Origin of the sequence: Nocardia barduliensis, from assembly GCF_013315795.1 — a bacterium.
GTDB classification, from domain to species: domain Bacteria; phylum Actinomycetota; class Actinomycetes; order Mycobacteriales; family Mycobacteriaceae; genus Nocardia; species Nocardia barduliensis.
In genome coordinates this window covers 1-49,301 of the sequence record NZ_JABLTE010000058.1, presented here as the reverse complement: position 1 = coordinate 49,301, position 49,301 = coordinate 1, and the positions used below count along the sequence as shown (strand labels likewise).

At 70.3% G+C, this 49,301-nt stretch carries 45 protein-coding genes; 31 read left to right on the top strand and 14 right to left on the bottom strand.

Annotated features, from left to right (window positions below):
• The first annotated feature begins 502 nt into the window (after positions 1 to 502).
• A complete protein-coding gene (uvrA, locus tag HOV91_RS23555; RefSeq protein ID WP_174187569.1) occupies positions 503 to 3,454 on the top strand; it encodes an excinuclease ABC subunit UvrA in 2,952 nt (983 codons plus the stop codon).
• 45 nt (positions 3,455 to 3,499) lie between these two features.
• On the opposite strand, the gene HOV91_RS23550 is transcribed toward uvrA, so the two are convergent.
• The 3 genes from HOV91_RS23550 to HOV91_RS23540 form a co-directional block, all read right to left on the bottom strand.
• Positions 3,500 to 4,210 carry an alpha/beta fold hydrolase gene (locus HOV91_RS23550; RefSeq protein ID WP_174187568.1) on the bottom strand — a complete coding sequence of 237 codons (711 nt, stop codon included), beginning with the start codon at positions 4,208 to 4,210 and terminating at the stop codon, positions 3,500 to 3,502.
• Between the two features lie 247 nt (positions 4,211 to 4,457).
• Positions 4,458 to 4,799, bottom strand: a complete 342-nt coding sequence (locus tag HOV91_RS23545; RefSeq protein WP_174187567.1) for a DUF1844 domain-containing protein — start codon at positions 4,797 to 4,799, stop codon at positions 4,458 to 4,460.
• Between the two features lie 4 nt (positions 4,800 to 4,803).
• Complete coding sequence (locus HOV91_RS23540; protein WP_174187566.1) at positions 4,804 to 5,331, bottom strand: DinB family protein; 528 nt, start codon at positions 5,329 to 5,331, stop codon at positions 4,804 to 4,806.
• 337 nt (positions 5,332 to 5,668) lie between these two features.
• On the opposite strand from HOV91_RS23540, the gene infC reads away from it, so the two are divergent.
• The 4 genes from infC to HOV91_RS23520 all read left to right on the top strand — a co-directional run bounded on the left by infC (position 5,669) and on the right by HOV91_RS23520 (position 7,916).
• Positions 5,669 to 6,334 carry a translation initiation factor IF-3 gene (gene infC, locus HOV91_RS23535; protein WP_083863358.1) on the top strand — a complete coding sequence of 222 codons (666 nt, stop codon included), beginning with the start codon at positions 5,669 to 5,671 and terminating at the stop codon, positions 6,332 to 6,334.
• Between the two features lie 58 nt (positions 6,335 to 6,392).
• Positions 6,393 to 6,587 carry a 50S ribosomal protein L35 gene (gene rpmI, locus HOV91_RS23530; protein WP_043689645.1) on the top strand — a complete coding sequence of 65 codons (195 nt, stop codon included), beginning with the start codon at positions 6,393 to 6,395 and terminating at the stop codon, positions 6,585 to 6,587.
• A gap of 110 nt (positions 6,588 to 6,697) precedes the next feature.
• The gene (rplT, locus tag HOV91_RS23525; RefSeq protein ID WP_043723410.1) at positions 6,698 to 7,078 is read left to right on the top strand and encodes a 50S ribosomal protein L20; all 381 of its coding nucleotides are present in this window, start codon (positions 6,698 to 6,700) and stop codon (positions 7,076 to 7,078) included.
• A 40-nt stretch (positions 7,079 to 7,118) separates the two neighbouring features.
• Positions 7,119 to 7,916 (top strand): TrmH family RNA methyltransferase, encoded by a 798-nt coding sequence (locus HOV91_RS23520; RefSeq protein WP_174187565.1) that lies wholly within the window; start codon positions 7,119 to 7,121, stop codon positions 7,914 to 7,916.
• A 591-nt stretch (positions 7,917 to 8,507) separates the two neighbouring features.
• On the opposite strand, the gene HOV91_RS23515 is transcribed toward HOV91_RS23520, so the two are convergent.
• Complete coding sequence (locus tag HOV91_RS23515; RefSeq protein WP_246350618.1) at positions 8,508 to 9,080, bottom strand: TetR/AcrR family transcriptional regulator; 573 nt, start codon at positions 9,078 to 9,080, stop codon at positions 8,508 to 8,510.
• Between the two features lie 102 nt (positions 9,081 to 9,182).
• Here HOV91_RS23515 and HOV91_RS23510 point away from each other — a divergent pair, with 102 nt between their 5' ends.
• The 6 genes from HOV91_RS23510 (at position 9,183) to HOV91_RS23485 (ending at position 17,439) form a co-directional block, all read left to right on the top strand.
• Positions 9,183 to 10,610 carry an MFS transporter gene (locus HOV91_RS23510; protein WP_174187564.1) on the top strand — a complete coding sequence of 476 codons (1,428 nt, stop codon included), beginning with the start codon at positions 9,183 to 9,185 and terminating at the stop codon, positions 10,608 to 10,610.
• 445 nt (positions 10,611 to 11,055) lie between these two features.
• Complete coding sequence (gene pheS / locus HOV91_RS23505; protein WP_174187563.1) at positions 11,056 to 12,117, top strand: phenylalanine--tRNA ligase subunit alpha; 1,062 nt, start codon at positions 11,056 to 11,058, stop codon at positions 12,115 to 12,117.
• Between the two features lie 33 nt (positions 12,118 to 12,150).
• Positions 12,151 to 14,661 (top strand): phenylalanine--tRNA ligase subunit beta, encoded by a 2,511-nt coding sequence (gene pheT / locus HOV91_RS23500; RefSeq protein WP_174187562.1) that lies wholly within the window; start codon positions 12,151 to 12,153, stop codon positions 14,659 to 14,661.
• Positions 14,662 to 14,666: 5 nt separating this feature from the next.
• The gene (locus HOV91_RS23495) at positions 14,667 to 15,431 is read left to right on the top strand and encodes an alpha/beta hydrolase (protein WP_174187561.1); all 765 of its coding nucleotides are present in this window, start codon (positions 14,667 to 14,669) and stop codon (positions 15,429 to 15,431) included.
• Positions 15,432 to 15,851: 420 nt separating this feature from the next.
• Positions 15,852 to 16,370, top strand: a complete 519-nt coding sequence (locus HOV91_RS23490) for a PspA/IM30 family protein (protein WP_174187560.1) — start codon at positions 15,852 to 15,854, stop codon at positions 16,368 to 16,370.
• A gap of 43 nt (positions 16,371 to 16,413) precedes the next feature.
• Positions 16,414 to 17,439, top strand: coding sequence for a hypothetical protein (locus HOV91_RS23485; protein ID WP_174187559.1), 1,026 nt, complete (start codon positions 16,414 to 16,416; stop codon positions 17,437 to 17,439).
• A gap of 637 nt (positions 17,440 to 18,076) precedes the next feature.
• On the opposite strand, the gene HOV91_RS23480 is transcribed toward HOV91_RS23485, so the two are convergent.
• Positions 18,077 to 18,580, bottom strand: a complete 504-nt coding sequence (locus HOV91_RS23480) for a DUF3558 domain-containing protein (RefSeq protein ID WP_174187558.1) — start codon at positions 18,578 to 18,580, stop codon at positions 18,077 to 18,079.
• A 320-nt stretch (positions 18,581 to 18,900) separates the two neighbouring features.
• Between HOV91_RS23480 and HOV91_RS23475 the strand changes: the two genes are divergently transcribed.
• The 7 genes from HOV91_RS23475 (at position 18,901) to HOV91_RS23445 (ending at position 27,383) form a co-directional block, all read left to right on the top strand.
• Positions 18,901 to 21,375, top strand: coding sequence for a sensor histidine kinase (locus HOV91_RS23475; RefSeq protein WP_312884742.1), 2,475 nt, complete (start codon positions 18,901 to 18,903; stop codon positions 21,373 to 21,375).
• On the top strand, positions 21,372 to 21,800 hold the full coding sequence (locus tag HOV91_RS23470; protein WP_233063360.1) for a roadblock/LC7 domain-containing protein: 429 nt from the start codon (positions 21,372 to 21,374) through the stop codon (positions 21,798 to 21,800). Before HOV91_RS23475 ends, HOV91_RS23470 begins: the two co-directional genes overlap by 4 nt.
• The gene (locus tag HOV91_RS23465; protein WP_174187557.1) at positions 21,797 to 22,138 is read left to right on the top strand and encodes a DUF742 domain-containing protein; all 342 of its coding nucleotides are present in this window, start codon (positions 21,797 to 21,799) and stop codon (positions 22,136 to 22,138) included. Before HOV91_RS23470 ends, HOV91_RS23465 begins: the two co-directional genes overlap by 4 nt.
• Positions 22,139 to 22,154: 16 nt before the next feature.
• Positions 22,155 to 22,712, top strand: coding sequence for a GTP-binding protein (locus HOV91_RS23460; RefSeq protein WP_174187573.1), 558 nt, complete (start codon positions 22,155 to 22,157; stop codon positions 22,710 to 22,712).
• An 81-nt stretch (positions 22,713 to 22,793) separates the two neighbouring features.
• Positions 22,794 to 23,213, top strand: coding sequence for a VOC family protein (locus tag HOV91_RS23455; protein ID WP_174187556.1), 420 nt, complete (start codon positions 22,794 to 22,796; stop codon positions 23,211 to 23,213).
• A 78-nt stretch (positions 23,214 to 23,291) separates the two neighbouring features.
• Entirely contained in the window at positions 23,292 to 26,051 is a 2,760-nt protein-coding gene (gene ppc, locus HOV91_RS23450; RefSeq protein ID WP_174187572.1) for a phosphoenolpyruvate carboxylase, read from the top strand.
• Between the two features lie 99 nt (positions 26,052 to 26,150).
• A complete protein-coding gene (locus HOV91_RS23445; RefSeq protein WP_174187571.1) occupies positions 26,151 to 27,383 on the top strand; it encodes a type III PLP-dependent enzyme domain-containing protein in 1,233 nt (410 codons plus the stop codon).
• Between the two features lie 57 nt (positions 27,384 to 27,440).
• On the opposite strand, the gene HOV91_RS23440 is transcribed toward HOV91_RS23445, so the two are convergent.
• On the bottom strand, positions 27,441 to 27,998 hold the full coding sequence (locus tag HOV91_RS23440) for a TetR/AcrR family transcriptional regulator (RefSeq protein WP_174187555.1): 558 nt from the start codon (positions 27,996 to 27,998) through the stop codon (positions 27,441 to 27,443).
• A gap of 113 nt (positions 27,999 to 28,111) precedes the next feature.
• Here HOV91_RS23440 and HOV91_RS23435 point away from each other — a divergent pair, with 113 nt between their 5' ends.
• Positions 28,112 to 29,212, top strand: a complete 1,101-nt coding sequence (locus tag HOV91_RS23435) for an FAD-dependent monooxygenase (protein ID WP_174187554.1) — start codon at positions 28,112 to 28,114, stop codon at positions 29,210 to 29,212.
• A 14-nt stretch (positions 29,213 to 29,226) separates the two neighbouring features.
• On the opposite strand, the gene HOV91_RS23430 is transcribed toward HOV91_RS23435, so the two are convergent.
• Positions 29,227 to 30,195 (bottom strand): helix-turn-helix transcriptional regulator, encoded by a 969-nt coding sequence (locus tag HOV91_RS23430; RefSeq protein ID WP_174187553.1) that lies wholly within the window; start codon positions 30,193 to 30,195, stop codon positions 29,227 to 29,229.
• Positions 30,196 to 30,257: 62 nt separating this feature from the next.
• Between HOV91_RS23430 and HOV91_RS23425 the strand changes: the two genes are divergently transcribed.
• A complete protein-coding gene (locus HOV91_RS23425; protein ID WP_174187552.1) occupies positions 30,258 to 31,466 on the top strand; it encodes an epoxide hydrolase family protein in 1,209 nt (402 codons plus the stop codon).
• A gap of 29 nt (positions 31,467 to 31,495) precedes the next feature.
• Here the strand turns inward: HOV91_RS23425 and HOV91_RS23420 are convergent, their stop codons facing one another.
• On the bottom strand, positions 31,496 to 32,467 hold the full coding sequence (locus HOV91_RS23420; protein WP_174187551.1) for a helix-turn-helix transcriptional regulator: 972 nt from the start codon (positions 32,465 to 32,467) through the stop codon (positions 31,496 to 31,498).
• Between the two features lie 63 nt (positions 32,468 to 32,530).
• On the opposite strand from HOV91_RS23420, the gene HOV91_RS23415 reads away from it, so the two are divergent.
• Positions 32,531 to 33,022, top strand: coding sequence for a pyridoxamine 5'-phosphate oxidase family protein (locus tag HOV91_RS23415; RefSeq protein ID WP_174187550.1), 492 nt, complete (start codon positions 32,531 to 32,533; stop codon positions 33,020 to 33,022).
• A gap of 120 nt (positions 33,023 to 33,142) precedes the next feature.
• On the opposite strand, the gene HOV91_RS23410 is transcribed toward HOV91_RS23415, so the two are convergent.
• The 4 genes from HOV91_RS23410 to HOV91_RS23395 all read right to left on the bottom strand — a co-directional run bounded on the left by HOV91_RS23410 (position 33,143) and on the right by HOV91_RS23395 (position 35,871).
• Complete coding sequence (locus tag HOV91_RS23410; RefSeq protein ID WP_174187570.1) at positions 33,143 to 34,360, bottom strand: RNA polymerase sigma factor; 1,218 nt, start codon at positions 34,358 to 34,360, stop codon at positions 33,143 to 33,145.
• Between the two features lie 12 nt (positions 34,361 to 34,372).
• Positions 34,373 to 34,714, bottom strand: coding sequence for a YciI family protein (locus tag HOV91_RS23405; protein WP_174187549.1), 342 nt, complete (start codon positions 34,712 to 34,714; stop codon positions 34,373 to 34,375).
• 13 nt (positions 34,715 to 34,727) lie between these two features.
• The gene (locus HOV91_RS23400) at positions 34,728 to 34,931 is read right to left on the bottom strand and encodes a hypothetical protein (protein WP_174187548.1); all 204 of its coding nucleotides are present in this window, start codon (positions 34,929 to 34,931) and stop codon (positions 34,728 to 34,730) included.
• A gap of 112 nt (positions 34,932 to 35,043) precedes the next feature.
• Positions 35,044 to 35,871 (bottom strand): isocitrate lyase/PEP mutase family protein, encoded by an 828-nt coding sequence (locus tag HOV91_RS23395; RefSeq protein ID WP_174187547.1) that lies wholly within the window; start codon positions 35,869 to 35,871, stop codon positions 35,044 to 35,046.
• 64 nt (positions 35,872 to 35,935) lie between these two features.
• Between HOV91_RS23395 and HOV91_RS23390 the strand changes: the two genes are divergently transcribed.
• From HOV91_RS23390 to argH, 9 genes are all read left to right on the top strand, one after another.
• A complete protein-coding gene (locus HOV91_RS23390) occupies positions 35,936 to 36,643 on the top strand; it encodes an ArsR/SmtB family transcription factor (RefSeq protein ID WP_174187546.1) in 708 nt (235 codons plus the stop codon).
• Positions 36,644 to 36,846: 203 nt separating this feature from the next.
• Complete coding sequence (gene argC, locus HOV91_RS23385) at positions 36,847 to 37,920, top strand: N-acetyl-gamma-glutamyl-phosphate reductase (RefSeq protein WP_174187545.1); 1,074 nt, start codon at positions 36,847 to 36,849, stop codon at positions 37,918 to 37,920.
• Entirely contained in the window at positions 37,917 to 39,134 is a 1,218-nt protein-coding gene (gene argJ, locus HOV91_RS23380) for a bifunctional glutamate N-acetyltransferase/amino-acid acetyltransferase ArgJ (protein ID WP_174187544.1), read from the top strand. Before argC ends, argJ begins: the two co-directional genes overlap by 4 nt.
• Positions 39,131 to 40,066, top strand: a complete 936-nt coding sequence (argB, locus tag HOV91_RS23375) for an acetylglutamate kinase (protein WP_174187543.1) — start codon at positions 39,131 to 39,133, stop codon at positions 40,064 to 40,066. The genes argJ and argB overlap by 4 nt, the downstream gene beginning before the upstream one ends.
• On the top strand, positions 40,063 to 41,265 hold the full coding sequence (locus tag HOV91_RS23370; RefSeq protein ID WP_174187542.1) for an acetylornithine transaminase: 1,203 nt from the start codon (positions 40,063 to 40,065) through the stop codon (positions 41,263 to 41,265). Before argB ends, HOV91_RS23370 begins: the two co-directional genes overlap by 4 nt.
• Positions 41,262 to 42,206 (top strand): ornithine carbamoyltransferase, encoded by a 945-nt coding sequence (gene argF / locus HOV91_RS23365; RefSeq protein ID WP_174187541.1) that lies wholly within the window; start codon positions 41,262 to 41,264, stop codon positions 42,204 to 42,206. Before HOV91_RS23370 ends, argF begins: the two co-directional genes overlap by 4 nt.
• Entirely contained in the window at positions 42,203 to 42,703 is a 501-nt protein-coding gene (locus HOV91_RS23360) for an arginine repressor (RefSeq protein ID WP_174187540.1), read from the top strand. Before argF ends, HOV91_RS23360 begins: the two co-directional genes overlap by 4 nt.
• A gap of 300 nt (positions 42,704 to 43,003) precedes the next feature.
• Complete coding sequence (locus HOV91_RS23355; RefSeq protein ID WP_174187539.1) at positions 43,004 to 44,206, top strand: argininosuccinate synthase; 1,203 nt, start codon at positions 43,004 to 43,006, stop codon at positions 44,204 to 44,206.
• 338 nt (positions 44,207 to 44,544) lie between these two features.
• On the top strand, positions 44,545 to 45,960 hold the full coding sequence (gene argH / locus HOV91_RS23350) for an argininosuccinate lyase (RefSeq protein ID WP_174187538.1): 1,416 nt from the start codon (positions 44,545 to 44,547) through the stop codon (positions 45,958 to 45,960).
• Positions 45,961 to 46,071: 111 nt separating this feature from the next.
• Here the strand turns inward: argH and HOV91_RS23345 are convergent, their stop codons facing one another.
• Entirely contained in the window at positions 46,072 to 47,337 is a 1,266-nt protein-coding gene (locus HOV91_RS23345; RefSeq protein ID WP_174187537.1) for a cytochrome P450 family protein, read from the bottom strand.
• 111 nt (positions 47,338 to 47,448) lie between these two features.
• Here HOV91_RS23345 and HOV91_RS23340 point away from each other — a divergent pair, with 111 nt between their 5' ends.
• Complete coding sequence (locus tag HOV91_RS23340) at positions 47,449 to 47,772, top strand: DMT family transporter (RefSeq protein ID WP_174187536.1); 324 nt, start codon at positions 47,449 to 47,451, stop codon at positions 47,770 to 47,772.
• A gap of 49 nt (positions 47,773 to 47,821) precedes the next feature.
• Here HOV91_RS23340 and ilvA read toward each other — a convergent pair whose 3' ends face one another.
• Positions 47,822 to 49,042, bottom strand: a complete 1,221-nt coding sequence (gene ilvA, locus HOV91_RS23335) for a threonine ammonia-lyase (protein WP_174187535.1) — start codon at positions 49,040 to 49,042, stop codon at positions 47,822 to 47,824.
• Positions 49,043 to 49,301 lie beyond the last annotated feature (259 nt).

Here is a 49,301-nt window from a genome sequence, read left to right as displayed (position 1 = left end):
GGTGACGTCCGTCATAAAGGAGGTGGGGAGGCCGGTGGGATGGGCACAGCGGGCTCAGTCTAGTCGGCAGTCGGTGCGCACGCGGCGAAGTCGTTCGACCGGCGCGTGACCGCGGTCGCTGTCCTCGCCGGGTTCGTCCGCACACGAACCGCGTGACCTCGAGCACCCTGCCCTCGGGCGGCCCGCGGACGATCGCCTTCCTTCCATGGCCGAGTTCGGCGTTGCCCCAGTCATCGCGCCCGGCCGAAAGGGCGCGGCGCAGCGGCGGCGGGCCGGCGAAGGGGGAATGACGAGGTCCGTTCCGCTGTTGACCAGGGATGCCGGGAGGGCGATGCTACGGAGGCGTCCCGACCCGTTTCCCGGCTCGATCCGTGACGTCCGGCCGCCGGGTTCCCGCGTTCGTCCAGGTGACAGGCGGTCCGTGAAACTTGTCGGTGCTCATGCCTAGCATGGCGGCCGGGGGTATGTCTGGACGCCGAACACGAAGGAGAAGGGACGACCTGTGGCGGAACGCCTCACTGTGCGCGGAGCTCGGGAACACAACCTCAAGGGTGTCGATCTCGACCTGCCCCGCGACAGCCTCATCGTGTTCACCGGTCTGTCCGGCTCCGGCAAGTCGAGCCTGGCCTTCGACACCATCTTCGCGGAAGGGCAGCGGCGCTACGTCGAGTCGCTGTCGGCGTACGCGCGGCAGTTCCTCGGGCAGATGGACAAGCCGGACGTCGACTTCATCGAAGGTCTCTCGCCCGCGGTGTCCATCGACCAGAAGTCGACCAACCGCAATCCGCGCTCGACCGTGGGCACCATCACGGAGGTCTACGACTACCTGCGACTGCTCTACGCGCGGGCGGGCACGCCGCACTGCCCCGTGTGCGGCGGGCTGATCGCCAAGCAGACGCCGCAGCAGATCGTCGACCAGGTGCTGGCCATGGAGGAGGGCATCCGCTTCCAGGTGCTCGCTCCGGTGGTGCGCACCCGCAAGGGCGAGTTCGTCGACCTGTTCGACCAGCTGAACACCCAGGGCTACTCCCGTGTGCGGGTCGACGGCGTGGTGTACCCGCTCACCGATCCGCCGAAGCTGAAGAAGCAGGAGAAGCACGACGTCGAGGTCGTGGTCGACCGGCTGGCGGTGAAGCCGAATTCCAAGCAGCGCCTGACCGATTCGATCGAGACCGCGCTGCGCCTGGCCGACGGCATCGTGGTGCTCGACTTCGTCGACCGCGACGAGCACGCCCACGACCGGGAGCGCCGCTTCTCCGAGCGCCTCGCCTGCCCGAACGGTCATCCGCTTGACATCGAGGACCTGGAGCCGCGCTCGTTCTCGTTCAACTCGCCCTACGGCGCCTGCCCGGACTGCACCGGCCTCGGCATCCGCAAGGAGGTCGACCCGGAACTGGTGGTGCCCGACCCGGCGCTGAGCCTGAACGAAGGCGCCATCGCGCCGTGGTCGCGTGGCCAGACCGCGGAGTACTTCACCCGGCTGCTGTCCGGCCTCGCCGATTCCATCGGCTTCTCCATGGACACCCCGTGGCAGGATCTGCCGCCGAAGGCGCGCAAGGCGGTGCTGGAGGGCAGCGCCGACCAGGTGCACGTGTCCTACACCAACCGCTACGGGCGCAAGCGCTCGTACTACGCGGACTTCGAGGGCGTGATGCCGTTCCTGCAGCGGCGCATGGAGAGCACCGAGTCCGAGCAGATGAAAGAGCACTACGACGGGTACATGCGCGACATCCCGTGCCCGGTGTGCAACGGCGCTCGGCTGCGCCCGGAGATCCTCGCCGTCACCATCGCCGCGAACGGCGACAAGAAGTCCATCGCCGACGTCAGCGACTTGTCCATCGGCGAGTGCTCGGCGTTCCTGAACTCGCTCACCCTCGGGGAGCGCGAGGCGGCGATCGCCGGGCAGGTGCTCAAGGAGGTGCAGGCGCGGCTGGGCTTCCTGCTCGACGTCGGCCTGGAGTACCTCACGCTCTCGCGCGCGGCGGCCACGCTCTCCGGTGGTGAGGCGCAGCGGATCCGGCTCGCGACACAGATCGGCTCCGGCCTGGTCGGCGTGCTGTACGTGCTCGACGAGCCGTCCATCGGCCTGCACCAGCGGGACAATCGCAGGCTCATCGAGACGCTCACGCGGCTGCGCAATCTCGGCAACACGCTGATCGTGGTCGAGCACGACGAGGACACCATCCGCGCCTCGGACTGGGTGGTCGACATCGGCCCGTTCGCAGGCGAGCACGGCGGCACCGTGGTGCACAGCGGGCCCTACCAGGAACTGCTCACCGACCCGAACTCGCTGACCGGTGCGTACCTGTCGGGCCGGGAGCGGATCGAGGTGCCGCTGGTGCGCCGCCCGGTCGGCAAGAAGCGGCAGCTCACCGTCGTGGGGGCGAGCGAGCACAACCTGAAGGGCATCGACGTCGCGTTCCCCCTCGGCGTGCTCACCGCGGTGACCGGTGTCTCCGGTTCGGGCAAGTCGACGCTGGTGAACGACATCCTGGCGACGGTGCTGGCGAACCGGCTCAACGGCGCGCGGCAGGTGCCGGGCAGGCACACCCGGGTCAACGGGCTCGATCACCTGGACAAGCTGGTGCAGGTGGACCAGTCGCCGATCGGCCGCACCCCACGGTCCAACCCGGCCACCTACACCGGCGTGTTCGACAAGATCCGCACCCTGTTCGCGGCCACCACCGAGGCGAAGGTGCGCGGATACCAGCCGGGCCGGTTCTCGTTCAACGTCAAGGGCGGGCGATGCGAAGCCTGCTCCGGTGACGGCACGCTCAAGATCGAGATGAACTTCCTGCCGGACGTGTACGTCCCGTGCGAGGTCTGTCACGGCGCGCGCTACAACCGGGAAACCCTCGAGGTGCACTACAAGGGCAAGACCATCGCCGAGGTGCTGGACATGTCCATCGAGGAGGCCGCCGAGTTCTTCGAACCGGTCACCTCGATCCACCGCTACCTCAAGACGCTGGTGGACGTCGGCCTCGGCTACGTGCGCCTCGGTCAGAGCGCTCCCACGCTCTCCGGTGGTGAGGCGCAGCGCGTGAAGCTGGCCGCCGAGCTGCAGAAGCGGTCCACCGGCCGCACCGTGTACATCCTCGACGAGCCGACCACCGGTCTGCACTTCGAGGACATCCGCAAGCTGCTCAACGTCATCAACGGCTTGGTGGACAAGGGCAACACGGTGATCGTCATCGAACACAACCTGGACGTCATCAAGACCTCCGACTGGGTGATCGATATGGGCCCGGAGGGCGGCTCCGGCGGCGGCACCGTCGTCGCCGAGGGCACGCCGGAGGAGGTCGCGGCCGTCGCGGACAGCTACACCGGCCAGTTCCTGAAGGAGGTGCTGGACGCGCGGCCCGCGCCGCAGAGCGCCGCGAAGAAGGCTCCGGCGAAGAAGACGGCGGCGAAGGCGACCAAGCGGGTGGCGAAGAAGACGGCATCGGTCGGTTGACCATCGCCCGGCGCGGCCCTGCTCGCACGGGCCGCGCCGCTGCCGTCAGCGGTTGGCGATGGCGTGGATCAGCTCGGCCAGTTCCTTGGGCTTGGACCACATGGGCCAGTGCCCCGTGGGCAGGTCGACGTATTCGGCGTCGATGCGGGCCAGCTCGGCGAAGATCGGCGCTTCGCCGTTGTCGCGCAGCTTCTCGACCAGTTCGACGGTCATGCTGCTGCAGATCACGGTGGTGGGCACCGCCAGGCGCGCGGCCGAATCGCTCAACCGCAGCGGTGCGCCCGCGACGGACGCCGGCTCCGATACCGCGCGCTCCCGGAAACGCGCCAACGCGGTGTCGTCCAAGCCCGCCAGACTGCTGCCCTCGGCCTCCAGGTCGGACCATTCCGGCAGGACCCACTCGCGCGCGGCGGCGTCCAGCGCGGAGTTGATGACGAAACCGTTCGGCAGCGGTGCGCTGTCGACGTAGATCGCCCGGCGGAACAGGTCGGGCGCGCGGTCGATGGCGAGATAGGCGGGCGCCGCGCCACCGGAGTGCGCGACGAGCACGACGTTCTCGCCCGCGGGCACCGCGTCGATGATCGCCTCGGCCTGGGATTCCAGGGTGGCCGACAACCGATCGGGGTCGGCGGCGTCCAGACCGGGCAGCGTGAGCGCCAGCACTTCGTTGCCCCGCTGCCGCAGATCGAGCGCGACTTCGTCCCACGCCCATGCGCCGAGCCAGAATCCCGGAGTGAGAAGAATCCGTGTAGCCATGGGCTCACTGTGCCCTACCCGTTGGGATATTTCCTAAACATCGTTGTCCCCATGGGTATTTCGCTCACAATTTCCGGCCGTGAGTCGAATTTCCGGAGGAACTGAGGTAGGGCGCGCTGGTGATCTACCCGGCGTCGGTGTCGTCGTCGGTCGGCGCATACTCGCCGGCGTCCGTCGGGACGCGGTACCGGCGCGCACGGCCGAGGAGCGAGCGTGCCGTCCGCGGGACCCGCGCCGGACCTCGAATTCAGTAGACGGGGCCGGTGTATTTCTCACCCGGGCCCTTGCCCGGTTCGTCGGGATGCGCGGAGGACTCACGGAACGCGCGCTGCAGCGACTGCAACCCCTCGCGGATCGGTCCGGCGTGCGGGCCCAGGTACTCCACCGAGGCCGTGACCAAACCGGCCAGCGCGGTGATCACGCGCCGCGCCTCGTCCAGATCGCGCCGCGGGCTGGCGTCCGGGTTCTCGTCGGCCAGGCCGAGCTTCTCCGCCGCCGAACTCATCAGCATGACGGCGGCGCGGCTGATCACCTCCACCGCGGGGATGTCGGCCAGTTCGCGAACGGAGGCGTCGAGGTCGTCGGTCATGTCTTCAGGCTAGCGACGCCGCGCGCAGCATCCTGAGGTGGCCGATCTCGGTGACGTTCTTCATCAGCTCCGCGTTCACCCAGCCCGCCAGATGCGCGATGGTGAGCCCGGCGTCGGCGGGCCACGGGTAGGCGGAAGGGCGGTCCAAGTCGGACTCGGCGAGCCCGTCCAGTACGCGCACCCATTCGGCGTGCAGATCGCGCAGGCAGGCGATGGCCGCGACGCCGTCACCGGGCCAGTGCACGTCCTCCCGCGCGGGCGGGGCGAGCCCCTCGGCGTGGTCGATCGCCGCGCCCCACCACCAGCCGATGTGCCAGGTGAGCCACCCGATCGTCGGAACGGGCACGGGATCGGGTTCGGTGTCGGCCCAGTCCGGCCGCCACACGCCGTCGGTGTCGGGGCGTACCGTCCAAGTGAGCTCGGCGGGTTCCCAGAGGAAATCCTCCGGCGTCAGCGCTTCGAGATGGATCCCGGCCAGCGACCAGGTCAGGTCGAATTGCCATCGGAGCAGGTCACGGCGTGGTGGGCGCACCGGGGGAGCGTGGCACGCGACAGGCGGCCGGGCAAGGCATTTTCGACCCGATTCGGCGATAGCCGAACGGAATGTTAGACTTTCCGCTGACGACCGCCCCGGGCTTGCCTCGGGGCTGATAAGTGGAGCCCGACTCCCACCGCTGCCGACGAGTCATCGTACGGTCCAGCGGTCCGGTCACCCGCCCCGCGAGGGCGGGTTTCTCGTGCCGAGTTCTCCTGGAGAACCCGCGCACGAGAGTCGATCCGAGTTCGCTCGTGGTCGGCGATCGGTCGACATCGGGCCCCGTGCGCGGAATACCGCACCGGGGCCTTCGTGTTGAACAGGGGTTGCAGTTATTGCGCGCGGTCGTCCGACGACACCGCTTGACCTAGGAGGCCCCATCAGCACTGAGACCCGCATCAACGATCGCATCCGTGTTCCCGAAGTCCGGCTCATCGGGCCTGGCGGCGAGCAGGTTGGGATCGTGCGTGTTGAAGATGCACTACGCGTCGCCCTCGAAGCCGACCTCGATCTGGTCGAGGTGGCACCCGATGCCCGTCCGCCGGTCTGCAAGATCATGGACTACGGCAAGTTCAAGTACGAGACGGCGCAGAAGGCGCGCGAGTCTCGGAAGAACCAGCAGCAGACGGTGATCAAGGAGCAGAAGCTCCGCCCGAAGATCGACGACCACGACTACGAGACCAAGAAGCGCAACGTCGTTCGCTTCCTCGAGGCCGGGTCCAAGGTCAAGGTGACGATCATGTTCCGCGGACGCGAGCAGTCCCGGCCCGAACTCGGCTTCCGGCTGCTGCAGCGGCTGGCGTCCGACGTCGCCGAGCTCGGCTTCGTGGAAACCTCGGCCAAGCAGGACGGTCGCAACATGACCATGGTCCTCGCCCCGCACAAGGGCGCGAAGACCCGGGTGAAGGCACAGCAGGAGTCGGCCCCGCGTCCGGCGCCCAGCGCCGCCCCGGCCGGTCAGCCCGCCGCGGAGCAGGCCGAGACGGCCGGCCCGCAGTAACACCGATCAGAACGCCGGCGGTCCTTTCGGACCGCCGGGACGACAGATAGAGGAATCCATGCCGAAGATGAAGACGCACAGCGGCGCCTCGAAGCGATTCAAGGTGTCCGGCAAAGGCAAGCTGCTTCGCCAGCAGGCGAACCGTCGCCACCTGTTCGAGCACAAGCCCACCCGCCGGACTCGCCGTCTGGACGGTGTGGAAGTCGTCGCCCCCGCCGACGTCCGTCGCGTGAAGAAGCTGCTCGGTATCTGATCGCGCCCGCGCGCACACCGACCGGCACCCCGCGACCGGAGTACCTCCGTCGCCACCCCCGACCAATTTCCGGGCGCTGCCCCGCGCCCCAGATCGAACAGGACTGACCAGTGGCACGCGTCAAAAGGGCCGTCAACGCTCAGAAGAAGCGCCGTTCCATCCTTGAGGCCTCCAAGGGCTACCGCGGCCAGCGCTCGCGGCTGTACCGCAAGGCCAAGGAACAGCAGCTGCACTCGCTCACCTACGCCTACCGGGACCGCCGGGCGCGCAAGGGTGACTTCCGCAAGCTGTGGATCGCGCGCATCAACGCCGCCGCGCGCATCAACGACATCACCTACAACCGCTTCATCCAGGGCCTGAAGGCCGCGGGTGTGGAGGTGGACCGCAAGATCCTCGCCGAGCTCGCGGTGTCGGACGCCGAGGCGTTCGCCGGTCTCGTCGCGATCGCCAAGGCCGCCCTGCCGCAGGATGTCAACGCGCCGGCTGCCTGAGTCGCCTCCGTTGGCACACGGACAACTTTCGGAACGACCCGTGGAAGCGCTCAGCGAGCGCAATCCGCGGGTCGTTTCCGCTGTGAAGCTGCAGCGCGGCGCGCAGCGTCGCAAAGCGGGACGGTTTCTCGCCGAAGGCGCGAACGCCGTCGCGGCGGCGCTGGAAACCGGGCGCGTCCACGAGCTGTTCTACTCGAAGGCAGCCGCCGAGCGCGACCACGCGCTGATCGCGGGAGCCGCCGCCACCGGGGTGCGCACCACGCTGGTGAGTGATCGCGCGGCACAGCACCTCGCGGACACCGTCACCGCGCCCGGATTGGTCGCGGTCTGCGATCTGCTCGACGTGCCCATGGCCGGTGTCCTCGACGCGCAGCCTCGGATGCTGGCCGTTCCCGTCGAGATGGCCGAGCCGGGCAACGCGGGAACGCTCGTGCGGGTGGCCGATGCCGTGGGCGCCGACGGCGTGGTGCTCGCGGGTGACACCGTCGATCCGCACAACGGCAAATGCGTGCGGGCCAGCGCGGGCAGCATCTTCCACGTGCCGATCGCACGGCACCGCGACGTCGGCGAGACGCTGGACGCGATCGCCGCGGCGGGCATCACGATCCTGGCGACGGCAGCCAACGGCGAAGTCGACCTCGACGACGCCGACCCACTGTTCACCGCCCCCGTCGCCTGGCTGTTCGGCAACGAGGCACACGGCTTGGACCCCGCTGTCGCACAGCGCGCCGACCATCGCATCCGCATCCCCATTCACGGACGCGCCGAAAGCCTCAATCTGGCCACAGCCGCCGCGATCTGCCTCTACGCAAACTCCCGCGTGCGCTGGGCTGTGTAGTTTCTGCCGCGCTTACGGCGCTGCGGGCTGTGTTTGATTGGCCGCGCCTGCGGCGCGGCGGGTTCGCGGCCCCCTGGTGGCTCGCGTTTGCGCGGCCGCCGCTTGCTCCTTCGTCGCTTGCGCGGCGGCCGCGCAAACGCGAGCCGGGCCGCGAACGGCGCATGCTCGGTCTCGCTTCGCTCGAAAGTCGTGGTTGGGGTGCGCTGGGGGCGTTGGTAGTGGAGGTCGGGACTTAGCGCACGGCTGTTCGTGGGGGCTGGCGGTCTGTGATGTGGTGTGTTCGCGGGCTGTGTTTGATTGGCAGCGCCTTCGGCGCTGGGTGTTTGCGGCCCCTTTGTGGCTCGCGAACGGCGGATGTTCGGTCTCGCTTCGCTCGAAAGTCGTGGTTGGGGTGCACTGGGGGCGTTGGTAGTCGAGGTCGGGACTTAGCGCACGGCTGTTCGTGGGGGCTGGCGGTCTGTGATGCCGCGTGTTCGTGGCCCTCTTTGTGGCTCGCGTTGCGTGATCGTTGCTTGCTCCTTCGTCGCTTGCGCGGTGGTCGCGCAACGCGGCGCTGTGTGGCGCTTCCACGCGGGCGGTGAGGCGGGATCGTCAGTCGCCGTGTGCGCTGAGATTCCGCAAGATTCCCTCTGCCCAGGCCGCTGGGACCGCGTCCGGTCCGGCTACCCGCATCGCGCTCATCACGGTGAGCAGCATTCCGGTGGACAGGAAGCGCCGGGTCTCTGTTTCCGGTGCTCCGGTGAGGTCTCGAATCAGCTCGTAGATCACGCCGAAGCGGGTCCTGACTTGGTCGCCGATCGCCGGGTCCGCGCTGGCTGCGAAGCCGTGCAGCAGCAGTTGGAGCAGTTCTCGTTCGGCCAGGAAGACCGAGTAGCCGTTGGCGAGAGCGGCCAGGGCGTCCTCGGGGCCCGCATCGGGCGGCGCTTGGGTGCGGGCGGCGCGGAAGATCTCCTCGATCCGGTCGCACACGCGGTGCAGGGCCGCGCGGAACAGGTTCTGCTTGGTGCCGAACAGCCGGATCACGTACGGCTGTGACACGCCCGCGCGCCGGGCGATCTCGTCGGTCCGGGTGGCGGCGTAGCCGGATTCGGCGAACGCGGACACCGCCGCGCGCAGTACCTGCTCGCCTCGTTCTTCGGCCGTCATCCTGGTCCTGGTCGCCATCGTGCTCCGTTTCCGCTGGTTCCGCGTGTGCCTTGACATGTTATCAGTCGATGCATACCGTTTTCGGCAGTAGTTATCAGTCGATTACAACAAGGATTGGACATGACCGAGACCCTCCCACCCGCCGCGGCGCCCGCTGTCGCGCCGGTGGCCACGCTCGGCGGGCGCAGGCTCGCCGCCGTACTCACCGCGGTCGGCATCCCGATGTTCATGGTCACGCTGGACAACCTCGTGGTGACGAACGCGCTGCCGGTAATCCGCACCGAGCTGGGCGCTTCGCTGGCGGACCTGCAATGGTTCGTCAACGCCTACACGCTGTCGTTCGCCTCGCTGCTGCTCACCGCGTCCGCCATCGGTGACCGGCTCGGCAGGCGCCGGATCTTCCTGCTCGGCATCGCCCTGTTCACGCTGGCGTCCGCGGCCTGTGCGCTGGCGACCGGACCCGGCATGCTGATCGCGGCACGGGCGGTACAGGGCTTCGGCGCGGCCGCCGTGATGCCGCTGTCGCTGACCCTGCTGTCCGCCGCCGTCCCGGAACGGATGCGCAACGCGGCCATCGGCATCTGGGGCGGTATCGCCGGACTCGGCGTCGCGCTCGGCCCGCTGGTCGGTGGCGCGGTGGTGGACGGGCTGAGCTGGCAGTGGATCTTCTGGCTGAACGTGCCCGTCGGGCTGGTCGTGCTGCCGTTCGCCGCGCGGGTGCTGGCGGAATCACGCGGTCGCGGCCGCCGTCTCGATCCGGTCGGGTTGCTGCTGTCGGCGGGCGGCGTGCTCGCGATCGTGTGGGGCGTCATCGACGGCGCGGACGACGGCTGGACGTCACCGAGCGTGGTGTCCGCGCTGCTCGGTGGCGCGGTGCTGCTGGCCGGGCTGGTCGGCTGGGAACTGCGCGTGCCCGAGCCGATGCTGCCGCTGCGGTTGTTCCGCTCCCGGGCGTTCAGCGTGAGCAATGTGGTCGGCTTCGCCTTCTCGGTCGGCGTATTCGGCTCGATCTTCCTGCTCGCGCAGTACTTCCAGGTGGTGCAGGGTTACAGCCCGCTGGAATCGGGCGTGCGCACCATGCCGTGGACCATGGCGCCGATGGTGGTCGCGCCGATCGCGGGTCTGCTGGTCGATCGGGTGGGTGCGCGGACGTTGATCACCACCGGGCAGGTGCTGTTGGCCGCGGCGCTGGCCTGGATGGCCGCGATCACCACGGTGGACGTCGCCTACGGCGCGTACGTCGCGCCGTTCCTGCTCGCGGGCGTCGGCATGGGGCTGACCTTCGCGCCCGCGTCGACCATCGTGATGGCCAGCGCGGCGCCGGAGGACCAGGCCATGGCATCGGGCACCAACAACACCGTCCGCGAGGTGGGCGTCGCGATGGGCGTGGCGGTGCTGGCCTCGGTGTTCGCCGGATCCGGTTCCTACCTGGGTCCGCAGAGCTTCGTCGACGGTCTGGTTCCCGCGGTGTGGGTCGGCGCGGCGATAGTCGCGGTAGGCGCGCTGGTGTCGCTGCTGCTGCCACGGCGGGGCACCGCGGCCTACTGAGTCCGATCCGGGCGTCCCTGTCCGTGCTGTGCGCGGACAGGTTCGTCGTCTGGCTGGGGTCCGGCGTGCCGGGGCAGCGAGCGCGCCACAGTCGTCCCGCGCGCGTCACCACCGACCGTGCCGAAGACCCGATGACGTACCCGGCTCTGGGGCTCGATGACCATTCGCGCGTTGTACGCTGCGCGGCCGCAGGTTCCACTCGTCGTGCCGGACGAAGCCTTGCGTGAGTGATCAGGCGCACAATCCGATGCGACCGGGCAGGGTAGCGAGCAACACCGGCGCTGCGCCGTGTCGGGGGTAATCCACGTGAAAGGCCTGCGGTCGATCCAATAGTGTGTAGTCGACGCAATAGCGTTCGGTGCACGCTATGCCGTTCACCAGCAGCAGTGCGGGCAGGCGATGAGCCGCGCCCGCGAACCGATCCCCAGGGGAGAGACGGAGCATCGTGGCCGACGACATCGACGCAGGCGAGCAGAACGCGGCGCTGACCGAGGAGGCACTGGCCGCGGCCGCGGCGGCCGCCGAGAAGGCGTTCGCCGCTGCCGCCGACCTGGATGCGCTCGCGGTCGCGAAAACCGAGCACCTCGGCGGCAAGGCGCCGCTGGCCCTGGCGCAGCGCGCGCTGGGCGCACTGCCCAAGTCGGAGAAAGCCGACGCGGGCAAGCGGGTCAACGTCGCCAGGTCCAGGGTGTCGGAGGCGTTCGAGGCCCGCCGTGCCACGTTGCTGGCCGAGCGCGATGCCGCCGTGCTGGTCGCCGAGGCGATCGACGTGACGCTGCCCGCCCGCCGCGCGGCCGTCGGCGCACGGCACCCGATCACGGTCATCTCCGAGCAGATCGCGGACGTGTTCGTCGCGATGGGCTGGGAGGTCGCCGAAGGTCCCGAGGTGGAGACCGAGCACTTCAACTTCGACGCGCTGAACTTCCTGCCCGACCATCCGGCCCGCACCATGCAGGACACCTTCCACATCGCGCCGGAGGGCTCGCGTCAGGTGCTGCGCACGCACACCTCCCCGGTGCAGGTGCGCTCGATGCTGGAACGCGACCTGCCGATCTATGTGGTCTGCCCGGGCCGCACCTTCCGCACCGACGAGCTGGACGCCACGCACACCCCGGTGTTCTCCCAGGTCGAGGGCTTGGCGGTGGACAGGGGCCTGACCATGGCGCATCTGCGCGGCACGCTGGACGCGTTCGCCAGGGCGCTGTTCGGGCCGGACACCCGCACCCGCATGCGTCCCAACTACTTCCCGTTCACCGAGCCCTCCGCCGAGGTGGACGTGTGGTTCCCGGACAAGAAGGGCGGCGCGGGCTGGGTCGAATGGGGCGGCTGCGGCATGGTGAACCCGAAGGTCCTGATCGCCAGCGGTATCGATCCCGAGGTGTACAGCGGGTTCGCGTTCGGCATGGGCTTGGAGCGGACGCTGCAGTTCCGCAACGGCATCCCGGACATGCGCGACATCGTCGAGGGCGACGTGCGCTTCACGCTGCCCTTCGGTATCCGGTCCTGATCCCACCCTTCGATCGAGAGAGCGAAACGACAAGTGCGAGTAGCGCAGTCCTGGCTGACCGACATCATCCAGCGCACCAACCCGGAGTGGTCGGTGACGCCGGAGGAGCTCGACGCGGGATTCGTCCGGGTCGGGCTGGAAGTCGAAGAGGTCGACAAGCTCCAGCGGGTCGCGGGCCAGGCGGAGGCGGGCGGCGAGCCGCTGGTGGTCGGCCGGGTGGCCGAGATCACCGAGCTGACCGAGTTCAAGAAGCCGATCCGCTTCTGCAAGGTGGACATCGGCAAGCCCGAACTGCAGGAGATCATCTGCGGCGCGCGGAATTTCGAGGTCGGTGACCTGGTGGTCGTGGTGCTGCCCGGCGGCGTGCTGCCCGGTGGCTTCCAGATCACCTCCCGCAAGACCTACGGCCATGTCTCCCACGGGATGATCTGCTCGGTCGCCGAACTGGGTATCGGCAAGGACCATTCCGGCATCCTGGTGCTGGAACCGGGCACCGCCGAGCCGGGCACCGACGCCAACGCGCTGCTCGGCCTGGACGACACCGTCATCGAGCTGAACATCACCCCCGACCGCGGCTACTGCTTCTCGGTGCGCGGTCTGGCCCGCGAACTGGCGTGCGGCTTCGATCTCGACTACGCCGACCCCGCGGTGCGGACCCTGCCCGAGCACGAGGAAGAGGCCTGGTCGATCCGGGTCGAGCCGGATTCCAGGTGCACCCGTTTCGCGGCGCGCCGGGTCACCGGCGTCGATCCGAAGGCGGTCAGCCCTTGGTGGTTGCAGCGCAGGCTGCTGCTGTCGGGCGTGCGGCCGATCTCGCCCGCGGTGGACGTCACCAATTACGTCATGCTCGAGCTGGGGCAGCCGCTGCACGCCTTCGACGCGGCGAAGGTGTCGGGCGGCTTGGTGGTCCGCGCGGCGAACAAGGGGGAGACGCTGCGCACCCTGGACGACGTGGAGCGCACCCTCGACCCCGAGGACGTGGTGATCGCCGACGATTCCGGCGTCGTCTCGCTGGCCGGCGTGATGGGCGGGGCGAGCACCGAGGTCGGCGCGCAGAGCACCGACATCCTCCTGGAGGCGGCCACCTGGAATCCGCTGCTGGTCTACCGGACCGCGCGCAGGCACAAGCTGGTCTCGGAAGCGGGCAAGCGGTACGAGCGGGTCGTCGATCCTGAGATCAACGTCGCCGCGCTCGATCGGGCGGCCACCCTGCTCGCCGACATCGCCGGGGGCACCGTGGAACCGGTGCTCACCGACGTCCGGATCCCGGTCCCCGCCCCCGAGCCCATCCGCATGGACATCGACTTGGCCGATCGCGTCGCCGGCGTCGTCTACCCGACGGGCACTTCGGCGCGCCGCCTGGCCCAGATCGGTTGCACCGTCGAGGTCGGCGTCAGCGACGCCGGGCACGGACAGCTGGTGGTGACTCCGCCGAGCTGGCGGCCCGACCTGGCTCAGCCCGCCGACCTGGTGGAAGAGGTGCTGCGGCTGGAGGGCTTGGAGCAGATTCCCTCCGTGCTGCCCGCCGCACCGGCCGGGCGGGGGCTCACGCCGGCCCAGCGCCGCCGCCGCGCCGTCAGCCGCGCGCTGGCGTTCGCGGGCGCCGTCGAGGTTCCGCCGCCGGTGTTCCTGCCCGCCGGGGTGTTCGACACCTGGGGGCTGGATGCCGACGATCCGCGCCGTGCCACCACGAAGGTGCTGAATCCGCTCGACGTGGAGCGCGCCGAACTGGCCACCACGCTGCTGCCCGGCCTGTTCGAGGTGGCCGCTCGCAACATCTCGCGGGGCGCGCGCGATCTCGCCCTCTACGGCATCGCGCAGGTGGTGCTGCCCGGGGCGAACACCAGGGCGGTCGAGCCGCTCCCGGTGGACCGGCGTCCCACCGCCGACGAGATCGCCGAATTGCTCGATTCGCTGCCCCACCAGCCGGTGCACGTGGCCGCCGTCCTGACCGGACGCCGCGAGCCACGCGGGCCGTGGGGGGCGGGCCGTCCGGTCGAGGCCGCCGACGCGTTCGCGCTCGCCGACGCGGTCGCCGACGCGGCGGGCGTGACCATCGAGCGCCGCCCGGCGGCCCAGCTGCCCTGGCACCCCGGCCGTTGCGCGGAGCTGGTGGTGGATGGAACCGTCGTCGGCTACGCGGGTGAGCTGCACCCCGCCGTGCTGGAACGGTCCGGTCTGCCGCCGCGCACCTGCGCCGTCGAGCTGGACCTGGACGCGTTGCCGCTGCGGGAAGCCCGGCCGGTGCCCACGGTGTCGCCGTTCCCCGCGGTGCTGCAGGACGTCTCGGTGAGCGTCGAGAAGACGATTCCGGCGGCGTCCGTCCAGGCGGCGCTGCGCACCGGGGGAGGCGAGCTGCTGGAGGACATCGCGCTGTTCGACGTGTACGAGGGCGCGCAGGCGGGTGAGGGCCGCAAGTCGCTCACCTACGCACTGCGTTTCCGTGCCACCGACCGGACCCTCACCGAGGACGAGGCCAGCGCGGCGCGCGACGCGGCCGTCGCGGCGGCGGCCGACGCGGTGGGTGCGGTACTGCGCGGCTGACCGTCATGCGACACCCGGCCCATCCGATTCTCAACGCGCTGACCTACCTGCCGGAGCGGACCGTGCTGCAGACCCCGGCGCTGCTCGGCATGGAGTACACCGATCTGTCCCTGCCCACCTCGGACGGACAGATCGTGCACGCCTGGTGGATTCCCGCACGTGAATCGGTCGGGCATGTCCTGTTCGCGCACGGCAACGCGGGCAACATCGGCGACCGGGTGCCGATCTACGCGTTGCTCACCGAGGCCGGGTTCGACGTGCTGGCCTTCGACTACCGCGGGTACGGGCGCAGCACCGGAAAGCCCTCCGAACGCGGTACCTACCTCGATGCCCGTGCCGCGCGCGCCGCATTGCTGGCCCAGCCCGGTGTGGACCCCGCCCGGGTGCTGTACCTGGGCAAGTCCCTCGGCGGTGGCGTCGTCCTGGAGCTGGCGCAACAGCATCCGCCGGCCGGTGTGATGCTGATGTCCACCTTCACCGGCCTTCGTGACGCGGCGCGCTCGGTGTATCCGTTCCTGCCCGCGCCGCTGGTCCCGAACGCCTATCCGAACGAACGCCGCATTCGCAACCTGCGCGCCCCGGTCCTGATCATGCACGGCGACCAGGACGAACTGCTGCCGCTGCGGCACGCGCAACGGCTCTACGCCGCGGCGCGGGAGCCGAAACGGCTCGTCGTCTTTCCCGGCGCCGGGCACAACGACCTGATCGTCGTGGGCGGCTCGACCTGGTACGACCTCGTGCGCGAGTGGGCGGGCGCGCGGGTGCGGTAGTCGAACCCCGCGGTCCGGGCCGCGCGCCGCAACCCCAGGTTCGAGCGAAGCGAGATCGAGCATGCGCCGTTCGCGGTCCGGCTCGCGTTTGCGTGGCTGCCGGGTACGCGACGAGGGAGCAAGTCGCGGTCACGCAAGCCGCAAAGGGCTGCGACGAGGCCGCGTCGCGAAGCTGCCAGCCTTACGAAGTGCCGTGCGTTATGTCCTGAGTTCGCCTATCGACGCGCCCAGCGCACCGCGACTACGCCTTTCGAGCGCAGCGAGATCGAGCATGCGCCGTTCGCGGTCCGGCTCGCGTTTGCGCGGCCGCCGCGCAAGCGACGAAGGAGCAAGCGGCGGCCGCGCAAACGCGAGCCACCAGGGGGCCGCGAACACGCCGCGCGAAGGCGCGGCCGATCAACAACTGCGTAGCCTGGCGGTATGAGTGACGACAGCGAGATCGCGCGCCGGTTGGCCGACCTGTCCGACCTGGAGCTGGCGGGTGTGCTGCTGGTCGCGACGGCGGCGCGCCCCGGGTTCGCGGCGGTGCACGCGGCGCTGCTAGGCGTGTTGGAAACGGGTGATGCGGTCGCCGCACCCGGTGTGACTCCTACCACCCCGGGCGGCGCCCCTGCGCCCCTCGGGCAGTCGCCGGAGACATCCGGCCAGGTCGGCGGCACTTCCGCGGTACCGGCGGTACCGGTACCGTCGCCGGGTATGCCCCCGCCCGTCGCGAGCGGCGGATATTCGGCCTCCGGCGTTCCTACTTTCGAGTCAGTTCGCGATAAGGTCGAGCAGCGCTACGGTACCGCGCAGGGGATGGGCGAACTCGACCGGCAGACTCCCGCAGGCCGCAGCGTGGACGAACAATGGCAGGCACGCGAGAAGGCCGCGCGTGAGCGGCTGGACCGGATCCGGAAATCGTTGCGGGACAACGACGCCGACCCTGACCAGCCGTGATCCCGGCCGGGCGCGCCGGAGGAGAAGTGATGGGTGGAATTCGATGAGCGAGCCGCGTGAAATCGCCGAACGGCTACTGGACGCCCAGGTGGAATTCCTGCTCGCGGAGGTGAGCGGCGCGCGCTTCGCCGAGGTGATCGCCCGCGACACCGAAGCGGTGCTCGCCGTCGCCGACACGCTGGTCTTCCGGGACGTCGTCGAGATCGAACAGGCCAAGCAGACCGTCCGGACCATCGTCGAGCTGATCGGCGGCAGCCCCGTGATCGCCGACATGGTCGGGGTGTTCGCCGATTCCATCTACGACCACATCGCCGCCAACCACGACTACCGGCTCGGCGAGGTGGTCGAGCGCGAACCGGTCGAGGCGCTGCTGGAGAAGATCTTCGGCATGCACCAGGCGCAGGAGCGCATCCTGGACCGGCTCACCGAGAGCCCGCTGGTGGCGACCGTCGCCTCGAAGTTCGTGGACAAGCTGATCAACGACTTCATGCAGGCCAACCGGGAGCGCGCCGAGAAGATCCCTGGCGTCTCCTCCCTGATGTCGCTGGGGCAGTCCGCGGCCAACCGTGCCAAGAAAGTCGCCGCCGACAGCACCTTCGTCGGCGATCTGGCGGGCAAAGGCGCGCTGTTCGCGCTCAAACGCACCAACAACGCCATCCGCGAGATGCTGCGCGACGCGCCGGTGCACGACGCCGCGATGGAGTTCTGGGATCTGCACGCCGACGAACCGGTCAGCGGCCTGCGCCAGTACCTCACCCAGAAGGACCTCAACGAGCTGGTGCTGCTGTGCTACGAAATCGCCGTCACCACCCGCGAGAAGGAATACTTCGGCCTGCTCGTGGACGAGTGCGTCGAGGTGTTCTTCACCAAGTACGGCGATTACACCCTGGCCGCCATGCTGCCCGAACTCGGGCTCACCGGTGACGACATCGCCAGGGAGATCCTGCGCTACGGACCGGCGGTCATCGAGGGCGCGAAACGAGAAGGCGTGCTGGCCGGGCTGATCCGCGAACGCCTTGCGCCGTTCTACACCTCCGACGAGGTACTCGCCATACTGGGCTGTGTTTGATTTGCCGCGACTTCGTCGCGGCGGGTTCGCGGCCCCTTTGTGGCTCGCGTTTGCGCGGCCGCCGCTTGCTCCTTCGTCGCTTGCGCGGCGGCCGCGCAAACGCGAGCCGGGCCGCGAACGGGCAATGCTCGGTCTCGCTTCGCTCGAAAGTCGTGGTTGGGGTGAGCTGGGTGCGCTGGTTGTCGAGGTTAGGGCATTGTGCACGCGGTTGTAGTGCTGGGCGTGGGATGGTTTCAGTGGTTCGAGCGGTCGTTATTTCGAGGTGAGCTGGGCTGTGGACGGCGGATGCTCGGTCTGGCTTCGCTCGAAAGTCGTGGTTGGGGTGCGCTGGTTGTCGAGGCTAGGGCATTGTGCACGCGGTTGTAGTGCCGGGCGTGGGCTGGTTTCAGTGATTCGGGCGGTCGTTATTCCGAGGTGAGCTGGGCTGTGGACGGTGGGAGTTCGGTTTTGCTTCGCTCGGAATCGGGGGTTGGTGCGGTGGCGTGGGCGTGAGCTTGTCGCCTGGAGTTTTCCGTGGTGTGGCGGGGGCGCGAAGCTTCGGCGCTTGCTCCTTCGCGGAGGCGTGACCGTCCGCCGGCGCTCGGCTGTGCCCCCGGACGCGGGCGGGGGGTTCGTGCCCTCGTGGGCGGGCGCCGCGCTACTTCGGGAGTGCGGGGACGATCGCTTCGCCGACGGTTGTCAGGCGGTCGCAAGGGTTCTGGCCCGCGGTCTTGTTGACCAGCGTCAGTTGCAGTAGTCCCTGGCGGGCGGGGAACAGTACGTCGCACATCTGGTCCTTGGCGGCGTCGTCGACGCGGAACTGGCGTCCGGGGCGGCCGGCGATCGTAATGTCCTGGAAATCGACGTTGCCGGGCTTGCGCTCGAACTCGGCGACGGACGAGCCGTTGGAGAACACCCCGAGGGTGAAGTCGGCGCCCTTCCATCCGCAAATCTCCCAGCCGGGCTGCTTGACGCCGCCGACGCCGACCTGCTTGCTCGCCGGATCGAGTCCGGCGCTGGTCAGCGCGTTGTCGGGGATGCCGGTGCAGGGATCGAACAGCGCGGCGGAGGTGCCCGCGGCGGCCTGCGTGGTGGTCGTCGCCGGTGACCCGCTGGACTCGTCGCCGCAGGCGGCGAGTCCGAGTACCAGTGCTATTGCCAAGGGAACCAACGTGATTCGGTGCGCCATCCCGCCCTCTTGCCTCCGGTGTGTCGCGCCGGACTGTATCAGAGTCGCGCCGAGGGGTTTCGCGGCGGGCGAACGCGGGTAATAGGCAGCGTGATTCGGCGTCTACCCGCACCCGAGCGGAGGCCGGATTCGTCGCGCCCGGTAACCCCTGGTTGCCAGTGTGTTTAGAAGTGCGCACAGTGTCCGGTTTGTCTGAATTTCGCGTTGACACCGGGAAGGCCCTGTGAAAGTTTGCCCCTGATTTCCGTGTCCTCGCCGTGCAGCGGTCACGGCGGCCGATCGGAGGAGCAGAGGTGGTGCGGTCACGTCGACGACCGGAATTATCCGGCGGCACACGGTTGTCCGCGCCCGGCGAACGGCAGGGGTCGGGCAGCGGAATCGTCCGCCCCCGCACCATTCGCGGACAGTTGGCTCGAATCCTCGTCGTCTCCTTGGTTCTGGTGCTCGCGCTGCTGGGCGCGATGGTCGCGCGGGAGGTCGACGCGTACCGCGGGAGCCGGGACACGGCGACTGCGGTATCGCTGGCGCTGGCGGTGCAGGACTTGGTGCACGAGGCGCAGCGCGAGCGCGGCCTGACCAACGGCATGCTCGGCGGTGACGGGCGATTGCTCCAGCCCGTGGCCGACCAGCGCGGCGCGGTCGACCGCGCGCTGCGCGAGTTGCGGGGTGCGATGGCGGAGAACCCGCCCGGCGCGGACCGGGTGCGCGCGGCCGCCCGGCCGCTGACCGACCTGGACGCGACCCGTGCCCGGATCGATGAGCGGCGAACGGCACGGCAGGCAGCCTTCCAGTACTACACCGACGCCATCGACGCGCTGAACCACCTGTCCCTCGGTCTCGACCAGGCCGCCGATCCGGCGGTCCGGCACGGGCTGCAAGCGTTGTACGCGCTGGGCGAAGCCAAGGAACAGACGGCGCGCGAACGCGGCTTCCTCAACGGCGTCTTCGCCGCCGGCGGTTTCGAGCCGGGCGAGTACGTGCAGTTCCTCGACATCCGAGCGGCCAAGCTGGCCGGTCTTGCCGCGTTCGCCCGCGACGCCACCGCGGCCCAGCAGGCGCGGTTGGACGCCGTGCTGGACAGCGAGAGCGCGGTCCGGGCCGCGGAGTCGGAGAACATCGCGATCGCCTCCAGCGCCGGGCCGCTGGTGCGTCCGGTCGACCCGATCACTTGGTGGGCCAGGATGACCGGGGTCATCGATGAGCAGCGCACCGTGCAGCAGGCGGTCGGCGCCGACATCGGCTCGCGCGCGGAGGTGTTGCGCCGCAACGCCGCCTTGGTCCTCGGCGCGTTCGTACTCGCCGCGCTGGCGGCGATCGCGGTGGAAGTGGCGCTGGTCGTCTCCGCGGTGCGCGCGATCGTCCGGCCGCTGGCCATGCTGGCCGCGGACGCCGACGACGTATCGAGCCGGCGGCTGCCCGACGTGATCGCGGCCTGGCGCACCGGCGACGACACCCGCCCGCCGGACCCGCCCGCTCCGGTGCGGACACCGGCGGGCGCGAGCGTCGAGATCGCCGCCGTGGCACGAGCTCTGGATCGGGTGCAGTCCACCGCGTTCGACCTCGCGTCGGAGCAGGCGCTGGTGCGCCGCAACACCACCGAGTCGATGGTCAGCCTGGCCCGCCGCAGCCAGAACCTCGTGCGCCGCCAGCTCGGCCTGATCAGCGAATTCGAGCGGGAGGAACTCGATCCCAAGGCGCTGTCGAACCTGTTCGAACTCGACCATCTCGCCACCCGGATGCGCCGCAACGCCGAGAGCCTGCTCGTGCTGGTGGGCGAGGCGAGTCCGCGCCGCTGGGCCGAACCGATCCCGCTCAGCGACGTGATCCGCGCGGGCCTGTCCGAGGTGGACGACTACCGCAGGGTGGTGCTGCGCCGGATGGACGAGGTGCTCGTCACGGGCGCGGCGGCCAGCGAGCTGGCCCACATGCTCGCGGAGCTGATCGAGAACGGACTCGCTTTTTCCCCACCGGATCTCGAGGTCGAGATCTACGGGCGCGCCGGGCCGAACGGATATCTGCTCGCGGTGGTCGACCACGGAGTCGGCATGCCCGCCGACCACTTGGCCCAGGCCAACGCACGACTGCGCGGCGAACAGGATTTCGTCGTCGCGCCGACCCGCCATCTAGGCCACTACGTCGTCGGCAGGCTCGCCGAGCGGCTCGGCATCGGCGTCGAGCTGAGCGTCTCACCGGTGAGCGGCATCGTCGCGCGCCTGACGCTGCCGTCGGGCATGCTCGACACCGGGCAGCTACAGCGCGACGACCCGGGCGAGCCCGCGCCACGCGCCGCCGCGCTGCCGATCGGTTCGAGTCCGCCGAGGCCACGTCCGTCTGCCGTCGAATCGACCGTGGCTCGGGCACCGGCTCGATCCTGGGCGGACGCCGGGTCGTCGGCCTACACCCCGGTCGTCGCCACGCTGACGGAACCGGCGGCCGCGCCGAGCGTCGCCGCCCTCGAGTCGCGCAGTCCGGCAGCCGATTCCGGACCCGTGACGCGGCACACCAAGAACGGCTTGGTCAAACGCAACAAGAAAGCTCGCGCAGCCGCTACGGGCGCACGGCCCAGTGCGATGCCCCGATCGGAGCCCGCACCCGCGGTCGAGCGCTCACCCGAGGAGATCCGCGGCATGCTGTCCGCCTTCCGCTCGGGCTATCAGCGTGGCGCGCCCGGAAGGCACGCCGCCGCCCCGCGGGACGACCTCGTCCGCGCCGCCGATGCGGCGCACGAATTCCAGCCCGCCGCGACCATGGCAGAGGAGATCCGGTGACCACCCACATATCGAGCGCCGACCCGCACACCTTCAATTGGATGCTGGCCAACTTCGTCCGCGAGACCGACGGTGTCCGCGAGGCGGTCGCGGTCTCCTCGGACGGCCTGCTCATCGCCATGTCCGACGGCCTGGACCGCATCTCCGCCGACCGGCTCGCCGCCATGGTGTCCGGGCTGGTCGGGCTCGCCAGAAGCGCCTCGCGCAGTTACTCCTTCGACGGTCTGAAGCTGATCATGATCGAGATGAAGCGCGGCTTCCTGCTCGTCTCCGCCCTGGGCGACGGCAGCTGCCTGGGCGTGATCGCCGACAGCGGTTGTGACGTCGGCCTGGTCGGGTACGAGATGGCGGTGCTCGCCGAGCGTGCGGGCGCGCTGCTGGATCCCGCGCTCATCGCCGAACTGCGCGAGACGCTGCGGCGATGAGACGCGAATCCGCCGCCGACGATCGATTCGTGCGGCCCTTCGTGGTCACCGCCGGACGCACCACGCCACTGCTGGACGGGTTGCGCATCGAGACGTTGGTGCGGGCCGAGCCCGCCGCGCTGTCCGCACCGCTGCGCTTCGAGCAGCTCACCCTGGTCCGGCTGTGCCAGCAGCCGCACTCCATCGCCGAAATCGGCGCCGCGCTGCGGGTTCCGATCGGGGTGGCCAAGGTCGTCGTCAGCGACCTGGCCGCGACCGGACACGTGACCGTGCGCGCCGCCGACCAGCTCACCGCCGCTGCCATCGAGAGGATCAGGGACCTTGTCCGGGCACTCTGACATGCGAACGCCGACCATGCCGTCCTCGGTGAAAATCGTGATCAGCGGCGGGTTCGGCGTCGGGAAGACGACGTTCATCGGAGCCATCTCCGAAATCGAGCCGCTGGTGACCGAGGCGGCGATGACCGAGATGGCCGTCGGCGTGGACGACCTCGCACACCGTGCGGACAAGACACAGACCACCGTCGCCCTCGACTTCGGCCGCATCACCCTGGACAGTTCGCTGATCCTGTACCTGTTCGGCACGCCGGGCCAGGACCGCTTCGTCTTCCTGTGGGACGACCTGGTCGACGGCGCGCTCGGTGCGGTGATCGTGGTGGACACCAGCCGTGTCGACGACTGCTATCCGGTGCTGGACTATTTCGAGGAACGCGGCACGCCCTTCGTCGTAGCGGTCAACCGCTTCGACGGCAGCGCGCACTTCGACCTCGACGAGGTCCGTGAGGCGCTGGAGCTGGAGAACTGGATTCCGGTTCTGGAGTGCGATGCCAGGTCTCGTGATTCGGTCAAAGAGGTGCTGGTCTCGCTGCTGGAACAGGTATTGCTGCACCGCCCGGATCAGCTCACCGCGTGAGGCATGGGCTCGGGACCGATGAATTCTCCGCGCGTCCGGCGTCTGTACTGTTGCCCGTCCCGAACGACGACAAGGAGCATCATGAGCAACGGCGCGGACCTCGCCCTCACCCACATCGGCGTGCTGGTCGGTGACCAGGACAAGGCCCTGGAGTTCTATCGCGACGTCATCGGACTCGAGGTGCGCGCGGACATGCCGTTCGCCGGTGGGCGCTGGGTGACCGTCGGCCCCGCGAAGCAGCCGGGTATCGAGTTCATTCTGGAGACCCCGGAGATGGTGCCGGACGAGGCCGCCGTCGCGGCGGCGCGGGCTCGGCTGGCCAACGGCGCGCAGGGCACACTGATCTTCACCACCGACGCCGTGGACGCGACCTTCGCCCGGCTGCGCGACGCCGGGGTCGAGGTGACGCAGGAGCCGATCTCGCAGCCGTACGGGGTACGCGACTGCGGATTCCGCGATCCGTGGGGCAACCACCTGCGCTTCTCCGAACTCCCCAGCTGACCCGGGCGCGGCCGGTGTGGGCCGCGTCGCATACCCACGCAGGCCGCAGGGCAATACTGTCTGATCATGGGCGAAACGATGAGTGAGACCCAGCAGGACGCCATCCGGCCGCTGCGCGACGACATCCGGTTCCTCGGTGGCGTGCTCGGCGACACCATTCGCGACCACGAGGGGCCGGAGGTCTTCGACCTCATCGAACGGGTGCGCATCGAGGCGTTCCGGGTGCGCCGCGAGGAGGTCGAGCGCAGCGCCGTCGCGGCGCTGCTGGACGGTGTGGACATCGCGGTGGCCCTTCCGCTCATTCGCGCGTTCAGCTACTTCGTGCTGCTGGCCAATCTGGCCGAGGACATCCAACGCGACCGGCGCCGCGCGGCGCACGAGGCGGCGGGCGAACCGCCGCAGGAGTCGTCGCTCGCGGCCACCTACCGCAAGCTGGACGCGGCGGCGCTCGACGGAGCCCGGGTCGCCGACCTGCTGTCCGACGCGCTGGTGTCCCCGGTGATCACCGCGCACCCGACGGAGACGCGCCGCCGCACCGTCTTCGACGCGCAGGCCAGGATCACCGAGTTGATGCGCCTGCGCCAGCGCTACGCCGAGAGCGAGCGCGAGCGGGCCGATCTGGAGCTGCGCATCCGTCGTCAGGTGCTGAGCCTGTGGCGCACGGCGCTGATCCGGTTGGCCCGCTTGCGCATCCAGGACGAGATCTCGGTGGGCCTGCGCTATTACGACCTCACCCTGTTCGAGGTGATCCCGGCGATCAACGCCGAAGTGCGCGCCGCGCTGCGCTCGCGCTGGCCGGGTGTCGAGCTGCTGCCGCGCCCGATCCTGCGTCCCGGCTCGTGGATCGGCGGCGACCGCGACGGAAACCCCTATGTCAACGCGGATGTCGTGCGTCAGGCCGCTTATCGCGCGGCCGGTCTGGCTTTCGAGCGCTACCTGCGCGAGCTGGTGGAGCTGGAGAAGACGCTGTCGCTGTCGGCCCGGCTGGTCACGGTGACGCCCGAGGTCGCCGCCCTCGCCGAGACCGGCTATCCCGACCCGGCCGCGCACGCCGACGAGCCCTATCGCCGTGCGCTGCATCATGTTCGAGCCCGGCTGACCGCCACCGCGTTGTCCGCCCTCGGCGAGGTTCCACCGAACGGCTTGGACACCGGGGCGCGGCCGTATCCGTCCCCGCAGGCGGTGCTGGACGACCTGGACGCCGTCGACGTCTCCCTGCGGCGCAGCGGTGACGGCCTGCTCGCCGACGATCGCCTCGCCGCGTTGCGCCATGCCGTGGAAACGTTCGGCTTCCACCTGCAAGCTCTCGACATGCGGCAGAACTCCGAGGTGCACGAGCAGGTCGTCGCCGAGTTGCTGGCCTGGGCCGGGGTGCATTCCGACTACGCGAGCCTGCCGGAGGCGCGCCGGGTGGAACTGCTCGCCGCCGAGCTGCGCACCCGGCGCCCGCTGCTTGGCCCGCACGCGCGCCTGAGCGAACTCGCGGCCAAGGAACTCGGCATCATCCGCGCCGCACGGGAAGTGGTGGACACGCTCGGCGCGCAGGCGGTGCCGAACTACGTCATCAGCATGTGCACGTCGGTCAGCGATCTGCTCGAAGCCGCCCTGCTGCTGAAGGAGGGCGGGCTGCTCGACCCGGGGGAGCCGGACGGGCCGCCGAGCTGCCCGGTGGGCATCGTCCCGCTGTTCGAGACCATCGAGGACTTGGGCGCCGGGGCGGCGACGCTGTCGGCGGCGCTGGAGGTGCAGGTCTATCGCGAGCTGGTGGCCGCGCAGGGGATGCGCCAAGAGGTGATGCTCGGCTACTCCGACTCCAACAAGGACGGCGGGTACCTGGCCGCGAACTGGGCGCTGTACCGGGCGGAGCTGGATCTGATCGAGGTCGCCCGCAAGACCGGCATCCGGCTGCGGCTGTTCCACGGCCGGGGCGGCACGGTCGGCCGCGGCGGTGGCCGTAGTTACGACGCGATCCTCGCGCAGCCCGCGGGGGCGGTGCGCGGCTCGCTGCGGCTCACCGAGCAGGGCGAGGTGATCGCGGCCAAATACGCCGAACCCGGTGCGGCGCACCGTAATCTGGAGTCGCTGATCGCGGGCACGCTGGAGTCGACCCTGCTGGACGTGGAGGGCCTCGGCGCCGACGCCGAGCCGTCCTACGGGATCATGGACGACCTTGCGGCCCGCGCCCGCGCGGCGTACGCGCGGCTGGTGCACGAAACCCCGGGATTCGTCGAGTATTTCCGCCAGTCCACGCCGGTCGCCGAGGTGGGCGATCTGAACATCGGCAGCAGGCCCGCCTCACGCAAGCCCACGAATTCGGTCGCCGACCTGCGCGCCATCCCCTGGGTGATGTCGTGGAGCCAGGCCAGGGTCATGCTGCCCGGCTGGTACGGCACCGGCACCGCGCTCGAGGATTGGATCGGCGGCGACCCGCAGCGCCTGGCCACCCTGGCCGACCTGTACCGCCGCTGGCCGTTCTTCCGCACGGTGCTGTCCAACCTGGCGCAGGTGATGGCCAAGAGCGACCTGGACATCGCCGCACGCTACGCCGAACTCGTGGAGGACGTGGCGCTGCGCGAGCAGATCTTCGGCATGATCCGGGACGAACACGCCAGGACCGCGCGCATGCACGCCGCCATCACCGGCAACGATCACCTGCTGGCCGACAACCCGTCGCTGGCGGAGTCCATCCACAACCGGTTCCCCTACCTGGAGCCGCTCAACCAGATGCAGGTGGAGCTGCTGCGCCGCCTGCGCGCCGGGGACGATTCCGAACTGGTGAAACGTGGCATCCTGCTGACCATGAACGGCCTGGCCACCGCGTTGCGCAACTCGGGCTGAGCCGCCGAGGCGGTTCCGGTGGGAAGGAGCGTCGTGCCGATCGACGAAGCAGCCGTTGCGGCGCTCGCGGAGCGCCGGATCGGGCCCGAGCACAAGGGCATGCCACCCGCGTCCTGGGGCCGCACCGTGCGGGAATTCCTGCGCACCGAACCGACGCTCGACCAGCTGGAGACGCCGGTGCTCACCGTGGATCACGCCGCCGTGACGGCGAACATCGCGATCATGGCCGAGTGGGTGCGCGCGGCGGGCGTGCGATTGGCCCCGCACGGCAAGACCACGATGGCCCCGCGGCTGTGGGCCGACCAGCTGGCCGCGGGTTCGTGGGGGATCACCCTAGCCACCATCTGGCAGACGCAGGTGGCGCGATCCTTCGGCGTCGCGCGGGTCGTGCTGGCCAACGCGCTGGTCGACCCGGTGGGATTGCGCTGGGTGGCGGCCGAATTGGAGCGTGACCCGTCTTTCGAGTTCTTCTGCTGGGCCGACAGCGCCGAAACGGTCGCGCTCATGGACGCGCACCTGCGCGAGGCTCCGGGGCGGGCGCGAATCCGGGTGCTGGTGGAACTCGGCGGTCCGCACGGCCGGACCGGCGCGCGCACGGTGGAACAGGCGCACGCCGTGGCGCGGGCGATCGGCGCGGCGTCCCGGCTGACGCTCGCCGGGGTGGGCGGTTACGAAGGCGCGCTCGCGCACGACCGCACGCCTGCGGGCCTCGGCGCGGTGCGCGACTACCTCCGCGAACTCGCTCGTTTGCACCGCGAACTCGCCGCGGCCGGGCGATATCGGTATCAGGTGCTCGTCACCGCCGGTGGCAGCGCCTACCCGGAACTGGCGGTCGAGTACCTCGCTCCGCTCTCCGACGAATCGGGCAGCCACGGTGTCGCCACGACGGTCGTCCTGCGCTCGGGAGCGTATGTCATCCACGACGACGGCTTCTACGCGAGCATGTCGCCGCTGGCGGCGCCCGGGTGCGCGCGTCCACTGCGCTCGGCGATGCACGGCTGGGCGCGCGCCCTGTCCCGCCCGGAACCGGGGCTGGCCCTGCTCGACGCGGGTAAACGCGATCTTCCTTTCGACGAGGGGATGCCGATTCCGCAGCGCGTCGCGGGCACGCGGGGCGGCGCGCTGGACGCGACGGTGTCGGCACTCAACGATCAGCACGCGTTCCTCCGGTTACCGCGCGGCGCCGCCACGGAATTGCCGATCGGCGCGGTCGTGCGGCTCGGGCTCTCGCATCCGTGCACCGCCTTCGACAAATGGCGGCTCATTCCCGTGATCGATGACGCCGACGCCCCGGTGCCGCGCGTGGTCGATCTGCTGCACACGTTCTTCTGACGATTCGCCGGCGTGCCCGGCGGGACGCGGGCGGACCGGCGCGAGGCGCCGCGTTCGTCAGCCGTCCGACGCGAGCAGAGCGCGCACCAACCGGTCCAGCGCCGGGCGCGGATCGAAATCCGGCGCCGGGTTCACCAGTTGGTGCAGGATGATTCCGTCGAACTGGCCGACCAGGATGCGCGTCGTCGCCTCGTCGCCGCCGACTTCCGCCAGCAGGCCCGCGGCCCACTCGGTCAGTCTGCGATGCCCGCGCCGGACGGTCTCGCGCAGCGCGGGCAGGGTCTGTGCCTCGAGGAACAGCGCGTATCGAGCCAGGGTCCGCACGCGGTCGGCCCGCGCCGCGTGGACGACGAAGGCCGCCATGCCGTCGACGAGTTCGGTGATCGTGCCCGGGGTGGGTTGCCGGTTGAGCGCCTCCCAGTCCGCGTAGTCGCGCGCCTCGAGTCGCTCGGCGATCCCGATCAGCAGCGCTTCCCTGGTGCGGAAGTAGTTGGAGGCGGAACCGGCGGGCATGCCTGCGACCTCGTCGACCGCGCGGTGGGTGAGCGCGCGGGTGCCGCGCGAGCCCAGCAGTTCGATCGCCGCGTCCAAGACGAGTTCGCGCTTGGTGGACATCTTTCGATACTACATCGGTAGTGATACGGGTTACAGGCTCGCGCGTCGATACTACATATGTAGTAACGTGCGTGGTAGCTGCTCGCCCGAGCGGTCCGGAGAAAGGGGAAGCCATGCCCGAGGCGCTCATCGTCGGTGGCGGTATCGGCGGTTTGGCGACGGCCGTGGCCTTCCTGCGGCAGGGATGGCGCGTGGAAGTGCTCGAGCGCGCCTCGGAGATCACCGAAGTCGGCGCGGGACTGTCGCTGTGGCCCAACGCTCTTCGTGCCCTCGACGCGCTCGGCGTGGGTGAGCAGGTACGGGCTCGCGCGGTCGAGGAAGGGGCGGCGGGCATCCGCGACCGCGCGGGCCGGTGGTTGACCAGGATCGATGCCGAGGCGATCCGGGCGAGGTACGGCAGCCCGATCATGATGCACCGCGCCGATCTGGTGGACGTGCTGCGCTCGGCGCTGCCTGCGCAGGCGGTGCGCACCGGGGTCGCCGTGGCCGAGGCTCGGGCCGACGGCACGGTGGTGCACTCGGCAGGAACGTCCGGCGCAGACGTGGTCGTCGGCGCCGATGGCCTGCGCAGCGTCGTACGCGGCGCCGTCTGCGGTGCGGTGCGGCCGCGCTACAGCGGCTACACCGCGTGGCGAATGGTCGTCACGCCGCACGGGCCGATCACCGGCATGGGCGAGAGCTGGGGGCGAGGGGAGCGTTTCGGATACGTCCCGCTCGCCGACGGCCGGGTCTACTGCTTCGCCACCGCGAACATGCCCGAGGGAACGCCGGGCGGCGGAGCGGCGGAGTTGCGCGCCCGGTTCGGCGGATGGCACGAGCCGATCCCCGCTCTGCTGGCCGCGGCCGGGGACGCCGAGGTGCTGAAGCACGACCTCTACGACCTGTCTGCGCTGAAGACGTTCGTGGCCGGGCGGATCGCGCTGGTCGGAGACGCGGCGCACGCGATGCTGCCCACCCTCGGGCAAGGCGCCTGCCAAGCGCTCGAGGACGCGGTGGTGCTCGGCAGAGTGGCCGCCGCGGGGGCCGACCTGGCCGACTACGACCGGGAACGCAGGCCGCGCACCCGGATGATCGCCTCCCGCTCCCGGTGGATCGGCGCGGCGGCGCAACTGTCCTTCCCGCCTGTGGTCGCGATCCGCGACGCCTTGGTGCGGGCGGTCCCGGACTCCGTGCAGTTGAGATCGCTGGGTTCGGTCCTGGATTGGCGTTGCTGACCGCCGCGCCCGAGCTACGGCGCGGGGAAGGCGCGCAGCGCGCGCTCACAGCGGGCGGCCTGGGCCCGCAGGGCTTCGACGAGTTCCGGCGGACCGGCGAGCAGCGTGAAGTCGAGATCGACCGAGGTGATCATCCACACCAGCTGCTCAGCTGACTCGGCGCCCACCAGCAGGCGGCAGCTGTGGTCGTCGACGGCCTCCAGGACGCCCATCCCCGGCCAGACACGGTCGGCGGCATACGCCGCGGACCGGTGCAGCAGTACCGTCGCCTGCTGTGGCCAGGCGCGGGTGGACAGCCGCATCGAAAGATACGCCACGACATCGCCCTCCGGCGGCTCACGAGGTCGGAATCGGGGGCCGGTCGGGATTCGCGGCGTGATCCGGTCGGCGCGAAAGGTGCGCCAGTCGGCGCGGTCCACGTCCCAGGCGACCAGGTACCAGTGCCTGCTGAAGTGCACGAGGGTGTGCGGCTCGACGGTGCGGACACTGGGCGCGCCGTCGAGCGCGCGATAGTCGAACCGCAGCCGTTCGTGGCGCTGGCACCCTTCGGCGATGGCCATGAGGGTGTCCGGACGGACCTCGCTGCCGGGTGCGCCGACGCGCAAGGTGGCGCCGCGCAGCGTGCGGACCCGGTGGCGCAGGCGCGGCGGCAGCACCTGTTCCAGCTTGGTCAGCGCGCGCAGCGACGCCTCCTCGAGCCCGGTCACGGCGCCCGCGGAGGCCCCGCGCAAGCCGACCGCCACCGCGACGGCCTCCTCGTCGTCGAGCAGCAGCGGCGGCAGCGCGGCGCCCGCGCCGAGGCGGTACCCGGCGGCGCCCTGGGTGGCGTGCACCGGGTAGCCGAGTTCGCGCAGCCGATCGACATCGCGGCGCACCGTACGCGCGGTGACGCCGAGCCGCTCGGCCAGTTCGGCGCCGGTCCGGTCGCGCGAGGTCTGTAGCAGGGCCAGCAGTTTGAGCAGGCGAGCCGACGTTTCCAGCACGAGGCCAGGATGCCGGAAAGTTAGGAACGATCTCGTCCTAAGCGCTTACTACCTTCACTGACATGACTACCGACCAGGACATTCGCCCGTTCCGCATCGACATCCCGCAGGAAAAGATCGACGACTTGCACCGCCGCCTGGCGGATACGTCGTGGCCGAGCGACCTGCCCGGCGCCGGGTGGGACAAGGGGATGCGGGTGTCCTATCTGCGTCCGCTGGCCGAGTACTGGCGCACCGGATTCGATTGGCGCGCCGTCGAAGCGAAGCTGAACGAGCTGCCCCATTTCGTCACCGATATCGACGGGCAGCAGGTGCACTTCCTGCACGTCCGCTCGCCGGAGCCGGACGCCGTGCCGCTGGTGCTCAACCACGGCTGGCCCGCGTCGTTCGTCGAGTTCCTGGAGGTGCTCGGACCGCTGAGCGATCCCCGCGCGCACGGCGGCGACCCGGCCGACGCGTTCCACTTGGTCGTGCCCTCGCTGCCGGGCTTCGCGTTCTCCGAGGTGGCACCGGAACCGGGGGCGGGCTCGACCGAGCGGTTCGCGGAGGTGGTCGCGACACTCATGGCGCGTCTCGGTTACGACCGCTACGGCGTGCAGGGCGGCGACGCGGGGTACTTCATCGCCGCTCGGTTGGGTCATATCGCCCACGAGCACCTCGTGGGCCTGCACGTGAACGGTCCGATCACCATCCCCGCATGGGACGGCGGTGACGCCGAATCCTGGGGCGCGGCGCAGGAGCAGGACGAGTGGTCCTCGGCCGGGACCGAGCCGGAGTACAGCCCAGAAGATCAGGCGAAGCTGGCCGCGCTCACCGGCCCCGACAGCTATGCCCGCTACGACTACGCCACCCTGCAAGCCAACCGTCCGCAGACGCTGGCGATCGGCATCCAGGACTCGCCCGCCGGGCTGCTGGCCTGGATCACCGACCTGTTCCGGCAGTACACGAATCCGGCGATCGAACTGCCCGAGGACGCCGTGGGCCGCGACGCCCTGCTGACCAATGTCAGCCTGTACTGGTTCACCGGAACCTTCGCCTCTTCGCTGCGGCTCTACAGCGAATCCGCGGCATGGGGAGCATCGGTGCGGAAGTCCGAGGTGCCGACCGCCGCGGCGCTCTTCCCCGGAGATCTGTCGATCCGCAAACTCGCCGAGGACGCGCACAACATCGTCCGGTGGACCGAATTCGACCGCGGCGGGCATTTCCCGGCGATGGAGGCGCCGGACCTGTTGATCGCGGACGTGCGCGAATTCTTCCGCAAGCTGCGCTGACCCTGCGGGCGGCCGCCGGCCGGAACGTGCTAACCGCCGGAGTAGCGCGCGTGCATCGCGGCGGCCGTCGCCGCGAGCCGAGCGCGCAACTGCGGCGGTTCCAGCACTTCGACGAACTCGCCGAGCTGGAGGATCCCGTGCGCGAGCACGTCGAAGGACTCGGAAGGCACGACGACCTCCACCCACCCCTCGGCGTCGGGCGTTCCCGCGGAGGCCAGCGCCTCAGGGACCGCTGCCGGATCGATCATCAGCCGCAGGTACCGAAGGTGGGTGGCGGCGATCCGGCAGCGCGCCCGGACCCGCAGCATCGAACGCGCGAAATCGTCGGCGGCGTCGGTCCAGTGCGCCCGCAGATCGAAATCGGCCGGGCGGGTGAAGGATTCGCCGGTCGGTTCGGCGGCGAGGATCCGGCCCACCCGATACGAGCGGGGCGTGTGCCCGCTGCGGGCGACCAGGTACCAGGTGCCCGCCTTGAGTACCAGGCCGAGCGGGTCCAGCAGGCGCTCGACCACCTTGTCCTTGCGGCCGTAGCGCACCCGTAGCGTGCGGTCGTGCCACAGCGCGTCGGCGATCGTCGCGAGCGTCGGCGTCTCCTCCGGCCGGTGGAACCAGCCCGGCGCGTCGACGTGCACCCGCTCGGCGATGCGCGTCGCGCGTCCGCGCAGTTCCGGCGGCAGCGCGGCGAGCACCTTCAACTGCGCGGTGGCCAGCACGGTGCCGAGCCCGAGATCCGCGGCCGCGCCGGGCAAGCCGGTCAGCAGCACCGCGTCGGCTTCGTCGGTGGTGAGGCCGGTGAGCCGGGTGCGGTAGCCGTCCAGCAGCCGCACGCCACCCGCGCGGCCGGGCTCGCTGTAGACCGGCACACCGGCCGCCGAGAGGGCCTCGACGTCGCGATACACGGTGCGCACCGAGACTTCCAGTTCCCTGGCCAGTTCGGGCGCGGTCAGCCGGCCGCGGGTCTGCAACAGCAACAGCAGCTGCACCAGTCGACTCGCCCGCATGCCCGCGACACTAGCCGGAAACCTTGACAGAAGACGACAGGTTTTGCCCGTACGGTCCTGGTCATGACCAGTTGGAGTCAATTCACCGAAGAAGCGCCGCACATCGCCGAGATCTTCCTGCGCAGGCACCGCGCCGCGGGCAATCTCTGCATGCTCGGCACCCTCCGTTCCGACGGTTACCCGCGGATCAGCCCGATCGAGCCGCGAGTCTTCGCGGAGTGGCTGGTGCTCGCGGGCATGCCGGGCACGACCAAATTCCGTGATCTCGCCCGGGATCCGCGCTTCTGCCTGCACACCGCCACCGTCGACACGAACGTGTCCGACGGCGACGCCAAACTCTTCGGCACCGTCGTGGACCTGCCCGACCGGGACGTGCACACCCGCTTCGCCCAGCATCTGTTCGACGAGACCGGCTTCGACATCAGGGGCCAGGAGTTCGACCACTTCTACGTCGCCGATCTCACCGGCGCGTCGACGGTGGAGGTCGCGGGCGACCACCTCGACATCACCATCTGGAAACCCGGCGAAGGAGAGCGCGTGGTGCAGAAGCACTGACTCGGCGGCGGAAACGGCGCTGCTCCGGCCGGACGTGTCGGGGGCACCGCCGACTCGGACGTCGCGGACACCGCAGCCGGAGTGGACTCGCCGTCGACGACCGAGGGCGAAGCCCCGCGCTTACGGGCGCCTTCGGCTGTCTCGGCGACGCGTGAGAAAGGCTCGCTCGGCGGCGTTCTCGGTGCAGGCGATGGCGGCGTCGTAGGCGGCGGTGGCCTCGGCGGCGCGGCCGAGCCGGGTCAGCAAATCGGCGCGGATGGCGTGGAACAAGTGGTAGCCGTCCAGGGCCAGGGCGTCCACCAGTGCCAGTGCGGCTACCGGGCCGTCCACTTCGGCGACCGCGACCGCGCGGTTGAGCGCGACGATCGGGCTGGGCGTGAGCACGGTCAGCTGGTCGTAGAGCCGCAGGATCTGGCGCCAGTCGGTGTCCACCGCGACGGGTGCGTCGGCGTGGACCGCGTTGATCGCCGCCTGCAGTTGATACGGTCCGGGCCGGTTGCGGCGCAGGCACTGCCGGACGAGCGCGTGCCCCTCGGCGATGAGATCGCGGTCCCACCGGCTGCGATCCTGTTCCGCGAGGGGCACCAGAGACCCGTCGGTGCCGGTGCGCGTGGACCGGCGGGATTCGCTCAGCAGCATCAGCGCCAGTAGCCCGGCGCCTTCAGGTTCGTCCGGCATGAGTTCGACCAGCAGGCGCCCGAGCCGAATCGCCTCGGCACACAGATCTCCCCTGGCCAGCCGCGCACCGGAGGTGGCCGTGTGCCCCTCGGTGAAGATCAGGTACACCACGACGAGTACCGCGCGCAGCCGGGCGGGCAGATCCGCGTCGGCGGGCACCCGGTAGGGAATGCGGGCGTCGCGGATCTTGCCTTTGGCGCGAACCAGTCGCTGCGCCATGATCGTTTCGGAAACCAGGAACGCGCGGGCGATCTCGGCGGTGCTCAGTCCGCCGAGTAGCCGCAGCGTCAGCGCCACCTGCGCGGGCAGCGCGAGGGCGGGGTGACAGCAGGTGAAGATCAACCGGAGGCGGTCGTCACGCACGGCGCTCACCGGCTGCTCCGGCTCGTCCTCGGCGTGCAGGAGGGCGGCTTGGGCGTGCCGGTCGGCGCGGTCGGCTTCCCGGCGCAGGCGGTCGATCGCCCGGTTGCGCGCGGTGGTGATGATCCAGCCCGGCGGGCTCGGCGGGAGACCGTCGGCGGGCCAGCGCTGGACGGCGGCGGTGAACGCGTCCTGCACCGCGTCCTCGGCGACGCCGATGTCGCCGAAGACGCGGATCAGGCTCGCGACGGCACGGCCGTAGTGCTCGGCGAAGACCGCTTCGATCACCGAGCCGGTCACGGGCCTGCTCAACTATTCGTCCTGGATCGGCCGGACTTCGATGGGCAGCGTGAGGACGCTGGTGAGTTTGCGGCCCCACTCCAGCGCCTCGTCGAGATCCGCGGCGCGGATGACGGTGAACCCGCCGATGTGCTCCTTGCCCTCGACATACGGGCCGTCGGTGATCAGCACGTCGTCGCCTCGGGCGTGCAGCACGGTCGCGGTGCCCGGCGCGTGCAGGCCCGCCGCGAACACCCACGCTCCCGCCGCCCGCATCTCGTCGTTCAGCGCGCCGAGATCGCGCATGATCTCGTCCAGGTTGTCCGGGACGCCTTCGCCGTCGGGCTGGTAGATGCTGAGCAGGTAGTGCTTCATCGCCTCGTCCTCCTCATCCGCGCCGGTACGTGGTGATGATGACACCGGTGCCGGTCCACCCGTGGGCCGTCGTGTGCCTTCCCATGATCTCGGCCTGCACCGGGCTGTCGTACCGGTGCGCCCAGCCGCCGGGGGTGAATGCGTCCCCGTCGGCCCGCCCCGAGGCCTGCACGACGCCGTCCAGGGTGAGGTGTTCCACCGCGATGATCTCGCTCATCTCCGCTCCTTCCGCGACCGGCCCGGCGCCGGTCTCACCACCTATACGAACGAAGCCGGGGCGGATCGACAGCGGCGCGGAAATTTCCTCCGAGATCCGGACGAATCGCTGCTCACGACCTGGTGTGCGCGGGCAGGAGACGTTGTATATCGGTATAGCTCACGATGCCGGACGCAATGGGGGCGTCGTCCCGCACGGCGCGCGCGACCTCCATTGCGGCCGACAGCGCCGAGCGGTAGAGCAGTGATCCGGTGCTGATCCGGCGCACGCCGAGCCCGGTTAGCGTCGCGATGCCGGGGCCGGTGGCGGCATAGAGAACGTTGACCGGCAGTTCGGTCGCCGCCACGATCCGCTCGATGCGCTCCGGGTCGGTCAGACCCGGCACGAAGACGCCGTCGGCTCCGGCCGCTTCGTACCGTCGCACGCGGGCGTGGGTCGAGCCGTGATCGAGGCCCAGCCAGTGGGTGTCGATACGGGCATTGACGAACAACTGCGGCGCGCGTTCCTTGATCGCGGCGATCAGTGTGGCCTGGTGCTCCGGCGCCGCCAGCGCCGATCCGGCACGGCCGTCTTCCAGGTTGACGCCCGCGATCCCGCAGGCGGCGAGCTGTTCGACGAAATCCGCGACCGCGCCGGGCCGCTCGTCGAAGCCGCCCTCGATGTCGACGGTCACGGGGATCGGCAGTCGCGCCAGGCGACGGGCGCATGCGAGCGTTTCGGCCTTCGTGAGGCTCACGCCATCGGCCAGCCCCGCCGCGGCGGCCACGCCGAGGCTGGTGGTGCCGATCGCCGGGAATCCCTCGGTCGCCAGCAGCGCGGCCGAGGCGAAGTCCCAGGCGTTGGGCAGGACGAGGGGCCGGTCACGGTGATGCAGACCGTGGAAGATATCGAACTTGGTCGGCGAGGTGGCCGCGCCGGGCGCCGGAGAAGACGAAGTCATGCCGCGACGGTAGCCACGGGACGTTTCGGCGCCCTCCGAAACGAGGGGCCGCCATCATGGAGTGGTGCCGACCAGAGGAGCCGAACTGGCGGGCTTGGCCGCCCTGCTCGCCGACCGCACGCGCGCCGACATCTGCCTCGCCCTGCTGGACGGACGGGCGTGGACCGCGGGCGAGCTCGCGCGTCACACCGGTGTCGCCGCGTCCACCGCGACCGAGCATCTTGACCGCCTGCGCGACGGCGGTCTGCTGGTCGAACACCGTCAAGGCAGGCACCGCTACGTCCAGCTGGCCTGTCCGCGGGTCGCGGAACTGCTCGAGGGCATGGTCGCTCATCTCGACCCGTCCGGCCGCCCGGTGACCGGCTTGCGTACCGCCACGGTCGCCGCCGCGCTGGCTCGTGGCCGCACCTGCTACGACCATCTCGCGGGCCGGCTCGGCGTGGCGATCACCGACGCCATGACCGCGCGTGGCCTGCTCCGCGGTGACAGCGGGTTCGCCCTCACCGATTCCGGCTCGGCGTGGCTCACCGGCTCGATGGGCGTCGACCCTGCCGCGCTGCGCGCCACGCGCCGCCCGGTGGCCAGGCCCTGCCTCGACTGGACCGAGCGCCGCGTGCATCTCGGCGGCTCGGCGGGCGCACAGCTGTGCCGCCGCCTGAAAGAGCTGGCGTGGATCAAGGGCGTCGGTAGCGGCCGTGCCGTGCGGGTTACCGCGCGGGGCGAAGCCGGGCTGGCCGAAGCGCTGGGTATCGACCCGGCGGTGCTGCGCTGAGCCGTGGCATACGTCGCTCGCGCCGGGTGTCTCGGTCGCTCGCGATGGCCGGCCGCAGGGCGCCTGCCCGGCCAGGACGGGCCGCCGCCGACGGTGTCCCGATCGCGCGGTTTGGTGGGCCAGGCGGCGGGTATCAGGTGGTGGTGACCGGGCGCGGCAACCCAGGCTGTGAATGAGCTTGCATGGTCATGCATAATCATCACATGGTTGATTCCTCGGATGCCCCCCACCCGACCGAACCCGTCGTGCGGGTCGCGGTAGCCGGTGCCAGCGGGTACGCGGGCGGCGAAGTGTTGCGTCTGCTGCTGGGGCATCCGGCCTATCGAACCGGGCGCCTCGTCATCGGGGCGCTCACCGCGGGCTCCAACGCGGGCACCGCGCTGGGGGAGTTGCAGCCGCATCTGCTGCCGCTGGCCGATCGGGTGCTCGCGCCGACCACGGCCGCCGAACTGGCCGGACACGACGTGGTCTTCCTCGGCCTGCCGCACGGCCAGTCGGGGGCTATCGCCGCCGAGCTGCCCGAGTCCACGGTGATCATCGACTGCGGCGCCGACTTCCGGCTCACCGACCCGAAGGCCTGGGAAAAATACTACGGCAGCCCGCACGCGGGCAGCTGGCCCTACGGCTTGCCCGAACTGCCCGGCGGCCGGGAGAAGCTGCGCTCGGCGACCCGGATCGCGGTTCCCGGCTGCTACCCGACCGTCGCCAGTCTCGCGCTGGCTCCCGCCGTCGCCGCGGGCATCGTGGAGCCCGCCGTGCACGTGGTCGCGGTCAGCGGCGCGTCCGGCGCGGGCCGCAAGCTGGACATCGGGCTGCTGGGGTCGGAGGTGATGGGCTCGGCGCGGGCCTACGGCATCGCGGGCGCGCACCGGCACACGCCGGAGATCGCGCAGAACCTCGCGGCCGCGGGCGGCGCGGAGGTCGCGGTGTCGTTCACTCCGGTGCTCGCGCCGATGCCGCGCGGCATCCTCGCCACCTGCACCGCGCCGACTCGCGTAGACGCCGCGCAGGCCCGCGCCGTCTACGAGAAAGCTTATGCCGACGAGCCTTTCGTGCACCTGCTGCCGGAGGGCACGCTGCCGCAGACCGGTTCGGTGCTCGGTTCCAACGCCGTCACCTTGCAGGTAGCGGTGGACGCCGACGCGGGCCTGCTCGTGGTGATCGGCGCGATCGACAACCTGACCAAGGGCACCGCGGGCGCGGCGGTGCAATCGATGAACCTGGCCCTCGGATTCGAGGAGACCGCAGGACTTTCCACCGTAGGAGTGGCACCGTGACGACATCCGACATCGCCGACGGCAAGCTGGTCCGGACCCAGGGCGTGACCGCGCCGCTCGGCTTCCGCGCGGCGGGCATCGCCGCGGGCATCAAGGCCAGCGGCAAGCCGGATCTGGCGCTGGTGTTCAACGAGGGGCCGGAATACCCGGCCGCGGGCGTGTTCACCCGCAACAAGGTGAAGGCCGCTCCGGTGCTGTGGTCGCAGCAGGTGCTGACCGGCAAGCGGTTGCGCGCGGTGATCCTGAACTCCGGCGGCGCCAACGCCTGCACCGGCCCCGGCGGCTTCCAGGACACGCACAAGACCGCCGAGGAACTGGCCGCCGCCTTGAGCAACTGGGGCACCGAGACCGGCGCGGGCGAGATCGCGGTCTGCTCGACCGGGCTGATCGGCGACCGGCTCCCCATGGACAAGCTCATCCCCGCCGTCACCGAGATCGTGCACGAGATGGGCGGCGGCCTGTCCGGCGGCTCGGATGCCGCCTGGGCCATCATGACCACCGACACCGTGCCGAAAGAGTCGGCGTTCCACCATCGCGACAAGTGGAACGTCGGCGGCATGGCCAAGGGCGCGGGCATGCTGGCCCCGTCACTGGCGACCATGCTGGTGGTGCTCACCACCGACGCCGCGGTCACCGCCGACCAGCTCGACCAGGCCCTGCGCAACGCCACCGCGCGCACCTTCGACCGGCTCGACGTGGACGGCTCCTGCTCCACCAACGACACGGTGCTGCTGCTGGCCAGCGGCGCCAGCGAGGTCACGCCGAGCCAGGAGGAACTCGACGCCGCCGTGCTCGCGGTCTGCGACGACCTGGCCGCCCAGCTGATGGCCGACGCCGAGGGCGTCACCAAGCGGGTGCTGGTCACCGTCGCGGGCGCGGCCACCGAGGACGAGGCCGTGGTCGCGGCGCGCACCGTCGCCCGCGACAGCTTGGTCAAGACGGCGCTGTTCGGGTCCGACCCGAACTGGGGCCGCGTGCTGGCCGCGGTCGGCATGGCGCCGGTCACGCTGGATCCGAACCGGATCTCGGTGTCGTTCAACGGCAAGCCGGTGTGTGTCGACGGTGTCGGCGCGCCCGGCGCCCGCGCGGTCGACCTGTCCGGCACCGACATCGAGGTGCTGATCGAACTGAACGTCGGCTCCGCGAGCGCGACCATCCGCACCACCGACCTCTCGCACGGTTACGTCGAAGAGAACTCGGCCTACAGCTCATGACCAGCGACGTGTTGCACAGGCTTTCGGCGCTGGACAAGGCGCACGTCCTGGCCGACGCGCTGCCGTGGCTGCAGAAGTTCCGGGACAAGATCGTGGTCGTGAAGTACGGCGGCAACGCCATGGTCGACGAGCAGCTCAAGCAGGCATTCGCCGCCGACATGGCATTTCTGCGCACGGTCGGCGTGCACCCGGTGGTGGTGCACGGCGGCGGCCCGCAGATCAGCGCGATGCTGAAAAGGCTCGGCCTGCAAGGCGAATTCCGCGGCGGCTTCCGGGTGACCACGCCCGAGGTGATGGACGTGGTGCGGATGGTGCTGTTCGGCCAGGTCGGCCGGGAGCTGGTCGGACTGATCAACACGCACGGCCCGTACGCGGTCGGCATCTCCGGTGAGGACGCCGGGCTGTTCACCGCGACCCGCCGCACCGTCGAGGTGGACGGCGAGCCCACCGATATCGGCTTGGTCGGCGATGTCACCGAGGTGAATCCGGACGCCGTGCTCGACCTGATCGACGCGGGCCGCATCCCCGTGGTGTCGACCATCGCGCCGGACGCCGAGGGCGTGGTGCACAACATCAACGCCGACACCGCCGCCGCGGCGCTGGCCGAGGGCATCGGCGCCGAGAAACTGGTGGTGCTCACCGACGTCGAGGGCCTTTACACGAACTGGCCGGACCGATCCTCGCTCACCTCCCGCATCGATACGGCGGCGCTGGCCGAGTTGCTCCCGCGCCTGGATGCGGGCATGGTGCCCAAGATGGAAGCCTGCCTGCGCGCCGTGTCGGCAGGGGTGCCGACCGCGCACGTCATCGACGGTCGGGTCCCGCACGCCGTGCTGCTGGAACTGTTCACCGGAGAAGGAATCGGAACGATGGTGACTCCCGCCCCGCTCATCCCGAGCGGGTCCGGCGCACCGGACGGAACGAAACAATGAGCACAGCTGAACTGCAGAAGCGGTGGTCCGCCGCGCTGATGAACAACTACGGCACACCGAAGGTCGCGCTGGTGCGCGGGGCGGGGGCCGTGGTCTACGACGCGGACGGCAAGCGCTACGTCGATTTCCTCGGCGGCATCGCGGTCAACAGCCTCGGCCACGCCCACCCGGCGATCCTGGAGGCGGTCACCCAGCAGCTCGGCACGCTCGGGCACGTGTCGAATCTGTACGCCAGCGAACCGGTCCTGGAGTTGGCCGAGCGGCTGCTCGCGCACTTCGGCGACGGCGAGGGCCGGGCGTTCTTCTGCAACTCCGGCACCGAGGCCGTCGAGGCGGCGTTCAAGATCGCCCGGCTCACCGGGCGGCCGAAGCTGGTCGCCTGCGAAGAGGCCTTCCACGGCCGCACCATGGGCGCGCTGGCCCTCACCGGCCAGCCGGCCAAGCGGACCCCGTTCGAACCGATGCCGCCCGGCGTCGTGCACGTGCCCTACGGCGACGCCGCGGCACTGGACGCCGCAGTCGACGAGGACACCGCCGCGGTGTTCCTCGAGCCGATCATGGGGGAGAGCGGCGTGGTGGTCCCGCCGTTCGACTACCTCGCCAAGGCACGCGAGATCACCGCGCGCAAGGGTGCGCTGCTGGTCCTGGACGAGGTACAGACCGGCATCGGCCGGACCGGCAAGTTCTACGCCCATCAGGCCGTCGGCATCGTGCCGGACGTGATCACCCTGGCCAAGGGGCTCGGCGGTGGCCTGCCCATCGGCGCGGTGCTGGCCAACGGACGGGCAGCCGATCTGCTCACCCCCGGCCTGCACGGCACCACGTTCGGCGGCAACCCGGTGTGCGCGGCGGCGGCGCTCGCGGTGCTGCGCACGATCGACGAGACCGACCTGCTCTCGCACGTCGAGTCGGTCGGCAAGCGGCTCAGCGACGGCATCGAATTGCTGGAGCACCCGCTGATCGATCAGGTGCGCGGTGCGGGCCTGCTGCTGGGGATCGTGCTCACCGACCAGGTGTCCGCGCAGGTCGAGGCGCGGGCGCGGGAAGCGGGCTACCTCGTCAACCCGGCCAAGCCGGACGTGATCCGGCTGGCGCCGCCGCTGGTGCTCACCGAGACGCAGGCGGACAATTTCGTCGCCGACCTGCCGGAGATCCTCGACACCGCGCTCGCGGACGCGAAAGGAGCTGCGGCGCAATGAATTCCGTGCGGCACTTTCTGCGTGACGACGACATCACCCCGGCTGAGCAGGCCGAGATCCTCGCCCTCGCCGCCGAACTCAAGAAGTCGCCGTTCGCGCGGCGCCCGCTGGACGGCCCGCGCGGCGTCGGCGTGATCTTCGAGAAGAACTCCACCCGCACCCGGTTCTCCTTCGAGATGGGCATCGCGCAGCTCGGCGGGCACGCGGTGGTCGTCGACGGCCGCGACACCCAGCTGGGCCGGGAGGAGACCCTCGGCGACACCGGCCGGGTGCTGTCCCGGTACGTCGAGGCCATCGTGTGGCGCACCTTCGAGCAGTCCCGGCTGGACGAGATGGCCGCCACCGCCACGGTGCCGGTGGTCAACGCGCTGTCCGACGAGTTCCATCCGTGCCAGGTGCTCGCCGACCTGCAGACGCTCGCCGAGCACAAGGGCGATCTGACCGGGCGGGAACTCGCCTACTTCGGCGACGGCGCCAACAACATGGCGCACTCGCTGCTGCTCGGCGGCGCCACGGCGGGGCTGAACGTGACCATCGCCGCGCCCGCCGGCTTCGAGCCGCAGCCGTGGGTCGTGGAGGCCGCGCGCAAGCGTGCCGCCGAGACCGGCGCCACCATCACGGTGACCGGCGACCCGATCGCCGCAGCGTGGGGCGCCGACGCGCTGGTCACCGACACCTGGACCTCCATGGGCCAGGAGAACGACGGGTTGGACCGGGTCGGTCCGTTCCGTCCGTTCCAGCTCAACGCCGAATTGCTCGCACACGCCAAGCCGGATGTGGTCGTACTGCACTGCCTGCCCGCGCACCGCGGCGAAGAGGTCACCGACGAGGTGCTCGACGGGCCGCACAGCGTGGTGTGGGACGAGGCGGAGAACCGCCTGCACGCCCAGAAGGCGCTGCTGGTCTGGCTGCTCGAGCGACGATCCGGGAGAGCGACGTGACCGAGGTCAGAAGCGGCCCGGCCATCGCACGCACCCGCGCCGGACGACAGTCGCGCATCATCGAACTGCTGTCCGCGCACGCGGTGCGCAGCCAGACCGAACTGGCCGCGCTGCTCGCCGCCGAGGGCATCGAGACCACGCAGGCGACGCTGTCGCGGGACCTGGACGAACTGGGCGCGGTGAAACTGCGCGCCGCCGACGGCGGCGCGGGCGTCTACGTGGTGCCCGAGGACGGCAGCCCCGTGCGCGGCGTCACCGGCGGCACCGACCGCTTGTCCAAGCTGCTCGGCGACCTGCTGGTCTCCACCGACGCCAGCGGCAACATCGCGGTCCTGCGCACCCCACCCGGCGCCGCCCACTACCTGGCCAGCGCCCTCGACCGCGCCGCACTGCCGTACATCGTCGGCACCATCGCGGGCGACGACACCATTGCCGTCATCGCCCGCGAGCCGCTGACCGGGGCCGCGGTGGCCGCCAAGATCGAACAGCTAGCCTGAGCCGGGCGCGGCTCCTGTGCAGCGACGGGCGCGGCCGCGTCGGCGTGTCCGGCGGTGTGCTCACCTGCGGGCGAGTGGGTGGATCCGCTCCTTTTCCGCCTGCGGGTAGGCGTCGCGAGCGCGGAAGACGGCGCCTGTGCGAGGGTGTAGACGGAGCTGTTGTCCCAGCACAGGGCGACACCCCACCCGATTATGAATGGGCTTGCATCGTCGTGCATAATCATTTGCAGGACGTGCGGGCCGCTGTGGCGGGAAGCCGGTCCGTATCACGCACACGAAACTTCGAGGAGCACACAGAACATGTCCGAGCGCGTCGTACTCGCCTACTCCGGTGGGCTGGACACCTCCGTCGCGATCAGCTGGATCGGCAAGGAGACCGGCGCCGAAGTGGTGGCGGTGGCCATCGACCTCGGCCAGGGCGGCGAGGACATGAACGTGGTGCGCCAGCGCGCGCTGGACTGCGGCGCGGTCGAGGCGATCGTGATCGACGCCCGCGACGAGTTCGCCGACCAGTACTGCCTGCCCACCATCCAGGCCAACGCCCTGTACATGGGCCAGTACCCGCTGGTGTCGGCGATCAGCCGCCCGCTCATCGTCAAGCACCTGGTCGAGGCCGCCAAGTTCCACGGTGCGACCACGGTCGCGCACGGCTGCACCGGCAAGGGCAACGACCAGGTCCGCTTCGAGGTCGGCATCGGCGCGCTCGCGCCCGACCTGAACGTGATCGCGCCGGTGCGCGACTACGCGTGGACCCGGGAGAAGGCCATCGCCTTCGCCGAGGAGAACGCGCTGCCGATCAACGTGACCAAGAAGTCGCCGTTCTCCATCGACCAGAACGTCTGGGGCCGCGCGGTGGAGACCGGGTTCCTCGAGGACCTGTGGAACGCCCCGACCAAGGACGTCTACGACTACACCTCCGACCCGACCGTCAATTTCGAGGCTCCCGACGAACTGATCGTCACCTTCGACAAGGGCGTGCCGGTGGCCATCGACGGCCGCCAGGTGAGCGTGCTGGAGGCGATCGTCGAGCTGAACCACCGCGCGGGCCGCCAGGGCATCGGCCGGCTGGACATGGTCGAGGACCGCTTGGTCGGCATCAAGAGCCGGGAGATCTACGAAGCTCCGGGCGCCATCGCGCTGATCACCGCGCACCAGGCGCTGGAGCACGTCACCATCGAGCGCGAGCTGGGCCGCTACAAGCGGCAGGTCGAGCAGCGCTGGGGCGAGCTGGCCTACGACGGCCTGTGGTTCTCCCCGCTCAAGCGGGCGCTGGACGCCTTCATCGGCGACACCCAGCAGCACGTCTCCGGCGACATCCGGATGGTGCTGCACGGCGGCTCGGCCGTGGTCAACGGCCGCCGCTCGGAGCAGTCGCTCTACGACTTCAACCTGGCCACCTACGACGAGGGCGACACCTTCGACCAGTCCCTGGCCAAGGGCTTCGTCCAGATCCACGGCCTGTCCTCCAAGGTCGCCGCCCGCCGCGACCTGAACCAGAAGTAACCAGCGCCCGTGCCGGTGCCCCTGCGCACCGGCACGCTGCTTGCCCGAAGCCCCGAGGCGGCCTTCGTGGTGGCGCTGAACCGGGCAGCAGTGCGACATCTGAAGGAACCGGACGCAGGACCGAAGCGCATTTGTTCCGGCACGCCCGTCCGCTGCATCTCGATAGGGGACGTCGAGCAGCTACGCGTCCGATGGTGTCTATCGTCGAGATCATCGCGGTGGACGAGTCCGAGTGGCATCCCACGCAAGACCTGAACGCAAATCACCCCGTCCCCGACTCGTACGGCCTGGAGGCTCGGAGAGGCGGGGAGCCTGAATACCCGGAGAGGCGGAACAGCATGAGCGGCGGCACGAACCAGGGCGCGCTGTGGGGCGGGCGATTCGCCTCCGGCCCGGCCGAGGCCATGGCCGCGCTGAGCAAGTCGACGCACTTCGACTGGGCGCTGGCCCCCTACGACATCCGCGCTTCGAAAGCGCACGCGCGCGTGCTGCACAAGGCGGGCCTGCTTTCGGAGTCCGATCTCGCGGGCATGCTGGACGGACTGGACCGCCTGGCGGCTGACGTGGCTTCGGGCGCTTTCGGTCCGGCCGAGTCGGACGAGGACGTGCACGGTGCGCTGGAACGCGGCCTGATCGAGCGGGTCGGGACCGAGCTCGGTGGCCGCCTGCGGGCGGGGCGTTCGCGCAACGACCAAGTGGCGACGCTGTTCCGGATGTGGCTGCGCGATGGCGTGCGCCGGGTGGCCGCCGGCGTGCTCGCGGTGATCGACGCGCTGGTCGAGCAGGCCGCCGCGCACCCCGACGCGGTGATGCCCGGCAAAACGCATCTCCAGGCGGCGCAGCCCGTGCTGCTGGCCCACCACCTGCTCGCGCACGCCCATCCGCTGCTGCGCGACCTCGACCGGCTGCGCGACTTCGACCGCCGCGCGGCCGTGTCGCCCTATGGTTCCGGCGCGCTGGCGGGCTCCTCGCTCGGGCTGGACCCGGAGGCGATCGCCGCCGAACTGGATTTCGACGCGGCCGCCGCGAACTCGATCGACGCTACTTCGGCGCGGGATTTCGCCGCCGAGGCCGCGTTCGTGCTGGCCATGATCGGCGTCGATCTGAGCCGCATGGCCGAAGAGGTGATCCTGTGGAGCACCCCGGAATTCGGCTACGTCACCCTGGCCGACGCCTGGTCGACCGGCTCGTCGATCATGCCGCAGAAGAAGAACCCGGACGTCTCCGAACTCACCCGTGGCAAGGCGGGCAGGCTGATCGGCAACCTCACCGGCCTGCTGGCCACCCTCAAGGCGCAACCGCTGGCCTACAACCGTGACCTCCAGGAAGACAAAGAACCCCTGTTCGACTCGGTCGCGCAACTGGAACTCCTGCTGCCCGCCATCGCGGGCCTGGTCTCCACGCTGACCTTCCATACCGACCGCATGGCCGAACTCGCGCCCGCCGGTTTCACGCTGGCCACCGATATCGCCGAATGGCTCGTCCGGCAGGGCGTCCCCTTCCGGGTCGCGCACGAGGCGGCGGGCGCGTGCGTGCGCGCCGCCGAAGCGCGCGGCGTCGGCCTCGACGAACTCACCGACGAGGAGTTCGCCGCCGTCGACCCGGCACTGACCGGGAAGGTGCGCGAGGTGCTCACCGTGCAGGGGTCCATCGCGTCCCGCAATGCCCGGGGCGGCACGGCCGGTGCGCAGGTCGCCGTGCAGCTGGCGGAAGTGCGCGAGGCGGCGGCAGCGGCGCGGGCCTGGATCGGCTGAACCCGGCGCCGACCCAGATGCCCACGGTCGCGCGGATCTCGGCCGGATCGCCGATCAGCGATCCGCGAGACCACCCGCCAGATGCGTTGTCGCGAAGGAGTCCGAATCCGGCTATCCGGTGACGGTGACGTCCGCGCCGCTGAACAGCAGATCGCCGCGGCGCCGGACGGTGCGACCGGAATCCGGCACGATCTCGGCTTCCGGCACGAGCTCGCGCAGCTGCCGGAGAAACACCTCGACGGCCAGTGTCGCCATGCTCTTACCAGGGCAGACGTGCCTGCCGAACCCGAAGGTCAACGGCAGCTTGCCGGTACCGTGCAGTGCCAGACAGTCCGGGAAGACCTCCGGATCGCGGTTGGCCGCGGCGAACAGTACCAGCACCGGCCCCGCAGGCAGCCGCGTGCCGCTGGACAGCACGACCGGCGTCTTGGCCCGACGCTTCCACGCCACCAGCCCGGGATCGAGCTGGAGGATCTTCGCCGTGACCCGGGTGCCGCCCTCCGCTTCGGCGAGCAGGTTCCACCAGGCCCGGTCCGGATCGCCGAGCAACCGCTGGACGCCTTGCTGGATGCTGCCGCTGACCGTGTGCACTCCGGCGGCGAGCGAATTCGCCATGGCCGAGACCGCGATGCGGTGGGAGAGCCCGGCGTCGCGGAGCCTGCGGGCGAACCCGGGCGCCGCGCTGCCCCGGCCTTCCCGCACCGCTTTGCCGCTCACGGTGAACAACCAGCCGAGCGCGCTCACCGCGTCGGCCAGTTCACGTCCACGCATTACCCGGCCGAGCAGTCCCGATTGCGCTCCGCTCCAGGCGGCTACGTGCGGCCAGTCCGCCGCGGGCAGGCCGACCGCCGCACCGACGGTCCGGGCGGCGTAACCGATCGAAAGCGCGGTCACGTCCAACGGCGAGCCGGGCCGGAATTCCGCGTCGCGGACTGCCTCGTGGAAGTGCTCGGCCATCGCCGCGGCCCGCGCGGGCCGATCGGCGGGGGAGATGGTGAAATGCCCGGTCGGTCCCGCCATGGTGTTCCAGACGCGCTTGTGCAACCGGTCGTCGGCCAGGTTGGCGGTCGCCTTCGCCGGTGGCGGAACCAGGTGCCGGACGAAGTGCGGGATGGCTCGCGGCGTCGCCGCGATACGCGCGTAGCCGACCAGCGGGTCCAGCGAATTCGCGTTGGAGATGCCCGGCGTCGTCGCGTCCAGCACCTCGCGCACGTCGGCGTACTTCCAGATCATGCGCAGACCCGACCGATGCGCGTAGCTCGGTTCGGGCCAGTCGTGCAAACGCCGATACCGTTCGTCGCGCTCGGTATACGGCAACTCGTTACAGGTCACTTCATCGAAGGGAAAGGCGGTTGCCGCAACGTTCGAGCAATGCATCGGCCGATCGTATTGACGCGGTGACCGCGGCCGCCGGAGTGTGCATTCCCCCTGCTGGGGAGCGGCAGCGCCCCGACGGCCGTACGCCGCGGCTCTCGCTACGCTGCGAAAATGACCTTGCTCCTGCTCGCTCTGGCCATCGCCTCCGAGGTGACCGCCACCGTTTCGCTCAAGCTTTCCGAGGGTTTCACGAAGCTCGTCCCGTCGATCGTGGTGGTGATCGGTTACTGCGCGGCGTTCTTCTTCCTTGCCCAGGCGTTGAAGCGGGGCATGGCGATCGGGGTCGCCTACGGCATCTGGTCGGCGGTCGGCGTCGCGGCGATCGCGCTGATCGGCGTGCTGTTCCTGGACGAGCGGTTGACGGTGGTGCAGGTCGGTGGCATCGCGCTGGTGATCATCGGTGTGCTGGCCTTGGAACTCGGCGGCGCGCACTGACTTCAGCGGTTACCGGACATCCCGCCGACGGAACGCGATAACTCCCCGGTCAATCCGCGACGCGAACTGCGTATCCGGCGTTCGCGAGTGCGGTGTGCACGTCGTCACGATGGTCGGAACCCCGCGTTTCCAGGGTGAGCGCCACTTCCACCTCGTCCACCGCCAGCCAGGTCCCGGTGCGCGAATGCGCCACGTCCACGACGCTTGCGCCCGTCTTGCCGATCACCGCGAGCAGGGCCCCCAGCGCACCCGGACGATCGGAGATCGTCACGCGCACGGCTAGATAGCGGCCCGCCGCGCTCAGACCGTGCCCGATCACGCGGGTCAACAGCAACGGGTCGATGTTGCCTCCGGTCAGGATCGCGCAGACCGGTCCGTGCAGGCCGAGTTCCTCCGGCGCGTGACTCATCAGGGCGGCCACCGCCGCGGCGCCCGCCGGCTCGACGATCAGCTTCGCGCGTTCCAAGCACAGCAGCAACGCCTGCGACAGCGCTTCCTCGTCCACCGTCACAATGCGCGAAGCGAACTGGGCCACATGGGCGAAGGGCACCGCACCGGGCTGACCGACCGCGATGCCGTCGGCCATGGTCGACATCCGGTCGATCCGGACCGGCTGACCCGCCGCCAGCGAGGCAGGCCAGGCGGCAGCTTCCGCCGCCTGAACCCCGATGACGCGCACATCCGGCGCCAGGTGCCGCATCGCGACCGCGACACCCGCGAGGAGCCCACCGCCGCCGGTGGGTACCAGCACCGTGCCCACCTGCGGCAACTGCCGCAGGATCTCCCGCCCGAGGGTGGCCTGACCGGCCACGACATCGGGATGGTCGAACGGGTGGATCAGCGTCGCGCCGGACTGTTCGGCGAAATCCAGGGCGGCGTCCAGCGACTCGTCGATGGTCTCGCCGACCTGGCGCACCTGCGCGCCATAGGCCTTGGTCGCCATCAATTTCGGCAGCGACGCCCCGACCGGCATGAACACCGTGGACGCGATGCCGAGCGAAGACGCCGACCACGCGACACCCTGCGCATGATTACCCGCGCTCGCGGCGACGACACCGCGAGCGCGCGCCTCCTGCGGCAGATTGGCGATCCGGTTGTAGGCGCCGCGCGGCTTGAACGAGCCGGTCCGCTGCAAATTCTCGCACTTCAACCACACTTCGGTGCCCGCAGGCTCGGACAGCGCCCGCGACGCCAGCAGCGGCGTACGCCGGATCACCGGGGCCAGCAGCCGTGCGGCCGCCTCGATACGCGACATGTCAACCGAATCCATACCGCCATGCTGCCACTGTGTTGGTTTCCAGCGCCTGCGGCGCTGGGTGTTCGCGGCCCCTTGTGGCTCGCGTCCGAGCGGCCGCCGCTTGCTCCTTCGTCGCGGACGCGGCGGCCGCTCGGACGCGAGCCGGGCCGCGAACGGGCAATGCTCGGTCTCGCTTCGCTCGGAACCGGCGGTTGGGCGTGTGTGGTGGGGTTCGGTTGTGGTCTTGCTGCGTGGGTTGGGCGTGTGTGGTGGGGTTCGGTTGTGGTCTTGC

What these genes read in the sequence shown, in the direction of transcription:
- HOV91_RS23550 (WP_174187568.1), bottom strand. Translation starts at nt 4,210, where the DNA reads ATGGCTACACGGATTCTTCTCACTCCGGGATTCTGGCTCGGCGCATGG.
- HOV91_RS23545 (WP_174187567.1), bottom strand. Translation starts at nt 4,799, where the DNA reads ATGACCGACGACCTCGACGCCTCCGTTCGCGAACTGGCCGACATCCCC.
- rpmI (WP_043689645.1), top strand. Translation starts at nt 6,393, where the DNA reads ATGCCGAAGATGAAGACGCACAGCGGCGCCTCGAAGCGATTCAAGGTG.
- HOV91_RS23515 (WP_246350618.1), bottom strand. Translation starts at nt 9,080, where the DNA reads ATGGCGACCAGGACCAGGATGACGGCCGAAGAACGAGGCGAGCAGGTA.
- HOV91_RS23510 (WP_174187564.1), top strand. Translation starts at nt 9,183, where the DNA reads ATGACCGAGACCCTCCCACCCGCCGCGGCGCCCGCTGTCGCGCCGGTG.
- HOV91_RS23495 (WP_174187561.1), top strand. Translation starts at nt 14,667, where the DNA reads ATGCGACACCCGGCCCATCCGATTCTCAACGCGCTGACCTACCTGCCG.
- HOV91_RS23490 (WP_174187560.1), top strand. Translation starts at nt 15,852, where the DNA reads ATGAGTGACGACAGCGAGATCGCGCGCCGGTTGGCCGACCTGTCCGAC.
- HOV91_RS23485 (WP_174187559.1), top strand. Translation starts at nt 16,414, where the DNA reads ATGAGCGAGCCGCGTGAAATCGCCGAACGGCTACTGGACGCCCAGGTG.
- HOV91_RS23465 (WP_174187557.1), top strand. Translation starts at nt 21,797, where the DNA reads ATGAGACGCGAATCCGCCGCCGACGATCGATTCGTGCGGCCCTTCGTG.
- HOV91_RS23460 (WP_174187573.1), top strand. Translation starts at nt 22,155, where the DNA reads ATGCCGTCCTCGGTGAAAATCGTGATCAGCGGCGGGTTCGGCGTCGGG.
- HOV91_RS23455 (WP_174187556.1), top strand. Translation starts at nt 22,794, where the DNA reads ATGAGCAACGGCGCGGACCTCGCCCTCACCCACATCGGCGTGCTGGTC.
- ppc (WP_174187572.1), top strand. Translation starts at nt 23,292, where the DNA reads ATGAGTGAGACCCAGCAGGACGCCATCCGGCCGCTGCGCGACGACATC.
- HOV91_RS23445 (WP_174187571.1), top strand. Translation starts at nt 26,151, where the DNA reads ATGCCACCCGCGTCCTGGGGCCGCACCGTGCGGGAATTCCTGCGCACC.
- HOV91_RS23440 (WP_174187555.1), bottom strand. Translation starts at nt 27,998, where the DNA reads ATGTCCACCAAGCGCGAACTCGTCTTGGACGCGGCGATCGAACTGCTG.
- HOV91_RS23435 (WP_174187554.1), top strand. Translation starts at nt 28,112, where the DNA reads ATGCCCGAGGCGCTCATCGTCGGTGGCGGTATCGGCGGTTTGGCGACG.
- HOV91_RS23425 (WP_174187552.1), top strand. Translation starts at nt 30,258, where the DNA reads ATGACTACCGACCAGGACATTCGCCCGTTCCGCATCGACATCCCGCAG.
- HOV91_RS23420 (WP_174187551.1), bottom strand. Translation starts at nt 32,467, where the DNA reads ATGCGGGCGAGTCGACTGGTGCAGCTGCTGTTGCTGTTGCAGACCCGC.
- HOV91_RS23415 (WP_174187550.1), top strand. Translation starts at nt 32,531, where the DNA reads ATGACCAGTTGGAGTCAATTCACCGAAGAAGCGCCGCACATCGCCGAG.
- HOV91_RS23405 (WP_174187549.1), bottom strand. Translation starts at nt 34,714, where the DNA reads ATGAAGCACTACCTGCTCAGCATCTACCAGCCCGACGGCGAAGGCGTC.
- HOV91_RS23400 (WP_174187548.1), bottom strand. Translation starts at nt 34,931, where the DNA reads ATGAGCGAGATCATCGCGGTGGAACACCTCACCCTGGACGGCGTCGTG.
- HOV91_RS23395 (WP_174187547.1), bottom strand. Translation starts at nt 35,871, where the DNA reads ATGACTTCGTCTTCTCCGGCGCCCGGCGCGGCCACCTCGCCGACCAAG.
- argC (WP_174187545.1), top strand. Translation starts at nt 36,847, where the DNA reads ATGGTTGATTCCTCGGATGCCCCCCACCCGACCGAACCCGTCGTGCGG.
- argB (WP_174187543.1), top strand. Translation starts at nt 39,131, where the DNA reads ATGACCAGCGACGTGTTGCACAGGCTTTCGGCGCTGGACAAGGCGCAC.
- HOV91_RS23370 (WP_174187542.1), top strand. Translation starts at nt 40,063, where the DNA reads ATGAGCACAGCTGAACTGCAGAAGCGGTGGTCCGCCGCGCTGATGAAC.
- argF (WP_174187541.1), top strand. Translation starts at nt 41,262, where the DNA reads ATGAATTCCGTGCGGCACTTTCTGCGTGACGACGACATCACCCCGGCT.
- HOV91_RS23355 (WP_174187539.1), top strand. Translation starts at nt 43,004, where the DNA reads ATGTCCGAGCGCGTCGTACTCGCCTACTCCGGTGGGCTGGACACCTCC.
- argH (WP_174187538.1), top strand. Translation starts at nt 44,545, where the DNA reads ATGAGCGGCGGCACGAACCAGGGCGCGCTGTGGGGCGGGCGATTCGCC.
- HOV91_RS23345 (WP_174187537.1), bottom strand. Translation starts at nt 47,337, where the DNA reads ATGCATTGCTCGAACGTTGCGGCAACCGCCTTTCCCTTCGATGAAGTG.
- HOV91_RS23340 (WP_174187536.1), top strand. Translation starts at nt 47,449, where the DNA reads ATGACCTTGCTCCTGCTCGCTCTGGCCATCGCCTCCGAGGTGACCGCC.
- ilvA (WP_174187535.1), bottom strand. Translation starts at nt 49,042, where the DNA reads ATGGATTCGGTTGACATGTCGCGTATCGAGGCGGCCGCACGGCTGCTG.